The sequence below is a fragment of the Streptomyces stelliscabiei genome, from assembly GCF_014873495.1.
GTDB lineage: Bacteria > Actinomycetota > Actinomycetes > Streptomycetales > Streptomycetaceae > Streptomyces > Streptomyces bottropensis.
Window position 1 is genome coordinate 3038644 of sequence record NZ_JADBGF010000001.1, and the last position, 57671, is coordinate 3096314.

At 70.0% G+C, this 57671-nt stretch carries 47 protein-coding genes and 2 pseudogenes (2 of these 49 only partly in view); 22 read left to right on the top strand and 27 right to left on the bottom strand.

Translation table 11 applies throughout. The features are described 5' to 3' along the window. Positions 1–1431, bottom strand: the 5' portion of a protein-coding gene (locus H4687_RS13315) for a BTAD domain-containing putative transcriptional regulator (RefSeq protein ID WP_050398470.1). Its footprint begins 1878 nt before the window's first position; only the first 1431 of its 3309 coding nucleotides appear in the window; its start codon is at positions 1429–1431; its stop codon lies beyond the left edge, outside the window. 201 nt (positions 1432–1632) lie between these two features. Here H4687_RS13315 and H4687_RS13320 point away from each other — a divergent pair, with 201 nt between their 5' ends. Further along, positions 1633–2433, top strand: a complete 801-nt coding sequence (locus H4687_RS13320; protein ID WP_046918465.1) for a site-2 protease family protein — start codon at positions 1633–1635, stop codon at positions 2431–2433. A 25-nt stretch (positions 2434–2458) separates the two neighbouring features. Here H4687_RS13320 and H4687_RS13325 read toward each other — a convergent pair whose 3' ends face one another. The 4 genes from H4687_RS13325 to H4687_RS13340 form a co-directional block, all read right to left on the bottom strand. Further along, positions 2459–2638: a hypothetical protein gene (locus tag H4687_RS13325; RefSeq protein ID WP_046918466.1), complete on the bottom strand. Its 180-nt coding sequence runs from the start codon at positions 2636–2638 to the stop codon at positions 2459–2461. Positions 2639–2743: 105 nt separating this feature from the next. Then, complete coding sequence (gene npdG, locus H4687_RS13330; RefSeq protein ID WP_046918467.1) at positions 2744–3460, bottom strand: NADPH-dependent F420 reductase; 717 nt, start codon at positions 3458–3460, stop codon at positions 2744–2746. 37 nt (positions 3461–3497) lie between these two features. Then, on the bottom strand, positions 3498–3737 hold the full coding sequence (locus H4687_RS13335) for a hypothetical protein (protein WP_046918468.1): 240 nt from the start codon (positions 3735–3737) through the stop codon (positions 3498–3500). A gap of 299 nt (positions 3738–4036) precedes the next feature. Further along, positions 4037–4267, bottom strand: coding sequence for a hypothetical protein (locus tag H4687_RS13340; RefSeq protein WP_020115305.1), 231 nt, complete (start codon positions 4265–4267; stop codon positions 4037–4039). 67 nt (positions 4268–4334) lie between these two features. Here H4687_RS13340 and map point away from each other — a divergent pair, with 67 nt between their 5' ends. After that, positions 4335–5192: a type I methionyl aminopeptidase gene (gene map / locus H4687_RS13345; RefSeq protein ID WP_046918469.1), complete on the top strand. Its 858-nt coding sequence runs from the start codon at positions 4335–4337 to the stop codon at positions 5190–5192. A gap of 205 nt (positions 5193–5397) precedes the next feature. Beyond that, the gene (locus H4687_RS13350) at positions 5398–6066 is read left to right on the top strand and encodes a biliverdin-producing heme oxygenase (RefSeq protein WP_046918470.1); all 669 of its coding nucleotides are present in this window, start codon (positions 5398–5400) and stop codon (positions 6064–6066) included. A 125-nt stretch (positions 6067–6191) separates the two neighbouring features. On the opposite strand, the gene H4687_RS13355 is transcribed toward H4687_RS13350, so the two are convergent. After that, complete coding sequence (locus H4687_RS13355) at positions 6192–6836, bottom strand: PhzF family phenazine biosynthesis protein (protein WP_046918471.1); 645 nt, start codon at positions 6834–6836, stop codon at positions 6192–6194. Positions 6837–7307: 471 nt separating this feature from the next. Here H4687_RS13355 and efeO point away from each other — a divergent pair, with 471 nt between their 5' ends. From efeO to H4687_RS13375, 4 genes are read left to right on the top strand one after another with little or no spacing between them, the layout of a single operon-like run. Continuing rightward, on the top strand, positions 7308–8459 hold the full coding sequence (efeO, locus tag H4687_RS13360) for an iron uptake system protein EfeO (RefSeq protein ID WP_046918472.1): 1152 nt from the start codon (positions 7308–7310) through the stop codon (positions 8457–8459). 2 nt (positions 8460–8461) lie between these two features. Beyond that, a complete protein-coding gene (gene efeB, locus H4687_RS13365) occupies positions 8462–9748 on the top strand; it encodes an iron uptake transporter deferrochelatase/peroxidase subunit (RefSeq protein WP_046918473.1) in 1287 nt (428 codons plus the stop codon). A gap of 4 nt (positions 9749–9752) precedes the next feature. Beyond that, positions 9753–10628, top strand: coding sequence for an iron uptake transporter permease EfeU (gene efeU / locus H4687_RS13370; protein ID WP_046918474.1), 876 nt, complete (start codon positions 9753–9755; stop codon positions 10626–10628). After that, entirely contained in the window at positions 10585–11697 is a 1113-nt protein-coding gene (locus tag H4687_RS13375; protein WP_078907250.1) for a hypothetical protein, read from the top strand. Before efeU ends, H4687_RS13375 begins: the two co-directional genes overlap by 44 nt. Before the next feature lie 57 nt (positions 11698–11754). Here the strand turns inward: H4687_RS13375 and H4687_RS13380 are convergent, their stop codons facing one another. Both H4687_RS13380 and H4687_RS13385 read right to left on the bottom strand, forming a co-directional pair. Further along, a complete protein-coding gene (locus tag H4687_RS13380) occupies positions 11755–12507 on the bottom strand; it encodes a bifunctional DNA primase/polymerase (protein WP_046918475.1) in 753 nt (250 codons plus the stop codon). 280 nt (positions 12508–12787) lie between these two features. Next, positions 12788–13417: a TetR/AcrR family transcriptional regulator gene (locus H4687_RS13385; RefSeq protein WP_046918476.1), complete on the bottom strand. Its 630-nt coding sequence runs from the start codon at positions 13415–13417 to the stop codon at positions 12788–12790. A 119-nt stretch (positions 13418–13536) separates the two neighbouring features. Here H4687_RS13385 and H4687_RS13390 point away from each other — a divergent pair, with 119 nt between their 5' ends. After that, positions 13537–13746: a DUF6243 family protein gene (locus H4687_RS13390; RefSeq protein ID WP_179860136.1), complete on the top strand. Its 210-nt coding sequence runs from the start codon at positions 13537–13539 to the stop codon at positions 13744–13746. Between the two features lie 23 nt (positions 13747–13769). On the opposite strand, the gene H4687_RS13395 is transcribed toward H4687_RS13390, so the two are convergent. From H4687_RS13395 to H4687_RS13410, 4 genes are all read right to left on the bottom strand, one after another. Then, positions 13770–14243, bottom strand: a complete 474-nt coding sequence (locus H4687_RS13395; RefSeq protein ID WP_046918478.1) for a GNAT family N-acetyltransferase — start codon at positions 14241–14243, stop codon at positions 13770–13772. A 65-nt stretch (positions 14244–14308) separates the two neighbouring features. Further along, positions 14309–15337, bottom strand: a complete 1029-nt coding sequence (locus H4687_RS13400; protein WP_046918479.1) for a small ribosomal subunit Rsm22 family protein — start codon at positions 15335–15337, stop codon at positions 14309–14311. Between the two features lie 120 nt (positions 15338–15457). Continuing rightward, on the bottom strand, positions 15458–16636 hold the full coding sequence (locus tag H4687_RS13405) for a serine hydrolase domain-containing protein (protein ID WP_046918480.1): 1179 nt from the start codon (positions 16634–16636) through the stop codon (positions 15458–15460). After that, the gene (locus H4687_RS13410; protein ID WP_046918481.1) at positions 16588–18057 is read right to left on the bottom strand and encodes a multidrug effflux MFS transporter; all 1470 of its coding nucleotides are present in this window, start codon (positions 18055–18057) and stop codon (positions 16588–16590) included. Before H4687_RS13410 ends, H4687_RS13405 begins: the two co-directional genes overlap by 49 nt. A gap of 109 nt (positions 18058–18166) precedes the next feature. On the opposite strand from H4687_RS13410, the gene H4687_RS13415 reads away from it, so the two are divergent. Next, positions 18167–19192 (top strand): Gfo/Idh/MocA family protein, encoded by a 1026-nt coding sequence (locus H4687_RS13415; RefSeq protein WP_020115310.1) that lies wholly within the window; start codon positions 18167–18169, stop codon positions 19190–19192. A 364-nt stretch (positions 19193–19556) separates the two neighbouring features. Here H4687_RS13415 and H4687_RS13420 read toward each other — a convergent pair whose 3' ends face one another. Further along, complete coding sequence (locus H4687_RS13420) at positions 19557–21218, bottom strand: alkaline phosphatase D family protein (RefSeq protein WP_046919279.1); 1662 nt, start codon at positions 21216–21218, stop codon at positions 19557–19559. A gap of 159 nt (positions 21219–21377) precedes the next feature. Between H4687_RS13420 and H4687_RS13425 the strand changes: the two genes are divergently transcribed. Further along, positions 21378–22196: an SDR family oxidoreductase gene (locus H4687_RS13425; RefSeq protein ID WP_046919280.1), complete on the top strand. Its 819-nt coding sequence runs from the start codon at positions 21378–21380 to the stop codon at positions 22194–22196. A 443-nt stretch (positions 22197–22639) separates the two neighbouring features. Here the strand turns inward: H4687_RS13425 and H4687_RS13430 are convergent, their stop codons facing one another. Beyond that, positions 22640–23647 carry an aldo/keto reductase gene (locus H4687_RS13430; protein WP_046919281.1) on the bottom strand — a complete coding sequence of 336 codons (1008 nt, stop codon included), beginning with the start codon at positions 23645–23647 and terminating at the stop codon, positions 22640–22642. 67 nt (positions 23648–23714) lie between these two features. Further along, positions 23715–24041, bottom strand: coding sequence for a nuclear transport factor 2-like protein (locus H4687_RS13435; RefSeq protein ID WP_046919282.1), 327 nt, complete (start codon positions 24039–24041; stop codon positions 23715–23717). A gap of 187 nt (positions 24042–24228) precedes the next feature. On the opposite strand from H4687_RS13435, the gene H4687_RS13440 reads away from it, so the two are divergent. The 6 genes from H4687_RS13440 to H4687_RS13465 all read left to right on the top strand — a co-directional run bounded on the left by H4687_RS13440 (position 24229) and on the right by H4687_RS13465 (position 30199). Then, complete coding sequence (locus H4687_RS13440) at positions 24229–24774, top strand: DoxX family membrane protein (protein WP_046919283.1); 546 nt, start codon at positions 24229–24231, stop codon at positions 24772–24774. Between the two features lie 50 nt (positions 24775–24824). Beyond that, the gene (locus tag H4687_RS13445; RefSeq protein WP_046919284.1) at positions 24825–25211 is read left to right on the top strand and encodes a MazG-like family protein; all 387 of its coding nucleotides are present in this window, start codon (positions 24825–24827) and stop codon (positions 25209–25211) included. Further along, positions 25204–25752: a hypothetical protein gene (locus tag H4687_RS13450; protein ID WP_046919285.1), complete on the top strand. Its 549-nt coding sequence runs from the start codon at positions 25204–25206 to the stop codon at positions 25750–25752. Before H4687_RS13445 ends, H4687_RS13450 begins: the two co-directional genes overlap by 8 nt. 165 nt (positions 25753–25917) lie before the next feature. Continuing rightward, positions 25918–28128, top strand: coding sequence for an MMPL family transporter (locus H4687_RS13455; protein ID WP_046919286.1), 2211 nt, complete (start codon positions 25918–25920; stop codon positions 28126–28128). A gap of 115 nt (positions 28129–28243) precedes the next feature. Then, on the top strand, positions 28244–29512 hold the full coding sequence (locus H4687_RS13460; protein ID WP_046919287.1) for a sensor histidine kinase: 1269 nt from the start codon (positions 28244–28246) through the stop codon (positions 29510–29512). Between the two features lie 9 nt (positions 29513–29521). Next, positions 29522–30199: a response regulator transcription factor gene (locus H4687_RS13465; RefSeq protein WP_050398467.1), complete on the top strand. Its 678-nt coding sequence runs from the start codon at positions 29522–29524 to the stop codon at positions 30197–30199. A gap of 101 nt (positions 30200–30300) precedes the next feature. Here the strand turns inward: H4687_RS13465 and H4687_RS13470 are convergent, their stop codons facing one another. Both H4687_RS13470 and H4687_RS13475 read right to left on the bottom strand, forming a co-directional pair. Beyond that, positions 30301–31749, bottom strand: a complete 1449-nt coding sequence (locus tag H4687_RS13470) for a family 43 glycosylhydrolase (protein ID WP_046916748.1) — start codon at positions 31747–31749, stop codon at positions 30301–30303. Between the two features lie 22 nt (positions 31750–31771). Beyond that, positions 31772–33298 (bottom strand): family 43 glycosylhydrolase, encoded by a 1527-nt coding sequence (locus H4687_RS13475; RefSeq protein ID WP_404819274.1) that lies wholly within the window; start codon positions 33296–33298, stop codon positions 31772–31774. Between the two features lie 329 nt (positions 33299–33627). Here H4687_RS13475 and H4687_RS13480 point away from each other — a divergent pair, with 329 nt between their 5' ends. Continuing rightward, the gene (locus H4687_RS13480) at positions 33628–34497 is read left to right on the top strand and encodes an LLM class F420-dependent oxidoreductase (RefSeq protein ID WP_050398466.1); all 870 of its coding nucleotides are present in this window, start codon (positions 33628–33630) and stop codon (positions 34495–34497) included. A 3-nt stretch (positions 34498–34500) separates the two neighbouring features. Beyond that, on the top strand, positions 34501–34926 hold the full coding sequence (locus H4687_RS13485; RefSeq protein ID WP_050398465.1) for a VOC family protein: 426 nt from the start codon (positions 34501–34503) through the stop codon (positions 34924–34926). 215 nt (positions 34927–35141) lie between these two features. Here H4687_RS13485 and H4687_RS13490 read toward each other — a convergent pair whose 3' ends face one another. After that, positions 35142–36392, bottom strand: a complete 1251-nt coding sequence (locus tag H4687_RS13490) for a TolB family protein (RefSeq protein WP_046920326.1) — start codon at positions 36390–36392, stop codon at positions 35142–35144. A 141-nt stretch (positions 36393–36533) separates the two neighbouring features. Between H4687_RS13490 and H4687_RS13495 the strand changes: the two are divergent. The 4 genes and pseudogenes from H4687_RS13495 to H4687_RS46335 form a co-directional block, all read left to right on the top strand. Continuing rightward, a pseudogene (locus H4687_RS13495) lies at positions 36534–37122 on the top strand (maleylpyruvate isomerase N-terminal domain-containing protein); the annotation flags it as partial. A gap of 168 nt (positions 37123–37290) precedes the next feature. Beyond that, positions 37291–38790, top strand: a complete 1500-nt coding sequence (locus tag H4687_RS13500; RefSeq protein WP_159392197.1) for a protein kinase domain-containing protein — start codon at positions 37291–37293, stop codon at positions 38788–38790. Between the two features lie 290 nt (positions 38791–39080). Further along, complete coding sequence (locus H4687_RS13505) at positions 39081–39812, top strand: hypothetical protein (RefSeq protein WP_046919674.1); 732 nt, start codon at positions 39081–39083, stop codon at positions 39810–39812. A 671-nt stretch (positions 39813–40483) separates the two neighbouring features. Then, entirely contained in the window at positions 40484–40612 is a 129-nt protein-coding gene (locus H4687_RS46335; protein ID WP_225966675.1) for a DUF6408 family protein, read from the top strand. 53 nt (positions 40613–40665) lie between these two features. Here the strand turns inward: H4687_RS46335 and H4687_RS13510 are convergent, their stop codons facing one another. The 9 genes and pseudogenes from H4687_RS13510 to H4687_RS13545 all read right to left on the bottom strand — a co-directional run. Then, positions 40666–42669: a DUF2075 domain-containing protein gene (locus H4687_RS13510; protein WP_323131844.1), complete on the bottom strand. Its 2004-nt coding sequence runs from the start codon at positions 42667–42669 to the stop codon at positions 40666–40668. Positions 42670–42957: 288 nt separating this feature from the next. Next, the gene (locus H4687_RS13515; protein WP_050398460.1) at positions 42958–44868 is read right to left on the bottom strand and encodes a DUF2075 domain-containing protein; all 1911 of its coding nucleotides are present in this window, start codon (positions 44866–44868) and stop codon (positions 42958–42960) included. A gap of 591 nt (positions 44869–45459) precedes the next feature. After that, entirely contained in the window at positions 45460–46713 is a 1254-nt protein-coding gene (locus H4687_RS13520; protein WP_046913972.1) for a tyrosine-type recombinase/integrase, read from the bottom strand. 222 nt (positions 46714–46935) lie between these two features. Beyond that, positions 46936–47118 (bottom strand): annotated as a pseudogene (locus H4687_RS48465) (helix-turn-helix domain-containing protein); the annotation flags it as partial. Positions 47119–47540: 422 nt separating this feature from the next. Continuing rightward, positions 47541–49241 (bottom strand): Hsp70 family protein, encoded by a 1701-nt coding sequence (locus H4687_RS13525; RefSeq protein WP_050398459.1) that lies wholly within the window; start codon positions 49239–49241, stop codon positions 47541–47543. Continuing rightward, positions 49238–50155, bottom strand: a complete 918-nt coding sequence (locus H4687_RS13530; protein WP_159026099.1) for a hypothetical protein — start codon at positions 50153–50155, stop codon at positions 49238–49240. Before H4687_RS13530 ends, H4687_RS13525 begins: the two co-directional genes overlap by 4 nt. 211 nt (positions 50156–50366) lie before the next feature. Further along, positions 50367–51806: a hypothetical protein gene (locus H4687_RS13535; protein ID WP_046913970.1), complete on the bottom strand. Its 1440-nt coding sequence runs from the start codon at positions 51804–51806 to the stop codon at positions 50367–50369. Positions 51807–52332: 526 nt separating this feature from the next. After that, on the bottom strand, positions 52333–57633 hold the full coding sequence (locus H4687_RS13540) for a DEAD/DEAH box helicase (RefSeq protein ID WP_159026098.1): 5301 nt from the start codon (positions 57631–57633) through the stop codon (positions 52333–52335). Next, a protein-coding gene (locus tag H4687_RS13545; RefSeq protein ID WP_046913969.1) for a hypothetical protein crosses the window boundary here: on the bottom strand, positions 57633–57671 show its end. The gene runs 930 nt beyond the window's last position; 39 of the gene's 969 nt are visible here — the last part of the coding sequence; its start codon lies beyond the right edge, outside the window — the gene reads right to left on this strand; its stop codon occupies positions 57633–57635. The genes H4687_RS13540 and H4687_RS13545 overlap by 1 nt, the downstream gene beginning before the upstream one ends.

Here is a 57671-nt window from a genome sequence, read left to right on the forward strand (position 1 = left end):
CAGCCCGTCGAGGCGGCGGCAGATCTCGGCGGCCGCCTCCGGGTCGGCGGCGACGGTGAAACCGGGCCGGGCGGCCGCCCCCCGGTCGGCCAGCAGGCGCAGCGCGTGCGGTTCCGTCAGCGACTCCACCGGGCGCAGCAACTCCCCCGGTACGCCGAGGGGTTCGCGGCTGGTGGCGAGGACGGTCAGCGTCGGGCAGCGCTGGAGGAGCTGGTCGACGAGGTGGGCGGCGGCGTCCACGACGTGTTCGCAGTTGTCGAGGATCAGCAGCATGCGGCGCCCGGCGCAGTGTTCGGCGAGGCGGGCCAGCGGGTCGTCCTTGCGGTCGGCCGCGACGCGCATCTCCTCGGCGCGGGCGCCGCGCAGGACGGTCTCGCGGGCGCCGAGGGCGGTGAGGACGGTCTCCGGGACGTTCGCGGGGTCGTCCACGGGGGCGAGTTCGGCGAGCCAGACGCCGTCCGGCATGGCCTCGGCGACGGCCTCGCCGGCCTCCTGGGAGAGGCGGGTCTTGCCCGCGCCGCCGGGGCCGAGAAGGGTGACGAGGCGGGTGCCGGTGAGGTCGTGGCGGATGGTGTCGATGTCGGTGTCCCGGCCGACGAACGAGGTGAGACGGGCGCGGAGGTTGCCCGGGGCGCGGGTGGGGTGGGGGTGCGGCGCGGGCCGGTCGCGCGGTTCCCCGCGCCTCTGACGGGGCGCTGGTTCGTCCGATCGCAGGAGTTCCGCGTGCAGTCGGCCGAGTGCCGGGCCCGGGCTCGTGCCCAGGCGGGCCGACAGGAGGCGGCGTATCTCCTCGTAGGCCGCCAGGGCCTCCGCCGTGCGGCCCGTGTCCCGGAGGGCCTGGAGGCGGAGCAACTGGAGGGGTTCGTCGAGGGGATGGGTGTCGCAGAGGGCGGTGAGGTCCGGGAGGGCGGAGTCGGCGCGGCCCAGCGCGAGGGCGGCGGTGAGGCGGGTGCGGTGGGCGTCGAGGCGGCGGGTCTCCCAGCGGGCGGCCTCGGCGGCACGGTCGGGGAGGTCGGCCAGCGGCGGGCCCTGCCAGAGGGCCAGCGCGTCGTCGAGGACGTCGGCGGCCTTGGCCGGATCGCCGTCGGCGAGCGCGCGGGCGCCCTCCTCCGCGAGACGTTCGAAGCGGTGCAGGTCGATGTCGTCCCGTGTCGCCGTGAGGCGGTAGCCGCCGTTCAGTGAGGCGATCGCGTCCGGGCCCAGCGCCCTGCGCAGCCGGCCGACCAGTGCCTGCAGCGCGGCCGGCGCGTCGGCGGGCGGATCGTCGGCCCACACCTCGTCGACGAGGGTGGCCGCGGGCACCGTACGGCCCTGGCGCAGCGCGAGCACGGTCAGCAGGGCGCGCAGCCGGGCGCCCCCGACGGGGACGGGGGTGCCGTCGGGCTGCAGTGCCTGGGTGGTGCCGAGGATGCGGTAGCGCACAGGGTCCATTGTCTCTGTCGGTGGTCGCTGTCAAAGTCGGGTCCGGGTGTCCGGTGCATCGAGTCGGACGCTCCCGCGCCACCGTCGACCGTGCGTCCCCCACCTTCCTAGGAACCGGGAGGGGATCGCGAGACGTTTTCGGCGTGCGCCCGGTACCGTCGGGCAGGCCGTTCGAGTGATCGATTGTCCGCCGCGAGTCCTAGGAGCCCCATGACCACCGCCGCGTCCCGCCGGAGCGACCGGAGGATCAGCCCCGTCTTCGTGGGGATCGTGGCCGTCATGGCGGTCACCGGATGGGCCACGTGGACCGGGTTCGCCGAGCAGCCGGGTCTGGCCGTCTTCCTGTTCGTGACCTCGGCGTGGGTCGTCTCCCTGTGTCTGCACGAGTACGCGCACGCCCGTACCGCGCTGCACAGCGGTGACATCTCCATCGGCGCCAAGGGCTATCTCACCCTGAATCCACTGAAGTACACCCATGCCCTGCTCAGCATCGTGCTGCCCGTGGTCTTCGTGATCATGGGTGGGATCGGTCTGCCCGGTGGCGCGGTGTTCATCGAGCGAGGCCGTATCCAGGGCCGTTGGAAGCACAGTCTGATCTCGGCGGCGGGTCCGCTGACGAACGTCGCGTTCGCGGCCGTCTGCACCGCGCCCTTCTGGCTGGGGGTCACGGACGGTGTGCCGGACGCGTTCCTCTTCGCCCTCGCCTTCCTCGCGATGCTCCAGGTCACCGCGGCGATCCTGAACTTCCTGCCGGTGCCCGGCCTGGACGGCTACGGCGTCGTCGAGCCCTGGCTGTCGTACAGGATCCGCCGCCAGGTGGAGCCGCTGGCGCCCTTCGGGCTGCTGCTCGTGTTCGCGGTCCTGTGGATCCCGGCGGTGAACGGGGTGTTCTGGGACGTGATCGACGCGTTCATGCGGGGCCTCGGGATCGAGGACCAGCTCTCCGACTGCGGCTACTGGCTCTACCGCTTCTGGCGCGCGGACAGCGACGTCTGCCTCACCGGGATGTGAGGGATGTGGGGCAGGGCCCCCGAACTCAGCGGGCGGCGGACCGCTCCAGCTTCGCCTTGCGCGCGTAGTACCAGGTCATGTTGGAGGACAGGCCGGCCATCAGCGCCCACACCACGCCCAGCCAGCTGCCCCGGCTGAAGGAGACCACGGCCGCGGTGACCGCGAGGAGACAGACGACGAGCGCGTAGACGGCGAGGCGGGGCATGGGGGTCGGCTCCTGACAGGGCGGTCGAGTCGGACGAGGTGGTGGTGCGTCCAGTGTCCCCCATGCCCGCCGGTGTGCGTGCCCCGCCCGCGGGCCGTGCGCCGGCTACACGTCCGTCAGGCGGATGCCCGCGTGGGCCTTGTAGCGGCGGTTCACGGAGATGAGGTTCGCGACCAGGGACTCGACCTGGTGGGCGTTGCGCAGCCGGCCCGCGAAGATGCCCCGCATGCCGGGGATACGGCCGGCCAGCGCCTGCACGATCTCGACGTCGGCCCGCTCCTCGCCGAGGACCATCACGTCCGTGTCGATCTCCTCGCTCTCCGGGTCTTCGAGGAGGACGGCGGAGAGGTGGTGGAAGGCGGCGGTGACGCGTGAGTCCGGCAGCAGGGCGGCGGCCTGCTCGGCGGCGCTGCCCTCCTCCGGCTTCAGCGCGTAGGCGCCCTTCTTGTCGAAGCCGAGCGGGTTGACGCAGTCGACGACGAGCTTGCCGGCCAGCTCCTCGCGCAGCGACGCGAGGGTCTTGCCATGGCCGTCCCACGGTACGGCGACGATCACGATGTCGCTGCGGCGGGCGGTCTCGGCGTTGTCGGCACCCTCGACGCCGTGTCCCAGCTCCTCGGCGACGCCCTGGGCGCGGTCGGCGGCCCGCGACCCGATGATCACCTTCTGGCCGGCCTTGGCGAGGCGGTACGCGAGGCCCTTGCCCTGGGGCCCGGTGCCGCCGAGCACGCCGACGACGAGCCCCGACACGTCCGGCAGGTCCCAGGGGTCCTTGGCCGGGGCCTTCGCGGGGGGCTGCTGTGCACTGTCAGTAGAGGTCATGGGCCGACTTTACGTGCGTGTCCGTCGCGGCCGGCGATCAGGTGAGCGCGGTCACGGGGACCCGGCGGAAGGTGATCGTCTCGTACGCGCCGAAGTCGCCCGTCTCGTGGAGCAGACCGACCGTGTCCCAGCGGGCGGCCCCACCGGCCGACGCGACCGCCCCTCCCAGCTGACAGGTACCGGGTACGGGCCTCCCGCCGGGGCCCGGGCCCCGCGCGTCGCGCCGCCCCGCGAGGACGACCGCCCCGTGCGGCGCGGCCGCGACCCGCGTCCGCACCGTCAGCCACCGCTCGCCACGCCGCTCCTGACCGCCGGGCGGTGGGCGGTGGGCGCGGGCCGGCCGCGGAAGGCACGGCGCCGTGGGCCGCCGCAGGTCGTGGCTCCGACGGCCGTCCGCGCCCGTACCGCCCCGATCGCCGAGCGGTGGGGGCGGTACGGGCGGGGTCCCCGCAGGGCTTGCGGCCCGGTCGGCGGGTGTCGTCGCGCTCGCCGGCCGCGCCGGTCTCCCGCCGGAGAGCCGCACCTACCGGCCGCGTGTCACGGGCGGCGGGGCCGCCCCGAGCCGCCGGGGGGCGGTCAGTCGGTGTTCGAGTCCGTCGCGGGGGTGTCGTGCCAGCGGGGGTCGTTCTCCCACTCCGCGTTGCGTTCCTGGGCCGTCTCCATGGCCCGGGTGGCTTCCTGGCGGGAGGCGTAGGGGCCCATACGGTCCTTGCCGGGGCAGTCGGGGCCCTCTTCGACCTTCTTGTGCTCCAGGCAGTAGAACCACTCGCCGGGCTTGCCGGCCGTACGCCGTTTGAACAGGGGCATGACCTGAGTTCCCTTCACCAGTCGTCTCCGACATGGTCCCCCACCACCGCTGGTTAAACTCGCTGGCATGTCTGGCCAGTCGCTGCTCGCACCGGGGAAGCTCTCCCCCACCCGTACCGTCCCGGGAAACATCCGCCGACCCGAGTACGTGGGCAAGCCCGCCCCGACTCCGTACACCGGGCCGGAGGTGCAGACGCCCGAGACCATCGAGGCGATGCGGATCGCCGGCCGGATCGCGGCGCGGGCGATGGCCGAGGCGGCCAAGCACATCGCCCCCGGCGTCACCACGGACGAGCTGGACCGGGTCGCGCACGAGTACATGTGCGACCACGGTGCCTACCCGTCGACGCTCGGCTACCGGGGCTTCCCGAAGTCGCTGTGCACCTCGGTCAACGAGGTCATCTGCCACGGCATCCCCGACTCGACCGTGCTGCGCGACGGCGACATCGTCAACCTGGACGTGACGGCGTACATCGGCGGCGTGCACGGCGACAACAACGCCACCTACCTGGTGGGGGACGTGGACGACGAGTCGCGTCTGCTCGTCGAGCGGACCGAGGAGTCCCTCGCCCGTGCCGTCAAGGCAGTCAGGCCGGGCCGCCAGATCAACATCATCGGGCGGGTCATCGAGTCCTACGCGAAGCGGTTCGGGTACGGGGTCGTGCGGGACTTCACCGGGCACGGGATCAACTCGTCGTTCCACTCCGGCCTGATCGTCCCGCACTACGACTCCCCGCACGCCACCACGGTGATCCAGACCGGGATGACGTTCACCATCGAGCCGATGCTGACGCTCGGGTCGTACGACTACGACATGTGGGACGACGGCTGGACGGTCGTCACCAAGGACCGCAAGCGCACCGCCCAGTTCGAGCACACGCTGGTGGTGACGGAGACGGGCGCGGAGATCCTCACGCTGCCGTAGTCCCTTTCGCACCGACATGCGTCCCCGCGAGACAGCCCGCCCCCGGTTCCGGCCGTGCGGCGGGCTTTTCGCTGTGCGGGTGCGCGCGCCGGACACGGGGTACCGTCTTACCGACAGGGAGTCGGGAACCTGTTGACTTAGGTCACCCTAACCACAGAAAATGACGTCAGCTTCTCGTCTTCCCACTTCGGCACCGGAGGCCTCCATGAACGCGTCGGTCGCATCGGACACGGCGTTCTCCACGCTCATCCGCGCCGCCTCGCACGAGCAGCACACCGAGGCGGAGTCCACGACGTTCATGGGCGACATGCTGGGCGGCAAACTCGGCGTCGAGGCGTACGCGCGGTACACCGAGCAGCTGTGGTTCGTGTACGAGGCACTGGAGAGCGCCGCGCCGGGGCTGGCCGGCGACCCGGTCGCCGGGCCGTTCGTCCAGCCCGAGCTGATGCGGCTGCCCGCGCTGGAGCGGGACCTGGAGCATCTGCGCGGCCCCGGCTGGCGCGCGACGCTCACGTCGCTGCCGGCGACCGAGGAGTACGCGGCGCGGGTCGCCGAGTGCGGGCGTTCGTGGGCCGGGGGGTATGTGGCCCACCACTACACGCGCTACCTCGGCGACCTCTCCGGCGGACAGATCATCCGGGACCGGGCCGAGAAGACCTGGGGCTTCGCCAGGAAGGGCGACGGGGTCCGGTTCTACGTCTTCGAGGAGATCACCAACCCGGCCGCGTTCAAGCGGGGGTACCGGGAGCTGCTGGACCGGGTGCGGGCCGACGACCTGGAGAAGCAGCGGATCGTGAGTGAGTGCAAGCGGGCGTTCGCGCTGAACACCGCGGTCTTTCTCGCGTTGGGCGAGGAGTTCCCGCTGAGCGCGTGAGCGCGTGAGCGCTCCGCTTCTTTCACGGGCGGGGTGGGTCGTCGGCTGCGCGTGGGTGGGGGCTGTTCGCGCGGTTGGCCGCGCCCATGAAATGGGGCTGCGCCCCCATTTCACGGTGCGCGCTCTCAGCGCTCCAGGAACACCCTGCCTCCGACCTCCACCCAGCCGTGCGGCTGCGGGGCCGTGAGGAGCTGGGAGCCCGTGCCCTGGGTGATGTTCAGGGCCCGGCCCAGCCGCGCGGTCAGCTGCAGGGCCGCCGCACCGGTGGCCTCGTCCTCGTCGATGCCGTCGTCGCGGCCGGGGAAGGCGCGGGCACGGACGCGCCCGGCCGCCTCGTCCTCCCAGGCCCACGCGTAGACCCACTCGCCGGGCGCCGGTACGCGCAGGTCGTCGATCTCGGCGGCGGAGGCGTACTGGCGGAAGGTGCGGGGCGGGGCCCACTCCGGCAGGGCCTCGATCCAGCTGAACTCACCGTCCAGCCGGGCGCCGACGACCCCGGCCGGGGTGACCAGTTCGGGCACGTCGAGGAGCCAGGCCGCGCCCACGCACGGATACCCGGCGAAGGGCAGGCGCAGCGAGGGGGTGTAGATGTCGATCACCCCGCGCTCGGGGTCGTCCACGAACACGGTCTCGCTGAAGCCGAGTTTGGCGGCGAACTCCTGGCGGTCGACGGGGTCGGGCATCACGGAGCCCTCGCGGACGACGCCCAGTTCGTTGCCGTATCCGCCGCGGGGTCCGCAGAACACCCGCAGCACGTCGAAGTCGGTCACTCCGGCATTGAAACATCAACCAAGCCCCGTGTCGTACCAGGTCACCACACCGCCGGACGGCGACCGGACGGCGTCGGCACCAGCCAGGAGAGGATCAAGTGACCGTACCGGACAAGCCGGTTGGGCCGGAGCGGTCCGACGGGCCCGCGAGGCCGGGCGGGGCACGACCCGCCGCCCACGCTCCCGCACCCGCACCCGCACCCGCGGACCGGCAACGTCCAGATCACGCCGAAACACGGCGAAAGTCGACGCTTGGACGTGAAACCGCGTTCTTGACCGTGGAATGACTCTCTTGACCCGCTCTTGACCGGACTATGGGGGCTGTTTTGAGCCACCGTGATCGGCCCGTGCTCGTACGGCCCCGGAGAGGGGGTTTCACTGGGGGTACAGCAATTGGTGAGGTAAGCCTCAGATAACTTAGGCCCGCCTCACCTTCTCTGTGTGTCCTCTGTGTACTGCCTTGGAGCCGAAATGCGCCCCCTCAGACTGTCCGTCGTCACCGCCGCCACGACAGCGGCGGCCCTGACCGCTCTCACCGGCTGCACCGAGAAGAGCAGCGCGGGCGCGGACGGGGCCATCGCGGTGACCGCGACCGACACCACGTGCGAGGTGTCGAAGAAGGAGTTCCCGGCGGGCCACGTCGAGCTGGACATCGAGAACAAGGGCTCCAAGGTCACCGAGGTCTACCTCCTCTTCCCCGACGACCGCGTGGTCACCGAGCGCGAGAACATCGGCCCCGGCACCAAGCAGAAGGTCACCGCCGAGGTGAAGGCGGGCGACTACCGGATCGCCTGCAAGCCGGGCATGAAGGGCGACGGCATCCGGCAGGACGTCAAGGCCACCGGCGGCGGCAAGGTCGCCGCACGCGATCCGCGGCTGGACGAGGCCGTCGCCTCCTACCGGAAGTACGCGCAGACCCAGGCCGACGAGACGATCCCGCTGGTGAAGGTGTTCGCCGAGGCCGTCAAGGACGGCGACGTCGAGGCCGCGAAGAAGGCGTACGCGCCCTCCCGCATCGGCTGGGAGCGCACCGAGCCGGTCGCCGAGTCCTTCGGCGACATCGACCCGAAGGTCGATGTCCGCGAGGACGGGCTGGAGGAGGGCCAGGACCCGGAGAAGGACTGGACCGGCTGGCACCGCCTGGAGCGCTCGCTGTGGAAGGACGGCAAGCTCACCGCGCGCGACTCCGAGCTGGCCGACCAGCTGGTGACCGACCTGGAGGACTGGCAGAAGCGGGTCGGCAAGGCCGAGATCACCCCGACCTCCATGGCCAACGGCGCCAAGGAGCTCCTCGACGAGGTCGCCACCGGCAAGGTCACCGGCGAGGAGGAGCGCTACTCGCACACCGACCTCGTCGACTTCAAGGCCAACGTCGAGGGCGCCGAGGAGTCCTACGAGCTGCTGAAGTCCGTCGCCGCCGAGAACGACCCGGAGCTGACGAAGGAACTCGACCAGCAGTTCGCGGCCCTGAACACGCTGCTCGACAAGTACCGCAAGGACAAGACGGGTTACGACTTCGTCTCCTACGACAAGGTCGGCAAGGCGGAGCAGAAGGAGCTGTCGGACGCGGTGAACGCGCTCGCCGAGCCCCTCTCGCAGCTCGCGGCAGCCGTGGTGAAGTGACGATGACCACCGAGGAATCCCCCGAGCCCCGTCCCGCGTCCGCGAGCCCGGGTACCCCGTCGCGGCGTGCGCTGATCGGCTGGGGCGGTGCCGGGCTCGCGCTCGGTGCCGCCGCGGCCGGCGGCGCGGTCGCCGCGGCCCGTACCGGCGACGACGCGGCCCCCGCCGCAGGGGCGGCCGTCGCCTTCCACGGCGCCCACCAGGCCGGGATCGCCACGCCCGTGCAGGACCGGCTGCATTTCGCCGCGTTCGACGTGGAGACCGACGACCGCGACGCGTTCGTGGCCATGCTGAAGGACTGGACGGCCGCCGCGCGCCGGATGACCGCCGGGAAGGCGGTCGGCGACGGCGCGTACGGCGGTCTGGCGGAGGCCCCGCCGGACGACACCGGCGAGGCGCTGGGGCTCAAGCCGTCCCGGCTGACGCTGACCATCGGCTTCGGGCCGTCCCTGTTCGACAGGTTCGGACTGGCCGGGCGGCGGCCGGAGGCCCTCGTCGACCTGCCGCAGTTCGCCGGCGACAACCTGGACCGGGCGCGCAGCGGCGGCGACCTGTGCGTACAGGCCTGCGCCGACGACCCCCAGGTCGCGGTGCACGCCATCCGCAACCTCGCCCGCATCGGCTTCGGCAAGGTCTCGGTGCGCTGGTCCCAGCTCGGGTTCGGCAAGACCTCCTCGACCACGCCCGAGGCGCAGACCCCGCGCAACCTCATGGGGTTCAAGGACGGCACCCGCAACATCGCGGGCACGGAGACGGACCGGCTGAAGAAGTTCGTCTGGGTGGGCGAGAAGGACGTCGACGCGAACTCGGCGTGGATGACCGGCGGTTCGTACCTCGTCGCCCGTCGCATCCGTATGCACATCGAGACCTGGGACCGGACCTCGCTGCAGGAGCAGGAGGACATCTTCGGCCGCGACAAGGGCGAGGGCGCCCCGGTCGGCAAGGCGAAGGAGCGCGACGAGCCGTTCCTGAAGGCGATGCTGCCGGACGCGCACGTGCGGCTCGCGCACCCCGACTCCAACCACGGGGCCACGCTGCTGCGCCGCGGCTACTCCTTCACCGACGGCACGGACGGCCTCGGCCGCCTGGACGCGGGCCTGTTCTTCCTGGCCTACCAGCGCGATGTGCGCGAGGGCTTCATCCCGGTCCAGCGCAACCTGGCCACGGACGCGCTCAACGAGTACATCCAGCACGTGGGTTCGGCGATCTTCGCGGTACCGCCGGGCGTCCGCGACGCGGACGACTGGTGGGGCCGGGCGCTGTTCTCCTCATCGGCCACGAAGGGCTGACGCCGTGTTCGCGAACTATCTGATCGGTCTGCGGGAGGGCCTGGAGGCCAGTCTCGTCGTCTGCATCCTCATCGCCTATCTGGTGAAGACGGACCGCAGGGACGCGCTCAGGCCCATCTGGACCGGCATCGGCGTCGCCGTCGGACTCGCCCTCGCCTTCGGCTGCGTCCTCGAATTCGGCTCCCAGGAGCTGACGTTCAAGGCGCAGGAGGCCCTCGGCGGCTCCCTGTCGATCCTCGCGGTGGTCCTGGTGACCTGGATGGTCTTCTGGATGCGGCGCACCGCCCGCCACCTCAAGGCCGATCTGCACGGCAAGCTGGACGCGGCCCTGCGGATGGGCACCGGCGCGCTGGTGGCGACCGCGTTCCTCGCGGTGGGCCGGGAGGGACTGGAGACCTCGCTGTTCGTGTGGACGTCGGTACGGGCGTCCGGCGACGGCACCGAGGGCCCCCTCGTCGGCGTCCTGCTGGGCCTGGCGACGGCGGTGGTGCTCGGCTGGCTGTTCTACCGGGGCGCGCTGCGCATCAACCTCGCCCGGTTCTTCACCTGGACCGGCGGCATGCTCGTCGTCGTGGCGGCCGGTGTCCTCGCGTACGGCTTCCACGACCTCCAGGAGGCCGACTTCCTGCCCGGCCTGACGGACAAGGCGTTCGACATCACCGGGACGATCCCGCCGGACAGCTGGTACGGCACCCTCCTGAAGGGCGTCTTCAACTTCCAGCCCGACCCGACGGTCCTGCAAGTCACGGTCTGGCTCCTCTATCTGATCCCGACGCTCGCGCTGTTCCTCGCCCCGGTAGGGTTCGCCTCCGGGAAGGGGAAGGTGAAGATTCCTGATGAGCAGGGTTCTCGGGGTTCCGAGCCCACGAAGGCTTCGTGAGGTTCGTCCGGTGCGTGCAGGCGGGCGGTTCCTCGGCCTCCGCCGGTTCGGCGGGCGCGGTCCGTACACCGGAACGCGCCGGCACGACGGGCCTCTCGCGTATGGCCGTGGCGCGCTGCTGACCACGGCGGTGACCGCGCTGGCGTTGACGGCGAGCGGCTGTGTGGTGGTCCGCGGCGACCTGGAGGTCGTCCCCACGGCGACGCCCGGGGAGGCGGCGCGGGCGCTGAAGGACTTCACCGCCGCGTACAACAAGGCGGACAAGGCGTACGACCAGTCCCAGGACGCCGCCCGGGTCACCGGCGCGCTCGCCGACATCGACGGCGGCAAGCTCCGCTCGGGCGCGAAGCTCAACCCCGGCGGCAACCCGAACCACGTGGCACTGAAGCTGACGGACGTCACGTACACGATTCCGGAGAAGGCGGCCTGGCCGCGCTGGTTCGTCGCCGACGCGGCCGCCAACAAGGGCAACCCATCGGACCGTTGGCTGTTCGTCTTCACCCGGGACGGGCTGACCGACCTGTGGGAGGTCTCCTTCCTCACGGTCGTCCCCCGCGCCGACCTGCCCCAGTTCAAGAAGGACGAGAACGGCCACGCTCAGGTGGTCACGCCGAACGACCCCGAACTCTCCGTCGCGCCCGCGCAGTTGCCCGACAAGTACGTCACGTATCTGAAGGAGGACAGCGCCCTCTTCGCGGACGGGCCGTACACCTCCGAGGAGCGCGCCGAGCGTCGGCGGAACGCGACGAAGCCGGGTCTCGCGCGGCAGTTCATCGACGAGGCCCTCACCAACGGCGACTACGCGCCGGTCGGCCTGCGCACCACGGACGGCGGGGCGCTGGTCTTCTTCACCACCCGCCACTACCAGAAGCAGACCGCCGCGCAGGGTGTGAGCATCCCCGTCAGGGACCCGGCGGTCCGGGCGCTGATGACGGGCGAGCCCAAGCAGTCCCTGACCCTGGAGTTCGTGAACAACCAGGCGGTCCTCGATCCGGCGAAGACGAACTCGGACCAGCCGGTGAAGGTCCTGAGCCAGGTGGGCGGGCTCACGGGGGCCAAGGGCGAGTGACGCGGGGCCCATGAGCCGGGGCCGATGAGCCGGCGCGGGCGGCCGTAGGGCCGGGGGTCAGTTCCGGGAGGGCCAGGCCGTGTTCGTGGAGTCCGGCTGCTCGCCCACATGGCGGGCGCAGGCGTCGGTGAGGATCTCCAGCAGGGTCAGCGGGTCCGGCAGCGGGTGCTCGGGGCCGCGCACCCAGTGCACGGCGAGGTCACCGGGCAGCCGGGCCGGCGGTACGAGGACGTAGGAGCCGCGGCAGTGCCAGCGCAGCCCCGGGTGCTCGTCCATGGTCTCCGGGTGGCAGTCCAGCTCGCAGGGCCACCACTCGTCCTCGTCCTCGGGCGTGCCCCGGGTGTGGGTGAAGAACAGCAGGCGCCCCTCGCCCGACTCGGACTCGGACTCCGCGACGGGGCCCACCTCGATCCCGGCGGCGAGCAGCCGCTCCAGGGCCTCGGTCCCGGCGGCGAAGGGGACGTCCAGCACGTCGTGGACCATGCCGGTCGCGGTGATGAAGTTGGCCTCCGGCTGATGCCGGGCCCAGCGCTCGATCTGGCCGCGGTCGGTGGTCGACTGCGTCTGCCAGGCGAAGGACACCGGGTGCCGGGCGGGGGTGGGACAGCCGACGCGGTCACAGGAACACCGGTAGCCGGCGGGATACGCGGCGGGCGCGAGCGGGAGTCCGGCAGCGGCGGCGGCGAGCAGCAGTTCCTCACGCCCGGCCTCGTCGGCGGCCCCGTCGAGCGGGCGGCTGGTACGACGGGCGCGCAGCCACTCGGAGAACCTGCCCTGCCGACCGGTCCGGCCGCCGAACGTCGCGCTCATCTATCGCCTCGCCTCGCTGTGGTGCGGACAGCATCTCCCCATGGTCCCACCATCCTGCGCCGAGGGGGGCCGGAGCCCACATCCGGGGTAGGTGGGGCGATGCCGGAACGCGGACAGGGATGGTGGGCTATCACATGCTTTGGTAGGACATACGGTCCGGTCGCGGGTCCTGGGCGGTCACCCTTCGGTCGGATTGATCACACTCGGGCGGGGAGCCGGCCGGCGGGCAGGCGGTTGACCGGGGCGGCGGTTGACCGGGGCGGCGGAGAGCTGACCGGCGTCAGCGCGGCGCGAGACCGTACAGGGCGTAGTCGACGAGCGTGTCCGTGTACGCGTGGGAGATGGGCCCCGTCCGCTGGAGCCAGCGCTGGGCCAGGGGCGCGACGAAGAGTTCGAGGGCGATACGCGGGTCGAGGTCGGGCCTGACCTGGCCCGACTCCTGCGCGGCCGTCAACCGTCGGACGTAGAACTGGAGTTGGGGTTCGAGGAGCCGGGCCACGAACTCCTTCGAGAGGTTCTCGTCGACGACCCCGGCGGCGGCGAGGGCGCGGGAGGGGACGTCGAACTTCGGGTCGAGGAGTTCGTCCACGGTGGCCCGCAGGACGTACTTCAGGTCGGCCGCGAGGTCGCCGGTGTCCGGGATGGCGTACTCCTCGGGCTCCTGCCCCGGGGTCGCGACCTGCTCGGCGGCCTGCTCCTGCAGATCGAGGAACGCCTCCAGCAGCACCTCCGCCTTGGAGGACCACCACCGGTAGATCGTCTGCTTGCCGACGCCGGCGCGGGCCGCGATGCCCTCGATCGTCGCCTTCTGGTAGCCGACCTCGCCCACGAGGGCGAGGGCGGCGTCGTAGATGGCGCGGCGCGACTTCTCGCTGCGCCGGGTGGAGTCTGGGGCGGTCTTCTTGGCCATGGAGCGAATCTAGCAGGTTGACAAGACGATGCGTCTCGCCTCATCGTGGTGAACATGAACGAGACGAACCGTTTCGTTTCATCTACAGAAGCAGTCGCACTCGCAGCGAGGAGACCGTCATGACCCGAGGTGGAGCAGGCAACATGCTGGGAGTCGGCGGTTCGCGCCGGAACCTCAGCCGCAAGGCCCTGCGCGGCGGCCCCGCGCACGGCCGCGTCGGCGGCGGCCACGACCCCCAGGCCCGGAAGCGGGAGCTGCTGCGCAAGCTCCAGGAGAAACAGCGGGAGGAAGGCCGGGAAGATCGCCAGGGAGGCCGCCAGGAGGGATGAGGCCCGGCCGATCGGTCAGCCGGTCAGCCGGTCAGCTCCAGCACCCCCACCGTCTGGTCCCCGCTGGTCTCCCCCGTCGTGCGGAAGCCGAGGCCGAGATAGAAGGCCTCGGGGCCGTCGGGGCCGGGATGCCAGGTGACGTAGAGCCGGCTGCCGCCCCGGCGGCGGATCTCGGCGGCCACGGACTCGACGGCGAAGCGGCCGTACCCGCGCCCCTGCTCCTCGGCGGCGATGTTCAGACGCCAGAGCCCGGAGCGGACATCGGTGCCCGAGCCGTCGCCCTTCCAGTCGATGTCGAGGAAGGCCATCAGGAAACCGACGACCCGGTCACCGTCCCGGACGAGCCGGGGCCAGGCGACACCGGGGTGGACGTACGCCTCGGCCAGCGACTGCGCGACCGGCTCCACCAGGTGTTCCTGGTCGGGTCGGACGCGGACGGCGAACGCCGCCTTGAGGTTGGCGGGGGTTATGGGCTCCAGGCGCGGTGTCGTCGACATGATCGATGATTCAGCCGGATAGGGCGCGGGAGCCGCAAGCGGTTTACGGGTGGGCGGGGGGCGCGTCAGGCCGGGTCGGCGGCTGTGTCGGCGGCCGGGGGCCAGGCGTCGCCCCATCCCGTGTCGCGGGCCGCGCGGTAGAGGGGGCCGTGGCGCTTGGTGACGGTGGTCCGGGTGAGGGCGGGGCCGGCCTCGTCCGTCCCGGACTCGCAGAGGTCCAGGAGGACCTGGCCCTTGCGGATCTGCGGCTTGCGGACGACCCGGGAGGAGGCCGGGGCCGGGGGAACGCGGGTGGCGGCGACGTAGCTGAACTTCTCGTCCTCGTACGGCAGGGAGCCGCCCTTGACCTGGCGATGCAGGGAGGAACGGCTGACGCGAGCGGCGAAGTGGCACCAGTCCTCGCCGGGCACGATGGGGCAGGCGGCGCTGTGCGGGCAGGGCGCGGCGATGTGGAAACCGGCGGCGACGAGGCGGTCGCGGGCCTCGATGACGCGGGCGTACCCCTCGGGCGTGCCCGGTTCGATGATCACGACGGCCTCGGCGGCGGTCGCGGCGGCCTCCACCACGGCCGTGCGGTCGGCGACGGTCAGCTCACCGAGGACGTAGGAGACCGTGACGAGATCGGTGCTCTCGATGGTGAGCGCCGCTCCGATACGAGAGCGCTGCCACTCGGCGGCCTTCAGCTCCGGGTTTGTCGCGGCGATCTCCCGGCCGAGCGCCAGCGCCGGCTCCGCCCAGTCGAGCACCGTCACCGGTCGCCCGCCCGCCCAGGTCGCGTTCACCGCCCAGGTCGCCGCGCCCGTGCCTCCGCCGACGTCCACATGGCTGCCGGGCACCCACCCGGGCACCGCCACCGCGAACGCCTCCAGCGCCGAGCACACCGCCTCGAACGTCGCCGGCATCCGGTACGCCGCGTACGCCACCACGTCCGACCGGTCCCTGAGCACCGGCGCGTCCGTCGGCGTCCGCCCCCGGTAGTTCGCGATCAGCCGCTCCACCGCCCGCGTGGCCGACTTGGGCGGGAGGCCGTCGAGAAGGCCGGCGAGGGCGCTGCGGAGGGTGTCGGAGGCGGAGGCGGGGGCGGGGGCGTTCACGTGGCGATTCTATGGGCCTCGTCATGAAGCCTCGTCTCTCCGGGGCCTTGTCTCTAGGGGCCTCGTCTCCAGGGAGCCTCGTCTCCAGGGCCTCGGCCGCCCCCTCGGCGGCCGCGCGGCTCACATCCCCCGTACCGCCCGCGCCACCCGGGTACCCGCCGCCGCCCGCGCCGCGTTGACGGGCTCGCCGCGGCGGGGATGGACCGCGTTGGTGAGAAGGACGAGGAACGTGTCCGTCGCCGGGTCGAGGACCAGGGACGTGCCCGTGAACCCGGTGTGGCCGGCCGCGCCCCGGCCCGCCAACTCGCCCATGAACCAGGGCTGGTCGAGGGCGAAGCCGAGGCCCGGCGGAGTGAGCATCAGCTCGACGAAGTCGGGGCCCAGGATGCGCGCGGGGCCGTAGGAGCCGCCGGCCAGCAGGGTGCGGCAGAAGACGGCCAGGTCCCGGGCCGTCGAGAAGAGACCCGCGTGGCCGGCCACACCGCCGAGGGACCAGGCGTTCTCGTCGTGGACCTGGCCGCGGACCATGCCCCGGTCCGCCTTCGCCCAGGGGCGGCGCTGGTCCTCCGTGGCCGCGGCGGCCGGGCAGGGGCCGAAGGTCGTCGACACCATGCCCAGCGGATGCGTGATGCCGTCGCGGATCAGGGCGTCGATGGTCCGGCCCGTCAGGCGCTCCAGGACGTGCTGGAGGAGCAGGAGGTTCAGGTCGGAGTAGCGGTGTTCCGTGCCGGGGGGCGCCGTCGGGGCCTCCGCGCGGAGCATCGCCAGCCGGGCAGCCGGGGACGGGCAGTCGTACAGCGGGAGTTCGGGTCGCAGCCCGGAGGTGTGGGTGAGGAGGTGGCGGACGGTCAGAGCGTGTTCGGCGGCGCCCGTGAAGTCCGGGAGGTACGCCCCCACCTTCGCGTCGATGCCGAGGGTGCCGCGCTCCAGCTGCTGCATCGCCGCCACGGCGGTGAACAGCTTGGTGAGGGAGGCCAGGTCGAAGGGGGTGCGCGGGGTGACCGGGACGCGGGAGTCCGGCGGGAGTTCCCGTCCCCGGTCGGCGTGTTCGTCGTGGGCCTCGTAGCGGACCGCCCAGCCCGCCGCCTCCTCGACGGCGATGACGGGGCCGCGTCCGGCGAGGACCACGGCACCGGGAACCCGGGGGCGCTCCCCCTCCGTCAGCGTGCGCACGTCCCGTACGAGACGGCGCAGTTCCTCGGGGTCCAGTCCGGCCCGTTCCGGGGTGTCCGTGCGCAGTCTCGGCGCGCTCAGCTCTCCGCTCCCTCCGCTTTCGTACGCCTGTTCCAAGGACGGCACAGTGTCACGAAGCAGGTCGCCGCCACCAGGGTCGCGGCCAGTTGGACCACGGCCATGGGCACGGCCGTGTCCTCGCCCGCGACGCCGACCAGGGGGGACGCTATCGCGCCGATCAGGAAGGACGAGGTACCCAGCAGCGCCGACGCCGAACCCGCCGCGTGGCGTACCCGCATCAGGGCGAGCGCCTGGGTGTTGGGGAGCGTGACGCCCATCGCGGACATCAGGACGAAGAGGGCCGCCGCGACGGGGACCAGGCCGACCTCGCCGAAGACGTCCAGGGACATCAGCAGCAGCGCGGTCGCCGACAGGGCGACGACCGTGAGGCCCACCGCGAACACCTTGTCCAGGCTCACCCGGCCCACCAGGATCTTTCCGTTGATCTGGCCGACGACGACGAGGCCGACGGAGTTGACGCCGAAGAGCAGGCTGAACGTCTGCGGGGAGGCGCCGTAGATCTCCTGGATCACGAACGGCGAGGCGCTGATGTACGCGAAGAGGGCCGCGAAGGCGAAGCCGCCGGCGAGCGTGTAGCCCATGAAGACCCGGTCGGTGACCAGGCTACGCATGGCGCCCAGGGTCTCGCCGATGCCGCCGCCGTGGCGTTCGGCGGGGGCGAGCGTCTCGGGGAGCTTCGTCCAGACGACCGCGAGGAGCGCGACGCCGATGACCGTGAGCACGACGAAGACGCCCCGCCAGTCCGTGACGCGCAGGATCTGGCCGCCGATCAGCGGCGCGACGACCGGGGCCACCCCGGAGACCAGCATCAGGGTCGAGAAGAAGCGGGCCATCGCGTCGCCGTCGTACAGGTCGCGGACCACCGCTCGGGCGATCACGATCCCGGCCGAGCCGGCGAGGCCCTGCACCAGACGGAGGGCGATGAGGGTCTCGATGGTGGGGGCGAGGGCGCAGAGGGCGGTGGCGACGATGTAGACGGCGAGACCGAGGAGCAGCGGGCGGCGACGGCCGAAACGGTCGCTCATCGGGCCGATCAGGAGCTGGCCGAGCGCCATGCCGGCGAGGCAGGCGGTGAGGGTGAGCTGGACCGTGGTGGCGGGCGCGTGCAGGGAGTTGGTGACCTCCGGCAGGGCCGGGAGGTACATGTCCATCGCCAGGGGTGGCGTCGCGGTGAGGCCGCCGAGGATGAGGGTGACGAGGAGGCCGGTACGGCGCAGGGCGGTGGTCGCCCGCGCGGCCCCGGGGTCCGCCGTCGACGGCTGCGGCTGCGGCTGCGGCTGCGGCTGCGGCTGCGGCTGCGGCTGCGGCTGCGGCTGCGGCTGCGCGGACTGTGGCTGCGCGGACTGTGGCTTCGACGGCTGCGGTTTCGGCGGCCGGGGTGCCGCCGCCGCGGCGGGCCGCGTGTGCTCCCTCGCCGTCGTGGTCGGCTCGGCGGGTGCCGAGCCCGGTATGTGCCCCTCGGGCATGTGCCCCTCCCTCTGTGTTCAGTCCGCCACCTATGCTCTCAGCTCGTACGACGTGGGCGGGGTCACACACCCGCCCCGGAGCCGAGGACAGCCGAGGACAGGGGTGGCGATGTCGAACGACGGACGGGTGCGGTGGGGGATCCTGGCGACCGGAGGGATCGCCGCGGCCTTCACGGCGGACCTCGTCGACCTGCCGGACGCCGAGGTCGTGGCGGTGGCCTCGCGCAGCGAGGCCTCGGCGAAGACCTTCGCGGAACGGTTCGGGATACCGAGGGCCTACGGCGACTGGCGCGCGCTCGCCGAGGACGCCGACGTGGACGTGGTGTACGTCGCCACTCCGCACGCGGCACACCGGGTCGCCGCCGGGATGTGTCTGGAGGCGGGGCGCAACGTCCTGTGCGAGAAGGCGTTCACGCTGAACACGGGCGAGGCGGAGGAACTGGTCGCGCTGGCCCGGGAGCGCGGGCGGTTCCTGATGGAGGCCATGTGGATGTACTGCAATCCGCTGGTGCGACGGCTCGCCGAGGTGGTGCGGGACGGTGCGATCGGTGACGTGCGGACCGTGCAGGCCGACTTCGGGATCTCCGGGCCGTTCCCGCCCTCGCACCGGCTGCGGGACCCGGCTCAGGGCGGGGGCGCGCTGCTCGACCTCGGTGTGTATCCGGTGTCCTTCGCGCAGCTGCTGCTCGGGGAGCCGTCCGACGTCACGGCGAGAGCGGTGCTCTCCGACGAGGGCGTCGATCTCCAGACCGGAGCAGTGCTCTCGTGGGAGAGCGGCGCCCTCGCTTCGGTGCACTGCTCCATCGTGGGCGGCACGGGTACGTCCGCGTCGGTGACCGGTTCCGAGGGCCGGATCGACATCCCGTCCGGGTTCTTCTTCCCGGAGCGGTTCGTGCTGCACCGGGACGGCCGCGAGGCGCAGGAATTCACCGCCGACCCGGCCGACGGCCCCCGCAACAGCCTCCGGCACGAGGCCATCGAGGTCATGCGGGCCCTGCGGGCCGGCGAGACCGAGTCCCCGCTCGTCCCCCTCGACGGCACCCTCGCCGTGATGCGCACGCTGGACGCGCTGCGGGAGCGGGTGGGGGTGCGCTATCCCGGCGAGGAGCGGCTGAACGAAGGTTCGTTCGCGTAGGGGGCGGGGCCGGGGGGGTGGGCCGAGGGGGGTGTGGGCCGGGGGTGTGGGCCGGGGTGAAGGCCGGCGAAAACGAAGGTTCGTTCCGCGCCCTCCTCCGGAACCGAACCTCCGCTCGCCGCCCCTGCGCAAAACGAAGGTTCGTTCCGCACTCACCCTCGCACCGAACCTCCGCCCGCCGCCCCTGCGCAAACGAAGGTTCGTTCCGCGCCCGCCCCCGCACCGAACCTCCGCCCGCCGCCCTCTCCCCTCCGCCTCCATCTCCGTCTCCGTCTCCGTCACAAAACGAAGGTTCGTTCGCGGCACTCCCGCCCGCCCCGCCCGCCCCCTCCCTTCTCCGGCCAACACGGGGCGCAAGCGGCCTCTACACCGGCTGCAGCCCCGGCACCCCCGCCTCCACCGCGAAGGACGCGACCGTCGAGATGCCCGCCCCCGTCGTCGTCACGTACGGCACGGCCTTGAAGTCGGCGCGGGCGGACTCGCGGTCGAGGGTGACGGTGGTGTAGCCGCGGCGGCCGTTGTAGAACCGCATGTGGGGGTTGGCGGTCATGTAGGTGTCCCAGTTGGCGGGCTTGTCGGAGCCGTTGCCGCCGCTGCTGACGGACGAGGCGACGAGTTCCGTGCCGACGGTCCGGGACGAGCGGTCGTCGAAGTCGCGCTTGACGTCGAAGGCGTAGCCGACGTGGACGTCTCCCGTGAGGACCATGAGGTTCTCGATGCCGGCGGCCTCGGCGCCGGCGAGGAGACGTTCGCGGGAGGCGGGATAGCCGTCCCACGAGTCCATCGACACCTTGTAGACCTCGCCGACGGCGTTGCGGCGCTGCGAGAAGGTGACCTGCTGCGGGAGGACGTTCCAGACCGCGTCGGACCGGTCCCAGCCGTCCAGGAGCCAGCGCTCCTGCGTGGCGCCCGTCATCGTGCGCGCCGGATCGGCGGACTCCGGGCCGGGGATCTGCCAGCCGTCGCCCTGCGCCTGGTTGGAGCGGTACTGCCGGGTGTCGAGTATGTCGAACTGGGCGAGGCGGCCCCACCGGAGGCGCCGGTACAGCTTCATGTCGGGGCCGTCGGGGCGCTGGGGGCGGCGCAGCGGCTGGTTCTCCCAGTACGCGCGGTAGGCGGCGGCGCGGCGCAGCAGGAACTCCTCGGAGGGCTCGCCGCCGTCGGGGTTGTCGCCCGCATAGTTGTTCTCGGTCTCGTGGTCGTCCCAGGTGACGACGAAGGGGTGGGCGGCGTGGGCGGCCCGCTGGTCTCGGTCGGTCTTGTGGAGGGCGTAGCGCAGGCGGTAGTCCTCCAGGGTGACCGTCTCGTGGTTGAAGACGTCGGGCAGGACGCGGTCGGTGTAGTTGCGGGCGCCGCCGACGGAGTTCACGGCGTACTCGTAGAGGTAGTCGCCGAGGTGGAAGACGACGTCGACGTCCTCGTCGGCGAGGTGCCGGTAGGCGGTGTAGTAGCCCTGGTCGTAGCGCTGGCAGGAGACGGCCGCGAAGGAGAGTTCGGTGGAGCCGGTCAGGTGGACGCGGCCGGGGGCGGTGCGGGTGCGGCCGGTCTCGCTGATCCAGGTGCCGGTGCGGAAACGGTAGTAGTAGACGCGGCCGGGGGCGAGGAAGTCGACCTCGACATGGACGGTGTGGTGGAACTCGGGGTGGGCGGTGGCGGTGCCGCGTCTGACGACGCGTCGGAATCTGTCGTCGAGGGCCAGTTCCCATTCGACCCTGACGCGTTCGGCGGGCAGTCCGCCGTCGGGCTGGTAGGGGGCCGGGGCGAGCCGGGTCCACAGCAGTACGGAGCCGGCCAGCGGGTCGCCGGAGGCGACGCCGAGGGTGAAGGGGTCCTCGGTGATCTGGCGGGGGTCCAGCGTGGCGGCGGCCGCGGCGCCGGCCACGGGAAGGTTGGTGGCGAAGGCGAGCGCGGCGGCGGCTCCCGTGACGGTGAGGAAGCGGCGGCGGTCGAAGTGCCGGGCGGCGGCGCGCAGTTCGGGCGCATGGGACGAGCGGGGCTGTGTCGACCCATGGGTGGGGAGTGGCATCTGGCCCTCTTCTTAAGGTAGTTGTGTTTCCTCAGTGGAGTGGCCAGGTTCGACGATCTTCTGTCACGTACACAACACCCAGATGGCGGACGCATGAGTTCCGTATGGTGGGCCCCACCTGCGCGGCCGAGCGCGGAGCCTCCCCTACGCTGCGAGCCCATGAAGGCTAAAGGAACCAAGATCGCGATCGTGACGGGCGCGGGCTCCGGAATCGGCCGTGCCGTGGCGGTGGAACTGCTGCGCGCCGGCTGGTCGGTGGCGCTGGCGGGCCGCCGCGAGGAGAAGCTCGCCGAGACGGCGGCCGAGGCCGGGACCGAAGCCGGGGGCGCGGCCGGGACCGGGGCCGCCCCGACGGCGGACGCGGGCACCGGCGCCCCGGAGGCGCTGTGCGTCCGCACGGACGTCTCACGGCCCGGCGACGTGGACGCGCTCCTCGCCGCCGTGCGCGACCGGTTCGGGCGGCTGGACCTGCTGTTCAACAACGCGGGCACGTTCGGTCCGGGCGGGGTCCCGGTGGAGGAGCTGGACTACGCGGCCTGGCGGCACGTCGTGGACACCAACCTCAACGGGGCGTTCCTGTGCGCGCAGGCGGCGTACCGGCAGATGAAGGAGCAGGACCCGCGGGGCGGCCGGATCATCAACAACGGCTCCATCTCCGCACACACACCCCGCCCACACTCCGTGGCCTACACCGCGACCAAGCACGCGCTGACCGGCCTGACCAAGTCCCTCTCCCTGGACGGGCGGCCGTACGGCATCGCGGTCGGGCAGATCGACATCGGCAACGCCGGGACGGACATGACCGAACGGATGGCGAACGGCGTGCTCCAGGCCAACGGGCAGCTCCTGCCCGAGCCCGTGATGGACGTGACCGATGTGGCGCGGACGGTCCGGCACATGGCGGAGCTGCCACTGGAGGCGAATGTGCAGTTCGCGACGGTGATGGCGACGACGATGCCGTACGTCGGACGGGGCTGAGGCGCGGACGGGCGGGCCCCGAACGCGGGCCGGCGATCGGCGAGCCGCGCCCGTCGGCCTGCGCCGACATTCGTCCAGGGCTCAACTTGCACAAACGGAAGCTGTCCCTCCGGTCCATTAGGGCATGTGGCGGGCATATGCTCAGGGCTCGTCTCCACGAGAGCTTCACACTTGGAGGCGATGGCTTCCATGACCAACCCGAGGGGGGTGGTGGCAGCCGTTCCCAGCTCCGGAAGGGGGCGGACCTCGCGTGGGACCGCGAGGTAAGCACCGGAGCGGAACGGCTGCCCACCGACGTTTCCTTCAGGACGAGGTCACTTCCCCGCTGTCGTACGGGCCCCCTCCGCCGCGTGCGGGCCCTCCGCCGCGTGCGGGCCCTCCGCTGTCGTACGGGCCCTCCGCCGCCGTACGGGCCTTTCGCCGTCGTACGGGCGAGGTGGTGTTCAGCGGCTCAGGATCAGGTCGATCTCGGCCATCTGCTCCGCGGTGAGCGGTCCCTCGGCGAGGGCGCCCGCGTTCTCCTCCGCCTGGGCGACCGAGCGGAACCCGGGGATGGGCACGGTCCGCGGGCTGCGGGCCCAGATCCAGGCGAGGGCACCCTGCGCGAGCGTACGGCCCCCGCCGGTGAGGATCTCGCGCAGCGCCTCGACCCGGCCCACCCACTGCGGGTCGGCGCCGCCGTCGGCGGTGAAGCCCGGCAGCCACTCGGGCGGGGTGCTGCGGATGTCGCCGGCCGCCAGGGCGCGCCCCGGGGTGTGCTTCCCGGTGAGCAGCCCCATGGCGAGAGGGCTGCGGTTGATGCTCGCCAGTCCGGACTCCTCGCACAGCGCGAGGAGTCCGGGCGCGTCCTGCAGGACGTTCAGCCGGTGCTGCACGGCCGCGCAGTGCGGCCCCTCGGCGAACACGGCGGCACGGTCCGGGTCGTCGGTGCTCCACGCGTAGGCCCGGATCAGACCCTCGCGCACGAACTCCTCGCAGGTGTCGCGGAGTCGGGCCGCGCGCTCGGGGTCGGCGTCGGAGAGGTGGAGCTGGTAGAGGTCGACGTGGTCGGTGCCGAGGCGGTCCAGCGAGGCGGTGAGGGCGCGGCGGGCGTGGGCCGGGGTGTCGTCCTGGCCGGTGAGGGTGCGAGTGGCCGCGTCGAAGACGTTGCCCCACTTGGTGGCCACCACGACGTCCGCGCGGCGCTTGCCGAGAGCCCGGCCGAGGACGCGCTCGCTGTGCCCGGTGCCGTACGCGTCGGCCGTGTCGAAGAAGGTGACGCCGAGGTCGAGGGCGCGGTGGACCGCCCGCACGGACTCCTCGTCGTCCACCTTCCCCCAGCCGAGCGGCTGTCCGTCGGCGGCCTGCCACTCGCCGCCGATCGCCCAGCAGCCGAAGCCGAGGGCGCTGACCTGGATGCCGCTGCGGCCGAGGGTGCGGGTGTACGGGTCCGTGTGCGTGTTCGTCTCCATGACCACGGACGTTAGGAGTTGGAGCGCACACGAACGCAAGCCCCCGGCCCCCGGCGCGGGTCCCGCGCTACGCCTGGCCCGTCTCGAAGCGGCTGATGCGGCCGTCCTCCGACACCGTGAAGCGCCACGCGGTGCGCATCTCGCCCCAGGTGTCGTTGCGGTAGTTGGCGACCAGGGCACGGCCGCCCGCGGACTCGCGCTGGACCTCCATGTGGCCGTGGGAGGAGAAGATCTCCCGGTCGGTCCAGTCCGTGAGGTCGCGGTCGGAGCCGTCGTCCGACATGGTCGCGTCGTCCGTGAGGAGCGCGAAGAACGCGTGCTGGTCGTGGGCGTTCACCGCGGCGACGAAGGCCCGGACGGCCGGGTCGCTGAGTTTGGCGGGTGCGATCGTCATGGCGGCAGCCTCACACCGCGGGCGGGGGCACGCCACCGGACGGCGCACGGCGGATCCGGCGCCACCCGAACGGGCGCGCGAGCGGGCCGGGCAGGTGTCATCGGTGCGACGGTGGATACGCGGGGGGACGTACGCACGTTCGCGCTGTCGGGTTCTCCGCCGGTACCTCTGCTGTTCGGGAGTGGTCATGACCTCATTCGACCGACGTGATCTGGGACTGTTGCTGCTCCGGCTGGGCGCGGGCGGTGTGCTCGCCGCGCACGGCACGCAGAAGCTGTTCGGCTGGTTCGGCGGGCACGGCATCGAGGGGACCGGCGCGTTCATGGAGTCCGTCGGGTACGCGCCCGGCAAGGCCAGCGCCACCGCCGCCGGGCTGGCCGAGACGGGTGGCGGGGCGCTGCTCGCGCTGGGCCTCGCGACCCCCGCGGCCGGTGCGGCCGCGGCGGGTGCGATGGCCGGCGCGACCGCGATCCACACGCCCAACGGGTTCTTCAACGCCGAGGGCGGCTACGAGTACGCCGCGACCCTGGGCCTGGCCGCCGCCGGCCTCGCGATCACCGGCCCCGGCCGGCTCTCCCTCGACCACGCGCTGCGCCATGTCGTCGACCGGGGCTGGATGGTCCCGGTGGCGCTGGCCGGTACGGCCGCGGTCACGGCGGTGGTCGTGGGCATGCGCACCCAGCGGGTGCGCAAGGAGAAGGAGGGCGAGCAGGAGGCCCTGTTCGAGGAGTGACCTTTCCGGGACGGGCCCTCGCTGTCAGCGGGGCGTGACAGGCTGCGCGCATGAGCGAGCAGCGGCACTCCCCCGACCCCTACGCGCCCGAAGCGCACGAAGCGCCCGACGGCCCCGACGACCTCTGGCGGTCCGTCTCCCGTCTGCACGCGTGGCTGGAGGCCGACCAGCCGCACGGCGGCCGGGAGGGCCTGCTGCTGCGGATGCTGAAGCTCCAGGAGGAGGTCGGCGAGGTCGCGCAGGCGGTCATCGGTGTGACGGGGCAGAACCCCCGCAAGGGCACCACCCACACCTGGCAGGACGTCCAGGCGGAACTGTGCGACGTGGTCGTCACCGCCCTCGTCGCCCTGCGCACCCTCACCCCGGACGCCCGCGCGGTCTTCGCGGCCCATCTGGCCGGGGTCACCGAACGTTCGCTGGGTTCCGGCCGTGGCTGACGGCGCGTTCTGGATCGCCGCGCTCACCGCCGGCACCGCCGTCCTCGCGAGCTGGGTGACGAGCAGGGGGACCGCGCGGGCGGCGCGCATCCAGGCGGACACCACGGCGGGCGCGCAGCGGGTGGAGCGGCTGCGGCAGGCACGGCGGACGGCCTACGCGGAGTTCATCGAGCAGGCGCAGCGGCTGAGCGATGTGCACTGGAAGGTGTCCGACGTGGTCCGGGGCGCCGGGGGCGGGGGTACGGAGGACGGGCTCGGACCGGAGCGGGTCGAGGAGCTGCGGCGGCTGCGCGAGCGGCAGCGGGAGGAGTACGCCACGCTGCGCAACCTCACCTGGGTCGTCTCGCTGGAGGGGCCCGAGGAGGTCGCCGAACTCGCCAACAAGGTCCGGCGGACCACGAATCCGTTCCACAAGGCGATCGAGGCGATGATCGAGGGCGACACCGGGGCCGTCGCCCGCTTCGACTCCTGCTACGCGCCGTTCTGGGACGCGCTGAAGGAGTTCATCCGGGCCTCCCGCGACATCCTGCACACCATGTAGAGCGGCCCGCGGGTCGCCCCCGTCATACCCCGGGGTGACCCGCGGGCCGTGTCGTACTGCGTTCTGAGTACCGGGGATTGTCGGCAGCCGCACGACGACGGGACAGACCCCGTGACGGGAGTCTGAGCAGGTACCCGAGACCTCTGACGTGGAGACCTGCGCCTCATGGCAACCTTCCTGTATCGGCTGGGCCGGCTGGCCTTCCGCAAACGCTGGCCCGTCGTCCTGTTGTGGGTGGCGGTCCTGGGCGCCGTCGGTGTCGGCGCCCTCAAGGCCCCGGGAGCCTCCGACGAGGAGTTCTCCATGCCGGGCATCGAGTCCCAGAAGGCGTTCGACCTGCTGGAGCAGCGCTTCCCCGGCGTCACGGCGGACGGCGCCACCGCCCGGGTCGTGTTCGTCGCCCCGAACGGCGAGAAGGTCACCGCCGCCGAGAACAAGAAGGCCGTCGAGGAGACCGTCGCCGATCTGGCGGACGGCTCGCAGGTGGCGAGCGCCGTCGACCCGTTCCAGGCCCGCGCGGTCAGCCGGGACGGTTCGACGGCGTACGCGACCGTCACCTACAAGGTCACGGCGGCCGACCTCAGCGACGCCAGCAGGACCCACCTGGAGGACGCGCTCCACCGGGCCCAGGACTCCGGGCTCACCGTCGAGGCCGGCGGGGCCGCCGTGGACGAGCAGGGCGGTCCCGGCGGGACGGCCGAGGTGATCGGTGTCGCCCTCGCCGCCGTCGTCCTGCTGGTCACCTTCGGGTCGCTGGCCGCCGCCGGGCTGCCGCTGCTGACCGCGCTCGTCGGTGTCGGCCTCAGCATGGCCACGATCCTGGTCCTGTCGGAGGCCTTCGGTCTGTCCACGACGACCGGCACGCTCGCGATGATGCTGGGCCTCGCGGTCGGCATCGACTACGCCCTGTTCGTCGTCTCCCGCTACCGCGAGGAACGCGCCAAGGGCCGTACGCCCCAGGAGGCGACCTCGCTGGCCACCGGCACGGCCGGGTCGGCGGTGGTGTTCGCCGGGCTCACCGTCGTCATCGCGCTGGCCGGACTGACCGTGGTCGGCATCCCCATGCTGACGAAGATGGGGCTGGCCGCCGCGGGCGCGGTCGTCGTCGCCGTACTGATCGCGCTGACCCTGGTGCCGGCCGTCCTCGCCTGCTGGCCGAACGCCGTGCTCTCGCGCAAGGCCCGCAGGAGCGGCCGTATCGAGGAGGAGGTCAAGGACAACGCCGGCACCCGCTGGTCGCGGTTCGTGCTGCGCCGCCCGGTGCCGGTGCTGCTCCTCGGCGTCGTCGGTCTCGGCGCCCTCGCGATCCCGATGACCGATCTGCAGCTGGGCATGCCCGGCGACGAGGCCAAGTCGACCTCCACCAGCCAGCGTCGGGCCTACGACGCGCTCGCCGAGGGCTTCGGGCCCGGCTTCAACGGGCCGCTGACGATCGTGGTGGACGCCAAGGGCGCCGATGACGCCAAGGGCGCCGCGGAGACGGTCGCCAAGGAGATCGGGGCCACCAAGGGGATCGTGTCGGTCTCCCCCGCGCGCTTCAACGAGGCCGGCGACACCGCCGTCTTCTCGGCGGTGCCCGCCACCGCGCCGACCGACGAGAAGACCAAGGACCTGGTGACCGTCATCCGGGACGAGCGCCCCGGGATCGAGTCCGAGACGGGCGCGACGTTCGAGGTGACCGGCACGACCGCGCTGAACATCGACATCTCCGGCAAGGTGCAGTCCGCGCTGGTCCCCTATCTGCTGGTCGTGGTCGGCCTGGCCGTCATCCTGCTGCTGGTGGTCTTCCGCTCCGTACTGGTCCCGCTCAAGGCGGCCGCCGGGTTCCTGCTGTCGGTGCTCGCCTCGCTCGGTGTGGTCGTCCTGGTGTTCCAGCAGGGCCACGGCGCGGACCTGCTGGGCGTGGAGCAGACCGGCCCGATCATGAGCCTGATGCCGATCTTCCTGGTGGGCATCGTGTTCGGTCTCGCCATGGACTACGAGGTGTTCCTCGTCTCGCGGATGCGGGAGGCGTACGTCCACGGCGACCGGGCCGACGAGGCGATCACCACCGGCTTCCGGCACAGCGCCCGGGTGGTCGTGGCCGCCGCCCTGATCATGATCGCGGTGTTCGCCGGGTTCATCGGCGAGAGCGACTCCATGATCAAGATGATCGGGTTCGGGCTGGCCTCGGCGGTCCTGTTCGACGCCTTCGTCGTCCGGATGGCGATCGTGCCGGCCGTCCTCGCCCTGCTCGGCGACCGTGCCTGGTGGCTGCCGACGTGGCTGGACCGCGCGCTGCCGCACGTCGACGTGGAGGGCGAGGCCCTCGTCCGCCGGCCCGAGACGGAGGGGGCCCCGGCCGAGACCGCCGAGCCGGCGGTGGCACGCACCTGATCCGACCGCCCCTCCCCCACCGGGGGGCCGTCCGTGGCGAAGCACACGGTCGGCCCCTCGGGCGTTCCCACTCCACGTCGACCACCATGGTCGCAGGCCACCCACCGGAGTCACGATGAGCATCACCATGGAACGGCGCTACGCGGACCGTATGGAGGAGTTCTCCGACCGCCATCCCTTCCTCGTCGATCTGGTGCTGTCGATCACGCTCATGGGCTGCGCGACCCTCGGCAGCGCGCTCACCCTGCCCGGCGCCCGGCCGCCCGACCAGGACAGGTTCGGTGTCGCCCTCATGGGCGTGTCCTGTCTCGCCCTGCTCAAGCACCGCGCGCACCCGCGCTTCGCCCTCGCCGTGACCGTCGTCTGCACGATCATCGCGGTGGGGATGGGCTATCTGCTGACCCCCCTGCTGCTGGCGCCGCTGATGGCGGCGCTGTACTGGCTGGCCGCGCTCACCGGCCGCAGGACCACCCGCGTCCACGGCTGCACCGTCATCGCGGCGGTGACCGTCGCGGCCGTGTTCTCCGACTCCATGGACCAGCTCTCGCTGGTGCTGCGGACGGTCGGCCCCGCCTTCTGGCTGCTGCTGCCGCTCGCCGCCGGCCGGGGGACGCAGGTGCGCCGCGCCTACCTGAAGTCGGTGCAGGCCCGCGCCGAGCACGCCGAGCGCACCCGGGAGGAGGAGGCCCGCCTCAGGGTCACCGAGGAACGGATGCGTATCGCCCGCGATCTGCACGACGTGGTCGCCCACCATCTGGCCCTGGCCAACGCCCAGGCGGGCACCGCCGCGCACCTCACCCGCGCCGACCCCGACCAGGCCCACCGCATCCTCACCGACCTGACCACCACCACCTCCTCGGCCCTGCGCGAGCTGAAGTCCACCGTCGGCGTGCTGCGCCGGCCCGACGACCCCGAGGCACCGCTCGCGCCCAGCCCCGGGCTCGCCCAGCTACCGGAGCTGACGGCCGCGTACGAGCCCGCCGGCCTCACGGTCACCGTCGACACCGAAGGCGCTCCGGGGCCGCTCGACCCCGGTGTGGACCTGACCGCGTACCGGATCGTGCAGGAGGCCCTCACCAACGTCAGCAAGCACGCGGCGGTGGACGCGGCCCGCATCCGTCTCGCGTACGAGGAGACCCACCTGACGATCACGGTCACCGACGACGGCGTGGCCGGCCCCGGCGGCTCTCCCGAACCCGGCCGGGGCTTCGGGCTCATCGGCATGCGCGAGCGGGCCCAGTCCGTGGGCGGCTGTCTGAGCGCCGGCCGCCGCCCCGGGGGCGGCTTCGAGGTGACCACCGACCTCCCGCTGCGCCCCCGCACCCGGACCCGCCCCGCCGTCCCCGAACCGGACGCGGAAGCGGCCCACGACCAGCGGAAGTAGAACAGCACCATGACCATTCGTGTCCTGCTCGCCGACGACCAGGCCCTGCTGCGGGCCACGTTCCGGATCCTCATCGACTCCTGCGCGGACATGGAGGTCGTCGCCGAGGCCACCGACGGCCGGGAGGCGGTGGAGCTGGTCCGCGTCCACCGTCCCGACGTGGTCCTGATGGACATCCGGATGCCCGGCACCGACGGGCTCGCCGCCACGGCCGTGATCTGCGCCGAGGAGGAACTGGCCGACACCCGCGTACTGATCCTCACGACCTTCGAGATCGACGAGTACGTGGCCCAGGCGCTGCGCTCCGGTGCCAGCGGCTTCCTCGGCAAGGACGTCACCGCCGACGCGCTCCTGGACGGCATCCGCACGGTGGCCGCCGGCGACACCCTCCTCTCCCCCGCCGCCACCCGCACCCTCATCACCCGCTTCCTCGCCGCCCCCGCCTCCGGCGGCCACCTCACCACCCCCGACCGGCTGACCACGCTCACCACCCGCGAACGCGAGGTCATGTCCCTGGCCGCCGAGGGCCGCTCCAACGACGAGATCGCGGAGAAGCTGTACGTCAGCCCCCTGACGGTACGGACCCATGTGCACCGGGCGATGACGAAGCTGGGGGCGAGGGACAGGGCCCAGCTGGTGGTGATGGCGTACCAGTCGGGGCTGGTGCGGGTGCTGCCGCCGGAGTAGTGCACCGGGCGCCCCGGAAGAACGCCTGCGCGCCGCCCCTGAGGGGCGGCGCGCAGCTGCTTTCGTCGGACGACCGGGCCCGCACCCGGTCTGTACCCGGCCTACTGCTTGTAGAAGGTCGCGTCCTGCCGGTCGAGGGTCGTGCTGACCGGCTGGGTGTAGAGCAGGTTGTTGTAGTGGCGGATGTACCGGCCGGGGAAGTTGTACGACTCGTACGAGACGCCGTCCGCGGTGTCGGCGAGACCGGCCCGCTCGTTGAACGAGGCGTCCGCGTCGAACAGGGCGGTGCCGTCGTCCTTCTCCACCCACACCTCGTTGTTCTTGTGGCGGAGGTAGTAGCCGGGGAAGTTCGCCGACTCCAGCGAGACCGTGCCGCTGCCCGTCAGACCGGTGACGATCCGGAACTGCGAGTCGGCCAGGTTGGTGACGTTCGCCTCCAGCTTGCCGCGGTACTCCCAGTGCCGGATGTACTTGTCCGGGAAGTTGAACGAGGAGAGCCGGACCGGGGTCGTGCCGTCGGCGACGGGGATGCCGAAGTTGGGCGTGCCGTCGGCGTTCCAGTACAGCTTCTGGTAGCGGGTGCGGCGGTTGGGGTCGTTGAGCGGGTCGCCGCTGATGTCCTTGTAGTTGCGGTCGTGGTAGACGAGGATGTCGGACTTTCCGTCCTCGGACGTGGTGAAGGTGTTGTGGCCGGGGCCGTACTGGCCGGTGGCGGCGTTGCTCTTGAAGACCGGGGTGGGGGTCTTGACCCAGGAGGCCGGGTTCATCAGGTCGGCCGAGTCGGAGGCGGTCAGCAGGCCGAGGCAGTAGTTGGCGTCGGTGGCTGCGGCGGAGAAGGTCATGAAGACCTTGCCGCCCCGCTGGATGACCGCCGGTCCCTCGTTGACGGTGTGGCCGACCTTCTCCCAGGCGTTGGTGGGCCGGGAGATCATGGCCGGACTGCCCTGGATCGTCCAGGGGTTGGACATCCTCGCCAGGTAGATGTTGGTGCCGTCGCCGACCGCCGGGTCGTTCTGCGCCCAGCTCAGGTAGCGGGTGCCGCCCACGGTGAAGGTCGTCGCGTCGAGCGAGAAGGTGTCGAGCGGCAGGGAGATGCGGCCCTTCTCCGTCCAGGTGCCGGTGATCGGGTTGGCGGCGCTGGTCTCCAGGACGTACGGGCGGATCTTCCAGATGTCGTTGGAGGAGCCGGCCGTGAAGTAGATGTACCACTTGCCGTCGATGAAGTGGATCTCCGGGGCCCAGATGTGGGCGCCCATCTCACCGCTGGCGTGCTTGGTCCAGATGGTGGTCTCCGCGGCAGTGGCGAGGCCCTGGAGGGTGGTGGCCCGGCGCATGACGATCTTGTCGTACGCGGGGACGGTGGCCGTGAAGTAGTAGTAGCCGTCGGTGTGCTTGAAGATGTGCGGGTCCGCCCGCTGCTCGGCTATCGGGTTGGTGAAGGTGACGGCCGGGGACGCCGGGGCGGCCGCCTGGGCGGGGGTGGTCATGGTGGTGCACACGGCGAGCGCGGCCGCCGCGGCCACGACGGCCCGTCTGGTGAGGTGTCTCATGTTCTGTCTGGGCCTTTCGGGATCAGGCGGTGGTGGGGACGAGGCGCCACTGCTGGCAGTTGTTGTTCAGCCAGGACCACTGGCGTACGTCGGTGCCGTTGGCGGTGCCGCAGGCGGCGACGTCCATGACCTTGCCGGTGGCGGCGTTGACGATCCGGACGTAGTCGTTGCCGAGGTAGACCATGCGGAACTTCTGGCAGGTGTTGTTCAGCCAGGACCACTGCCGGATGTCGGTGCCGTCGGCGCTCGCGCAGTCGGTGACGTCGGCGACCTTGCCGGTGGCGACGTTCACGAGGCGGCTGGTGTCGTCGGCGCGGTCGTCGATCCGCCATTTCTGGTTGGCCCCGCCGTTGCAGGTCCACTGGGCGATGTTGGTGCCGTCGGCCGTGCCGCCGCCGGTGACGTCCAGGCACTTGCCGCTGTTGCGGTTGACGATGGTGTACGCGGTCGGCGTCGTCGCGGTCTCACCGGAGGGGCCGGCGATGGTCGCGCCGAGGGCGACCGGGGTGCCGAAGTTCGGGGTGCCGTCCGCGTTCCAGGTGAACTTCTGGGCGCGGGTCGTACGGCCGTTGTCGCAGCCGTCGCCCGCCGCGTCGTTGGCGTGGTAGACGATCCAGTTCTCGGTGCCGTCGGGCGAGGTGAAGAACCCGTTGTGGCCGGGCGCGTACACGCCGTTGGCGTCGCTGCGCTGGAAGACCGGGGTCTGCTTCTTCGTCCAGGAGGAGGCGAGCAGCGGGTCGGAGCCGGTCAGCTCCAGCTGGCCGAGCTTGTAGTCGGGGCCCCAGCAGGCGCTCGCGGAGTAGACGAGGAAGGTGCGCCCGTTGCGGTAGAGCGGCTCGGGCCCCTCGTTCACCTCACCGCTCTGCGTCTCCCAGCTCAGGGTCGGGCTGGAGATGACGGTGAAGGTGGTGGAGGCGAGGGTGTAGGGGTTGCTGAGCGGCGCGATGACGAGGCTCTGCTTGCTGCCGCCGGCCGACCCGCTGCCGAGCAGGTACAGCTTGTCGTCGTGCTTGAGCACGCTGGCGTCGATCAGCCAGCCGCCCGGGTTGAGGTTGGACCCGGCGAGCTGGTTCTTGAAGGTGTACGGCCCCATGGGGTCGGACCCGGCGCTCTCCAGCACGTACGTGCGCTGGTCGTCGCAGCAGGCGGAGTTGCGCGGCCCGGCGGAGTAGTACAGGTACCACTTGCCGTCGAAGAAGTGGATCTCCGGGGCCCACATGTTCCAGTTGCGGGTGCTCGTGGTGTCCGACCACACCTGCACACTGGGCGCGGTGCTCAGCCCGGCCAGCGTGGGCGACTTCCGCATGGTCAGCTCACCGGTGAACGAGGTCGTCACCAGGTAGTAGTTGCCGTTGTAGTACTCCAGCCAGGGGTCGGCGCCCTTCTGCGACTTGACCGGGTTGGTGTACGGCTTGCCGTCGGCCGCGGCGGCGGGGGACGCCGGCTGGACGGCCAGGAGGGACGCGAGGAGGGCCAGCAGCGCGGCCGCCGGCAGCAGACTGCGGCGGAGCGTCGACCAGCGACGGGCGCGGGTGCGGGTGCGGAACACGACATGTCCCTTCCGGGAGAGCGGCTCGTTGCCGGGCTTCCTGACCTGCCCGGAGTGTTCGATATTGCGAACACTGTGCGTAACTTCGGCCAGAAGGTATGGGTGGGGCGAGAGTGACGTCAATGGATGCGACAGATTTTCTGTCCACTTCCCTGTCCACGTCTCTGTCCACTCGTCCGTCCACTTCGCCGTCCGCGTCCCTGTGCGCCGCGCCCCTGTCCGCTCGCGCGCCGCACGGGAGGTCGGGTCGCCTCGCCCTGTGTCGCCCGGCGCCGCCTCATGCCGCCCCGTCCGGAATAGATCCGCGAGGCGGGTGGGTTGCCGTCTGCATGGTGAAACCGACGAGCACGGCACGGGTGGGACGGTACGGCGTCTGGAGCGCCGGACTGCGAACGGAGGACCCGGCCCGTAGAGGCGAACTCGCAGACTCAGCAGCGGAGTTGGAGGCGCTGGGCTACGGCGCGATCTGGCTCGGTGGCAGCACGGGCGTCCAGCACGCCGTCCCCCTGGTCGAGGCCACGTCGCACATCACCGTCGCCACCGGCATCCAGAGCATCTGGCAGCACGAGGCCGCCGACACGGCCCTACGCTTCGCCGAGCTGGAGGCCCGCCACCCCGGCCGCTTCCTCCTCGGCCTCGGCGTCAGCCACGCGAAGCTCGCGGAGCAGTACCGGCGCCCGTACGCGGCGATGGTCGCCTACCTGGACGCCCTGGACGCGGCGGGGGTGCCCGCCGACCGCCGGGTCCTGGCCGCGCTCGGCCCGAAGATGCTCCGCCTCTCCCGCGACCGCGCGGCCGGCTCCCACCCGTACCTGGTGACCCCGGAACACACCGCGGAGGCCCGCGAGGCGCTGGGCGAGGGCCCGCTCCTGGCCCCCGAGCTGAAGGTGATCCTGGAGACCGACGCCGCCCGCGCCCGTTCCACCGCCCGCGCCCACCTCGCCTTCTACCTGACCCTCCCGAACTACACGAACACCTTCCTCCGCCTCGGCTTCACCGAGTCCGACCTCGGGGACGGGGGAAGCGACCGGCTGATCGACGCGGTGTACGCGTGGGGCGCCGACGACCGGATCCGGGCGCGGGTGGACGAGTTCCACGCGGCGGGGGCGGACCATGTGGCGCTGCAGGTGATCGAGGAGGGGGCGGGGGACGTGCTGCCGCGGAAGGCTTGGGGACGGTTGGCGGAGATGATGAACTGAGGCATGGAAACCGACAAAAGGAACAGTCTGGTCAGGGGAAGCGTGGCGACCCGGCTGCCCGCACAGGACCTGGACCGGGCGAGGCGCTTCTACGCGGAGAAGCTGGGCCTGGAGCCCGTGGACGAACGGCCCGGCGGACTGCTGTACCGGTGCGGTGACACGGAGTTCGCCCTGTTCACGTCGACGGGCGCCTCGCCCGGCACCTTCACGCAGATGGGCTGGCAGGTCGACGACGTGGAGTCGGTGGTGGCGGAGCTGCGGCGGCGCGGGGTGGTGTTCGAAGAGGTCGACGTGCCCGGTCTGCGCACGGAGGGCGGCATCGCCGAGATCGACGGGAACTACCCGAGCAAGGGGGCGCGGGGCGAGCGGGCGGCCTGGTTCCGGGACAGCGAGGGGAACCTGCTGGGGATCGGGGAGCCGGTGGGCTGAGCGCGGCCGTGGTGGGGGCGGTGAGGGGTGGGCGGCAGCGGCGATGAGGGGTGGGCGGGGGCGGCCCGCATGAGCCGCCCCCGCCTCTTGGTCGAGCCCGGCGGTGGCTGTGGCTACGGCTGTGGCCGTGGCCGTGGCCGCGGCCGCGGCCGTGGCCGCGGCCGTGGCCGCGGCCGTGGCCGCGGCTGTGGCCGCGGCCGTGGCAATCAGGACTCTCAGCGCAGGGTGCGGACGAACACGTCCCCGATCAGGTTCGTGTCCTCGGGCACGAGGCCGGGATAGTAGGAGTCGAAGACGGCCGTGGACTCGTCCGTGCTCAGCGCCGCCTTCCCCACGGTGAGGGGTCTGCCGTCCTGCCCCGGCGACAACAGCTGCTCCTCGCCCGTGCACGCGTCGCGCAGGATCAGCCCGAGTGAGGTGCGGTTCGCGTCGGCCGTGTTCAGCAGCAGCTTCGAGCCGTCCGCCGACAGGTCCGACACGAGGGTGAGATCGGTGGGGGCATGGCCGTCGTACCGCCGGAGGGTGCCGGTGCGCAGGTCGCGGACGAAGGCGTTCCACGAGGGGCTGGATTCCCCGTTGGGATCCGCCCCGGGGACCAGGTCGGTGGCCACGGAGTTGAAGCCGACCTTGGACCCGTCGGCACTCAGCACGGGAGCGATCGCCGACCTGTCGGCCGCCGTCCCGTCATGGGTGGCGTCGGCCTGCACGGTACGGCCGCTCTTACGGTCGTAGACGAGGATGTCGCCCTGGTCGTCGTCGGACGGCCCGGAGTAACCCTCCAGATAGGCGACCTTGCGTCCGTCCGCGCTCATCGAGATCTGGTCGCACCGATGGACGTTCTTGGACCCGTCGGAGTCCCGGCTGACCCGCCTCACGGTGTCCGTCTTCCGGTCCAGCAGCATGACCCGGCAGGAGAACGCCCCGTTCGGGTCGACGGCGGGCCGGGCGACGAAGGCGACGTACCGCCCGTCGGCGCTGACCGGCGCGATGCCGTACGACACCTCGTAGCCGTCGCCCATGGCGGGCGCCAGCCGCCGCGTCTCCCCAGTGCTCAGGTCCATGACATACACGGAGGACGTGGCGGTGGCGGTCGCGTACGAGCCGAAGGTCAAGTACCGCCCGGAATCCGAAAGTTGCGGGGTCGAGGTCGTCTCCCCCGGCACGACGACGCGTCGCAACGGCTCCCCGGGGCCGGTCCGGTAGTACACGCTGTTGCGCACATCCGTGCCGGGCCCCAGGTTGGTGGCCGTAGAGGTGAAGGCGACGACGCGCCCGTCCGCGCTGACGACGGGGTCGGTGGAGTGGCCGTTGCCGCCGGTGGTGCCGTCGGGGGCCACGCTGATCCGCTCGGTGCGCGGCGCGAGCCTTGGTATGTCGTCCTCGCCATCGGCATGCGCGGGCCAGACAGGAGTGACGACGGCAGCCACCAGCACGGCGTTCACGAGCAGGCGTAAGGACGGTCTCATCAACTCGGCTCCCCCTTCGGCCGAGGACGACCCCAGCCGCCCCCGCACCCCCGCCGCCCCGGCCCTGCGCACGGGACTCACGAGGGTGGTGCAGGCGATGAAAGCGCGTGACCGGCGCGGGGTCAATGCATTGAACTACCTTGCGCAGGTGGACCTTTCCTCCCGTTCCTGGACAGCGTTGTCTGCCACCTCGTCATCGACGCGCAGGACGTCCTGATCACCCTGGCGACCCCGCCGACACCGCCCCCACGGCCGACGCGACGACGTACTGGCACGTCTCGCACCAACCCCCGACCGGACCGGCGACGACCCCCTGGCCGCCCTGACGATCCGCCTGGCCGCGGCCTACGAGGACCCGGCGCTCCTCAAGTTCCACCTGTCCGACGTCGGCTCCGCGGCGGGCCGCGCCGCCGAACTGACGCACCCGGCGGCCCTGGTGAGCACCCAGGACCAGGTCCTCACGGTGGACGACTACCTCTCGGTGTACGTCCTGGAGTGGACGTTGCACCACCTGGACCTGACGGCCCATGTCGTGGGTGTCCCGGGGCCGCTGCCGGAGGGGCTGGCGCATTCCCGGGCGGCGCTGGAGAGGATCGCGGGGGCCGCTTTTCCAAGGGCGTTCAGTGACGAGGATGTGCTGGTGGTGGGGACGGGAAGGCAGGGGACGACGGAGGGGGAGCTGGCCGAACTGGGATCCCTGGCGTCCAGGTTGCCTTTCGTCCTGGGCTGAGCCTTCCATCCCCTCGCTTCCCGGGCCGGACAGGTACGGCCTGGTCCCACGCGACCAGATCTACCAGTTGCGTCGTGTGAGGCGCGATCCCCGCTTCTCAAGCAGGTCCGGCGGAGATCTTTTCGCGGATGTGACACCGATGTGGCATCGATGTGGTTACGTGCAGTCATGGAGGACGAGGAGACGGTTCCGGTCGTCAACGGCAGGTATCGGCGGGAGCGACGCCTGGGGGCGGGCGGCCAGGGAGAAGCCTGGCTGGCCTTCGACGTGCACCTGCGTCGCCGGGTAGTACTCAAACAGTGCACGCTTCCTGAGGGAGTATCGGCCGAGGAGCGCGAGGTTCTCATAGCACGGGCCGAGCGCGAGGCCCGTGCGGCCGCAAAGCTCAATCATCCGGGCATCGTCACCGTGCACGATCAGTTCTCGGACCGCCACGGGCTGCCCTGGATGGTGATGGAACACGTGGACGGCCGGTCTCTTCGGGAAGTCCTTGAAGGGGGGCCACTCACCGTCACGGAGGCGGCGCGCATCGGCGAACAGATCGCGACGGCTCTTGCCGCCGCGCACGCGGTCGGAGTAGTTCACCGTGACATCAAGCCGGCCAACATCCTCCTCGCGGACGGCCGGGCGGTGATCGCCGATTTCGGGATCGCCACCATGGCGGGTGAGATCACTCTTACGCCCACAGGAACAGTGATCGGGACGCCGCAGTACACGTCCCCGGAGCAGATACTCGGCGGGTCGACTTCTTCCGCTTCGGACATGTGGTCGCTCGGAGCGACGCTGTACCGCGCAGTGGAGGGGCGCGCTCCGTTTTCCGGTGACTCCTACCCGCAACTGAGCCTGGCGGTCAGCCGCGGCGTTCCGGAGCCCATGCGCACCACTGGCGCCCTGCAGGCCCTGATCGGGCAGCTCATGCGGTTCGAACCGGCTGAGCGCCCTGCGGCAGCCGTCGCTGCGGCCTCGATGAGGGAGGTCGCCGAATACCTCCCCGCGGCCGGTCCAGGGCCGGCCGGCATTGACAGCCTGCTCGAACAAGCAACCAAAGAACGTGACGAGGGCGCCCTCGACCAAGCCGAGGACCACTACCGGTCAGCCCTCGACCTCGCCATCCAGTACCGTGCCAAACGGAAGGAAGGCTGGGCCTGGGACGGCCTCGGTTCCTGTCGCTGGCGAGACGGTGACTCCGAGATGGCGCTGAAGTTCTTCACCCGGGCCGATCGTCTTGCCGACGAGACCGACGACGCACATCTGAAGGCCTGGAGCCTGTACAACTTCGGCGTGTACCGGCGGGCACGCGGTGAACTGGCGTCGGCCAAGGACTTCTTGGAGCGGTCCCTGGCGGTGTCGGAAGCCCATCGGTGCCCAGCAGCCGCAGGCTGGACCCACCATGAGCTGGCCGAGTTGGCACAGCGCGAGGGGAACGCCCGCCAGGAGCGGGAGCACTACGCAGCAGCTCTCCGTGTCAGTCTGGCTTGCGGTGACGACGCTCTGACGGGTTGGAGTCTGATTCACGTCGCCAGGTGCGCGGAGGGCCCCGGTGACCTCCCACAGGCAGGCGAGCACTATGCGCGAGCCTTGGAGATCGGCGCCCGAGTCCACGACAAGTGGATGGTTCGGGAGGCCGAGGAGGGACTCGCGCGCATCGCTGCCCCGGCTGACCGGTAATCACCCATCGTAACGACACCCGTCGTGACGAGGCGTCGGGTGCCTCCCCGGGCCCTTACTTCTGGAGAGGGATGCGCTCCTGAGACACCGTCACATGTAATCGTATGCTGCACGGCCGTGGCAGAGCCGCGACTTCCGACTCACCCTGGGAGGTGCTGACAGTGGCCTCGCAGTCGACGATGCGCACCGCAACGCTCCGAGTGTCGACGGGTAGGAGCTGTCGGAAACCGCTCCGTAACTGGCAGCCCGGATGGGAGACTTGGGACCTAACGACCCAAGGAGCTCAAGGTATGACAACAGCCGCCCCCGAGGGACCGGATCCGGCAGCAGCCGTACGTGGGCAGCGAGCCCTCGCCCTCCTGGACAAGGCGATCGACAGCCAGAGCCTTCTGGTGCGCAAGAACATCGCCCGGGCCCGCCAGCGGAACCCAGAGGCGACACCGGCACAGGTAATCCGCAATCTGGAGCGGATGTACGTCAGCGCCTTGACCGGGACGGGTGCCGCGGTGGGAGGAACTGCGGCCGCGCCCGGCGTCGGTACGGGAGTCGCACTGGCGCTATCGGCAGGCGAGGCCCTGTCATCTCTTGAGCTGAGCGCACTCTTCGCGCTTTCGCTCGCTGAAGCCCACGGAGTCCCCATCGACGAGGTCGAGCGCCGCCGGACGATCGTCATGGGAATCATGCTCGGCGGCAGCGGCACCGCCACCATCACCAAGGTCGCCGAACGGACGGGGCAGCACTGGGGACGTCAGGTTGTCGCCAAAGTGCCAGTCGAGACGTTGCGTCAGATCAACAAGATCTTGGGGAAGAACTTCGTCACGAAGTACGGGACCAAGCAGGGCATCATCGTTCTCGGTCGAGTGGCACCGTTCGGTATCGGCGCAGTGATCGGTGGTGGCGCCAACGCTGCGATGGCCACTCTGGCCGTGAGGGCCGGCCGTCGCGCATTCGGGTCGGCGCCGACGTCGTGGCATGAGCTGACGCACAGCGCACCACCACCGTCCGAGAACTCGCCTGTCTGACCCGCACCTCGCCACCGCACTCGATCGCGGCACACCCCTGCGCAAAGCCTGGCGGACCGTCCCGTCGAGATAGCCGACGAGGTGCCGGTCGAGACCCGCAGGACGCAGTTGCGGATACGGCGGACATCAGTGCAACCCAGGGGGTGCTCGTGGGCCAGCGGAAGGTCCAGTGGTCGGCGCGGAGGGGCCGTGGCACCGGCTGACCGTTGCCGTGACCAACTGGTCGGCTCGGCAGCCGCTCGCGGGGCCGAGCCCACGCCCCAGCGTAGTCCTCAGCCTCGGCGCGAGCCACGGATCTCGCCGCCCGGCTCGGTGACCCAGCCCGTCGAGATCACCGGGTAGTTCCGGACCTTCGGATGAGTTTGCGCAGGACCGACAACCGCACAGTCCCAGCCGATGTCATCGCGATCGACGTCGTCCCTCCGTCGCCACCCGCTGACGCGTGGGCGGAGCCACCACGGCGGCCAAAATCAATCTGTGCCAACAGACCCGTGCATTAACGTGGTTACTCGCTGCGCACCTTCCCGGAGGGTACGTCGGCGGTGTTCCAGGTGCCGTTCTTCGGCGATGAGCAACGAGTGGTCTCCATCGCGTGTCTCACACGGTGTGACTGCGGATGCCCGGTAGGGCGATCCCTGCCATTCCCAGCTCACGCTCAGGAGTGGAATCCGATGAACCCCGTTGAGTACAAGCTTGCACGTCGTGACCGAATTCGTCAGATTTTGGTCGACGTCACGGTGGGAGTCATCACCAATATGATGGTGACGGCCCTCATCGTGGTAGCGCGCTTGGTCTTCTGACCGGCAGGTGGCGGGCCCGGGAGCGCCCGCCACTCCAGACACTGGTTCCGATGTCAGAAGAGACGCAATTCGCCGGGCGGAGTGCCCTTCTGCTGACGCTTCCGGCGGCGTCGGCCTCGGCCGGGGCGGGGCAGATGTGGCTGACGCGCCTGCTCGGGCAGATTCTCCCAAGTGGGTCGTAGATCGTGGATCTCGACGTCGCCGACGAGCCCCTTCAAGTAGTCGCGGGTCTCCTCGTCCGTGGAGTAGAGCACGGTCGCCCGGCTCGCCCGCGTCATCAGCACGTGGTACGCGTGCCGGACGAGGCGGGCGAACTCGTCATCGTCCACGGTCTTCGGCCTCACCTTGGGATCGAACGACCCGGGAACGGCCACCCGCTTGACGCCCGCCTCCTTGTCCGCCCTCTCCTTGCCCCGGCGGAACACCCAGCGGTCGCCCCGGCGCACCATGTCCTCGCCCATGATCACGCCGCACCAGTCCCACTCCAGGCCCTGCGCGGTGTACACACAGCCGATCTGGCCGAGGCCGTTCTCGTGCACGGACCAGATCTTGGAGGGCGGGACGGTCTTGTTCTCGCAGAAGGAGTCGCTGTCCGCGTTCCACGGCCGGTGCCAGTCACCGATCCGGACGTCGGGCTCAAGTCGCTTCTCCTTGCCCAGGGGTTTCGTCCAGGGCCAGCAGTATCCGGCGACCATGCGCGCGGACGCTCCCGCCCTGGCCTCCGAGCGAATGATCCGCTCGAGTTCTTCCGGGCTGTCCACGACCTCGACATGCATCAGTCCGTCCGGGGTCCACGGCTCCGCCTCCGCGTCGGACACTCCCAACGCGCCGCGCACCCAGCGAATGTAGGCGTCGCTGCCGCCGCACCGGAACTGTTCCCGCAGGCGGCTACGGACCAGTTGGGCGTCGTAGCGCCGTGCCGCGTCCTCCACGAGAGCGGCGGTGCCGACCTCCTGCGGGCGCACGGACTGACCCTCGTCGAGGAAGAAGATCGTCAACCGGGACGCGTCGAGCAGTTCGTCCACCTGGGGCTTGGTGCCCCAGTCCTCGGGTTTCCAGAAGCGGTTGGTGGAGCGGTCACGCAGGCGATGGGCCTCGTCGCAGATCAGCACGTCCAGGGGCGGGTCGGGCGAGGTGACAAAGTTGCTGAAGTAGGTGAAGGTCTCCTTGAACTCCCGGTCTCCGTAACCGACATGTTCCTGCAGGGCTCCGTTGAATGCCCGGCTGCCGCTCGCGTACTTGACCGTATGGCCATCGGCCTCCAGTTCTGCCTTTAGCTGGAGGCCGATGGCGCTCTTGCCGGTACCGGCACCGCCCGTGACGAGGAACACCACTCGCCGCTCGTCGGGGAGCATCGCGGGCCGCTGGGGATCGGGAAGAACCTTGGCGGCAGTATCAAGAATCTGGTCGGCGACCTTCTTCTGCCGGCCACGCAGGGTGAAAACCGTGTCCTCTCCGTTGGAGCGGATCATGGCGTCGAGCAACGGGGTGTTGCGCAGACCCATGCTCCGTAACAGGATCTCGGCCGCCGAGTCGGCACCGTCGGCGGCGAAGCTGCTCCGCAGGTCCGACAGCAATTGGGCACGGCGGTCGCCGGTGTAGACCCGGGCGTAGGAACCGGTCGGCGCGTCCACGCCGACCAGCGGGAGCACTGCGGCGTCGGTGGCGTTGTGCAGATAGGCGAAGCCGCCGCACTCGTATTCCAGTCCGTGCAGCGGTCCTCGGTCACCCGTGAACGCCTCGTAGTACTCGCGCAGTTGCAGCGCGGGATGCTTCTTCTCCCCCATACCGGGGACATGCACCAGTTCCGCGGTGGCTCGCTCCACCCGGGTCACCGTCGACCAGCGCTTCAGCTCGACGAGTTGGACGGACAGCCCGTTCTCTTCGGGATGATGGCCCACGAGGACGACGTCGATGAGTCGCGGGTCCCCGGCGCGGTCGGCCTCGTCGAGCGTGGCCGCGCACTCGACGACCATCTCGACGTTCCCACGGTCGGCGGCGACCAGATCCTCGGCAAGATGCACCAGGCTCTCTGCCCAGGCGGAACGTTCAGTCAACGAGGCGTCGGTACTGAGGAAGTGCTTCCACCTCGCGGCGAGGTGGGGCACCATACGGCGTCTCGAGTTCAGGTTCAGCAGATCCCGCGCTGCCAGTTTCAGCAGGAGCATGGACACGAGGTGGATCCCCCAGGGCACGAGTGACTCGTGCGGATGGGGGCATGTCCACGTGGGGAAGCCCGTCGGGCCGCAATGACGCCTGGGATCCTAGGGAAGTGATCACCCTCCCAGCGCATATGACACATCGGTCGGCTGGAAGCACGGGCATCATGGCCGGATATCGCGTGCTCACCGCCGCAGAAGGGGCTCCTCGATCGGTGCAGGCCGCGGCCCAGGTCGGCCGGGCACCAGCTCCCGCAGCTTCTCCCGGGTCTCCGGATCGGTCGAGTACACGATCGTGCCGACCATCCCCCGCGTCAGCAGCACCTTGTACGTGTTGCGGATGAGACGGTCCACATCGGTGTCCGGTGTGGACTTCTTGAACACCGGGTCCTTGGACGCGGTGCGGTCGGTGATCCAGCGGTCACGCCGCCAGACCAGGTCCGGGCCGATGATCACGCCGGACCAGTCGTACTCGAACCCCTGGGCGGTGTAGACGCAGCCGATCTGCCCGAAGCCCGCTGGGTCGGTGGCCCACAGCGCGGACGGGGGCGCGCCGGAGACCGACCGGTCCCCGCGCAGGTTCCAAGGCCGGGCCCAGCCCCCGATGGCGACGTCGGGAGGGAGCGGATCGCCGGACTTGGGCTCGGGGGACCACCGCCAGCAGTAGCCCGCGGACATCCGGGCACCGTATTTCTCGGCGCGGCGGGCGTCGAGGAACGCCTCCAGTTCTTCAGGGCTGTCGGCGACCAGCAACTGCATGCGGTCGTCGGGCTCCCACACGACCGGCCCGCCGGGCTCGAGGCCGAGGAGCCGGACCACCCAGCGTAGGTAGGCGTCGCTGCCTCCGCAGCGGAACTGGCTGTCCAGGGGAACGACATGGCAGTCGATACCCCGCCTGGACGCGGCCTCACGGATTTCGCCCACGGTGCCCATCTCGCCGGGACGCACCACTTGGTGCTCGTCGAGGAAGAAGACAGGTACGTGGGCGACGTCGATGAGTTCGTCGATCTGTGCCCTGCCCGTCCTCAGCGCCGCGCGGGTGTAGCGGTTGGCGGACGTCTCCCGAATGCGGTGCGCCTCATCACAGATCAGAGCACCCAGGCTGTTCTTCTCCGTGGTCATGAAGCTGTTGAAGTACTTGAAGAGATCCTGGACCTCCCGTTTCCGGGAGCCTGCCACCTTGCGCATCGTCTTGGTGAACGACTGTGAGCCGGTCGCGTGGACCGCGGCCACGCCCCTCCGGTAGAGCTCGCCGAGCAGTTGGAGCGCGATCACGCTCTTCCCGGTACCGGGGCCGCCAGTGACGATGACGACTTCCTTGTGGTCGGCGCGCTTCGCCCGCTCCACCGCGTTGAGCACCATGCGGTAGGCGACCTGCTGCTCGTCGAGGAGGACGAACTGCTGGCGCTCCCGCACTTCCTGAGCCGCCACGGACATCAACTGCTTCGACGGCACGGTGGCGCCCGCGAGCAGTTCGTCCGCCGCACGGGCGCCGGGGTGCTTGTCGCTCAGCTTCGACCGGAGGTGCTCCAGGAACGCACCGCGACGCTCTCCGGTGAAGAGCAGTCCCTGTCCGTCGCGCTCGATCTCCCGCAGCCCCGTCACCCCGAACTCGGTGGCGTTGTGCAGGAAGGCCACTCCGTGGATCCGCTCACCGTACTCGGCCACCGCGCCGTTGAAGTTGACCAGGTAGTCGCAGTACCGCCGCACCTGCTCGATCGGGTTGAGCACGGGGTGCGTGTAGGCGTCGACATGGCACAGGGTGGGGTCGTCCTCGTGCGGAGCCGCCTGACTCCACTGCTTCAGCTCCACCACCACGTAGGACGGCTCCTGCGTGACCGGGTGCAAGCCGGCGAGGATGACGTCGGCGCGCTTGCTGTTCAGCGGTAGCGCGTACTCCAGCATGACCTCGACGTCGCCCAGGCCGGCGTCGTTGAGCGCGGCGGTCAGAAGCGGGATGCTTCGCTCCCAGGAACGCGCCTCCGAATCTCCGGGCCGATAGCCGTGCATGTGGACGAACTGCTCGGTGAGGTGCAGGAACAGCGAACCGTCGAGTGCCATGACGGCGACCGTTTTCGCGGACGCGCGGAACAGCAAGAACTTCCCCCAGGCAGCACGAAAAGACTCGTGCGGGTGGGGGCATGTCCTCTAAGACTCCACCGGGGTGGAGCGGAAGCCCGTCGGGCCGCGTTGACGATAAGTGTGAGAGTACCTGGCTGAACGCACAGTCGTACCGATGATCACCCGGGACGGCAGCGGACGCCGTGCCGGTCTCCCCTACCGAAGCCATTTGTCAGCGAGTCGATCACTCGCGTGGTCGACAACCCCTCGCATGGCGACTGCCCCGCCCTACTGGCTCAGCAGCCCTCCGAACGTCATGAAGAGAGCCCACCTGAACGAACCAGGAACCCTGGGCGGGCATCAAGCAGGCCATGCGACTCGATCAAGTCCCCTGCGGCGATCAACACGTCGATGTCACCGGTCAGCACGCCCTGGAGTGATATGTACTGCTGTCGCACTCGATGCGCCTACGTCGCAGTGCCTTTGAGAAGGCGAAGCCGCAGGTGGCGGCAGACGAGTCGGGCTGTACGCCGGGTAGAGTCCCACTCAGGGAGCGATCAAGCTCTGACCTGCATCTTTACGGCCATCCGGCGGCTGGCTTCGCCCTCTGGGACTTCTCAGGGACTTTCAGTCGAGGTCAGTGAGCCACGCCTCGATCGCGGACAGTCCCCGTGCGCCGGCCTGCGGCATGAAGTGGGTGTACGTCCGGAGCGTGAACGCCGGATCGGAGTGCCCCAGCCACTTCGCGAGCGAGACGATCGACTCACCGGCTTCGAGCATCACCGAGGCATACGTGTGACGCAAGACGTGGAAGCCGTGCTCGCGGCTCGGCTCCCATACACGCGACGGCTTCTCGCCCGGCTGACGCTCGGGCAGCGGCGGGATGACTCCCACTTCGGCGAGCGCGGGCTTCCACGCCTTGGTGTTCCAAGTGGTTCGGTTGATCGCGCCGCGCCGTCCTGTATAGACGAGGAGGCGAACCGTCACCTTGCGCCGGTCCTCGCGTGCAAGGTCAGGCTCCTCGGGGTCCAACCACGGCAGGGTCACTTCGATCGGTTCGAAATGCTCCTGATGCATGAGGATCCGCTTCGCGAGCGCCTGGGGCAGAGGCGCGTCGCGTTCCTTGCCGCCTTTGGGCGGACCGAAGTACAGCTGCGACTTGTACATGAGGATCTGCCGCTCCACGTGCACGAACCCGTCGTGGACATCGTCTGGGCTGAACCCGAACACTTCACCCTGCCGGAGTCCGCACCCGACGCCGAGGTCGACGGTGATCCGGTACCGCGCGGCCAGCGCCTCCCGTACGGCGTCGACACGGCCCTGCTCCCAGGCGCGAGCCTTGCGCTCCGGCTTCTTCGGCGGCTTGATCGAGCTGTTGCCCTTGCACGGGTTGCGGTAGAGCCGCTTGTCCTCGACCGCGGCCTGCATGATCGCCTTGAGGTACACCCACGCGACATAGGCCGTGCTCGATGCCATCGCCCTCTGAACGTCGGCCGACCACTTGCGCAGCTCCGCGACGCCGATGTCCCTGAGCGCCATGTCTCCGAGCTGCGGCAGCACCTGCCCCCAGATGCGGTGCCTCATGCTCTCCAGCGTCTGGGCAGGGTGCACCTGGGACGGCCACCAGTGCTTCTCGACGTACTCACGAAGGCTGATCGCACCGTCTCGCGCGTCGACGAAATCACCTCGACGCGTGTCGGTTTGAGCCTCAGCCAGCCACGCCTTGGCGTCCGCGACCGTGTCGAATGACCGGTCGCGGACCCCCGGTATCCCCTTGACGCGGTAGCGCGTGCACTTGCCCCATAGGGCGGTGCGCTCGCGCTTGCCCGTCTCCTTATTCGGCCGCTTCTTGAGCCACCGGTCTTCGATGTAACCCGCCATACCCGTCTTACCTCGGCCTCGCCTTGCTTCTCTCGGCGCGATCTGCGTCGCGATCAGACACACAGACGATCTCCGTGTGCATGAAATTCCGAGTGCTGCTGAACTCTTGAAAGCCGTTATGCCAGGTCGGGCAGCCCGACGGCGCTCACGCTGCTGCGGGGCCTTGTTCAGCGGGTTGAGGGCCGGGTTCGACCGTGAGTCCGCCTGCTGCTGCTCGCTGAGCCACGCGTCGAGGAGGTCCCGGCGGTACATGACCCTCCCGCCGGGCCCCATCCGGAAGCTGGGCGGCCCTTGCCGGCGGTGCCGCCAGACATAGAGGGTGTTCACCGAGATGCCCATGTACTTCGCAGCGTCCTGAACATTCAGGAACGCAGCCTCAACAGCAGACTTGGACTGGTTACGCATCGCGTGTCTCCGGGGTAAGCGCTGCAGAAGCAGCGGACTTTCCGTCCTCTCGCCCACCGCGCGGCGAAGCCGCACGGATAACTACTGGCGAGCAGGATCAGAATCCGGAGAATCAGTGATTTGGTGCAGCTGCCTCTTCGTGATAGAGGACGGCAGGCGGCCATCATCTGCCGACGTTCTCGCACCTAAACAGCATGTCGCTCTGACTCGAATTAGATCTGTCCCCTGCCATCCGGCGGCCGAACTCATCCGACGCCGACAGCCGATCACCCCATTCCGGTCGCGCGCATCCAGACACCATCGAGCAGCCTGCTCAACGCTGCGGCGATCGGGTTATCGCGCTGCTCATCCTCCCCGTCGTTGACCTACTGGTGGTGCTTCTCATCTGAATTGCGGACCAAGTACAGTGAGGCGGCTCACTCCTACAACCTATGCTGGGGAGTCCCGTTCACCGACAAGCCCGCATCGGGCCCTGGGGCCGGTGGCGGGGCATCGGCCGTCGGAATTCCGGGGGCAGAACCTTCTTCAGCAACAGCGTGGTCGCCCCCGATGAAGGGGGTGTCCACGTGCCCGAGAAGCCGCTGCAGTTCGCCGTCCAGTCCGCTCTGGAGCGGAGTCCCATCCGGTCCGAACGAATCGATCTCTTTCTCGCTCAGCAGCTTCTGCGTGCGCTCATGCACCGCCTTCACCTTGAGGATGCCGCTGTGGTCGTACTGGAACTGGATGGTGATCGCGTTAAGCTGCGGATCCTGCTCGGGCTTGGGGAGTTTCACCTCCAGTTGGGCCAGCGGGAAAGCCCGGTCGCTGTCTGCCGGGAAGCCCTTCTCGCCCTCGATGACCTCGACCGTGACACTGGTGGCACCGGGCGCTGCCGGGGGAAACGTCTTCTCTCCCCGAGCGATGAGAGTTCGGTTTCGCTCAATGATGGGGAAGAAGCCCTTCCGAGGCCCGGCGTCGAAGGCCGTGCCGAGGTCGTAGTTCGTGACGAGACTGAAGCGGTCGCGCTCAAGGTGGTTGTCGAGGGCAGCGGAGTAGATCGCCGCCCCGCGGGCCACTGCCGTCATCGGGTGACACAGTCTCGGGTCAACGATGCGGTCTGCGCCAAGGATGGTCCCGACCGCCTCGCGAGCCTCCGGAATCTGCGAAGTACCGCCGATCATCAAGACAGCTTCGATGTCCTGCGCGTCAAATCCAAGGTCGCTCAGGCACTCCTCGATGGGCTGCATGGCGCGTTTGATCAGCGGAGCGACGGCTGCGGCGTACTCCTCACGCGACACGGTGAGAGTCTTACCGAGTGCCGGCAGGTCGAAGGGCACTTCGCGTACATCGCGGCGCGATAGCGCAATCTTCGTCAACTCGACATCCCGACGCCAGCGGTTGCGCTCCCTCACCGTTAGCTTCTCCGGGACCTCTCCCAGCTTCGCAAGGAAGATACGAGCGAGCGCCTCGTCGAACTCGAGTCCTCCCAGGGCCGCGATACCCCGGGAGCTCAGCTCGTCGAAGTTGCGACCGTCGTGTTCGAGGACCGTGACATCGATCGTGCCGCCGCCCCAGTCGAATATGAGGAAACGGCCCGCCCCCTCGTTGCCATTGGCGTACGAGATCGCTGCAGCGGTGGGCTCGTTGAGGAGCGCCTTGACCTTGATGCCTGCGAGCAGAGCCGCAGCACGGGTGCGGTAGCGCGCGCCTCCGGTGGCGTTGGCCGGCACTGTCACTACAGCCTCGGACAGGTCCAGAAGGTGGTTGTCCGCCGCGCTCTTCATCCGTGAGAAGAGGGCAGCAGCGGCCGTGGTGCTGCGGAATGGCTCGCCACCGATCCAGGCATGGTGCTCTTCGAGGTGAGGCGTGCCGGACTCGGTCTGCTCAGCGCCCGCCGACCGCGTGCCGAGCATGCGCTTCACAGCGTCGACGGGCTCCCCTGTGGTGGTCTTGGCGGCCCACCCAAAGCAGAGCGTCCGCTGGAGGTCACGCACCGACATTACGGAGGGGAACAACTCCTCGAATTCAGGCTCCCGCCACTGGGCGGGGAGGTTTTCGCCGTCGATCGGCAGGACCTCTGTCTCCTCACCGGTCCACCGGGCAACGACCGAGTTGCTGGTACCGAAGTCGATCCCGTAGGTCATTGCTTCCTCCCGACCGGCTTGTAGCCGCGGTACGCGACTTTGGCGAGCATCATCTTGGTGAAGCCACCGTGCGACTGCGTACCCGCGGCTGACGGTTCTTCGGCAACCTGCGGAGAGATCTCCTGCGGCTCGTCCACGTTCTCCTGCGACGCGGACAGTTCCTCCTCCGCTTGGACGGCCACGGTCACGTGGCTGGCATTGGTAACCGTCGGCACTTCGGGCGCTGCCGGAGCGTCCGAACCGGGACTGGACACATCCCGCACGGAGGGATCCGACGCGGCACTACCTCCGATGGCATCGGTCTCCGTGCCGTCGTCCGCTTCGGCGGGCACAGCGCTGACGCCGTGCGGTATAGCCGTATGGGCATGGCGTCGGCGGTCATGGACCTTGACGCCGTCCCATGAGAGCCCCTGCGCAGGGAGCGTGCGGACCCATCCTCGCTCGACGATGCGACCGGACTCACTATCGCTGTACGCCGGAGAGAGGAGTTCGTATTGGGGTGTGGAACCGGCGACGGCCGTGTCGGAACCGCCGTCGTCAGCCAGGTTGAAGGCCGCAAGGTCGTCGGTATCCGAGATGCGCCGCAGCCCTGCCTTAGAGATCTCCGCATCGATTCGGTTCCTCAGCTCCGAGAGGCTCCCGGCCTGGCTGGCCGCTCGGTCGATGACAGCGAGCTGAGCAAGGTGGAGCTGCCTGGTCCGCATGCCCTCGACAACAGCGGTCCGCAAGGCTTCAGCGACCTGGCGGCTTGCGGCGCGGATCACCTGCGTGCGGCCGTCCTTACTGTTGTCTCCGTCTTCACCCGGCCTGAGGGCCGACTCCGTGATCGTACGAAGGCCTTCCTGCATCGTCGGCTCGACCACCGCCAGGACGGACTTCAGCAGGGCTGCGGCATCGAAGGTGCCGGGCTCCACGCGGGGGTGGGCGCTCCCGGCAGTCCAGGGGCCCTTGGACAGGGCCCGGTGGTCCTGCTTCGTACGCTTCTCCACCGACGGCTCGTCCCCAGAGCGCTTGTTCGAGGCGGTAGCACCCGTCGGCTTCGGCTTCTTTCTCTTGGGCAAGTTGTGCTTCCCCGCAGGCGAAGACTTGCTCTTCTTTCCTGACGGGTCGTGGGAGCCGTTGGGCTTACTGGTCACTGGGGCTGCTCTCTGGCACAAAGTGTTCGGGGGCTTCGGGCTCGGCAGGCAAACCGACATTGTGGCAGGCATTGCAGACGATGCCCCGGGCTGCCTCTGCCCTGGCGAATTCCTGCTCGTCTGCGTCCGGCTGAGGCGTCTGCCTCGGCATAGGAGCCCCACCGCGGCGGATGACAGACTCGTCGGCTCCGGGCAAGGCCCACTTCTCCGGGGCGAGAGGGACTGAGAAAGGCGGGATCTCACTGCGCCCGCGCTGGAAGCGCTCGATCGCGTCTTTCGCCTCGTTGACCTGTGCCTCTCCGTCGTCGTTGAGGGAACGGCGGAGCTGACGCCAGTGGTCCTTCCAGTCCTCGGCGTCGTCGGGGATGCCCAGGACGAGGTACGGATTGAGCAGATGCGAACTGTCCGGGCGCCTGATCAACGCCCGCAGGATATTCCGATTCTCGTCGAGTCGGCGACGAGCGCCGCCAGCAAGGCGGTCTTCCCTTGGCCCCTTGCCCGGCTGCGGCATGAGCGTGTCCAAGGCGTCGGTGTACCGGGGGCCGTCCGGCCCACCGACAGCCTGCACGTAGGCAAGGATGTTAAGCCCCTCCCAGCCGGCATCCGACCATGCCGTCGCGAGCACCGAGGCTTCGTTCAGAGCGGTCCTCATCAATGCCTGGTGCTTCTTGCTGTCCCCGTACAGCAATGCCCGGTGTGCCATGCGAACCGCGCGCTGCAGCCGTCTCACCAGGAGCCAGGGGCCGAAGGTGCGGTCGCGTCGGACGTTGACTGCGGCTTGGGGCACGAGTTTCTCAAGCGCACCCCACAGCCACTTCTGGTCCTGGAGGGCAGGCGGTATCTGTCCCGACTGACGGGCCTTCGTAAGGGCTACGGCCAGCTCGCGATCCGTCGGAGGAAGGCCGTGAAGGTCCTCCTGGAGTACGGAGCTGTCGCCGACTGCCAATCGGCTGCGGAACTGTCGCCGGGCCAGTTCGCCTTCCCAGCCGAGTTCCTCGAGGTCTTCCTGGTCCAGGTCCGTCGGTGCGAGGCGAGACCGGATGTACAGCGCGCGCTGGCCAGTGCCCGGGAGCGGCCTGTGGACAAGACGCCGGCGGTCTATCAGATCGTCGACGACGGGCAGGGGCAGCGCTACCGCAAGGGCATGCTCCCGCTCGGCAGGTATCTTGCTGTACTCGACCCGCTCTGCGTCCCGGTAGAGCCACCACGCCTCTTCGGCAGCGAGCACGGACGGTGCGGCGTCAGAGTCGTCCATGTCAGAAATCCGATTCGGCTTCTTGTCCAAGAGCGCCTCCGCGCGCACGGTGAGCCGGGGCGTGAGCAGGCAGAGCCCGGAGCCGTGCACCTGCCGGAGCAGGTCGACCGCCTTCACTGGAGGCAGCGTGCGCATGGTGCTGGCTACGGCGCGGGCCAACACGTCGGCGGACATGTCTTCCCTCTCCCCTTGCAGCGCCGAGGCAGGGTACCCCTCGGCATGGCAGTAGGCCGCGACGGCTTCAACAGCCGCCAGTGCGGCGCGCCAGCTCTCTGTGGAAGTGAAACCCGTTGGCAGCTCCGCCGGGAGTGCCACTGACTCACGGGGGTCACTGCTCGACGGGCGGTCCGCTGAGGTCACCGGTATTCCGCCGACAGGAACGCCTACCTGCACCGGACGACGCAGCGGGGCGAGCTCGCCCCGCTCGCGCGCCGCCGCCAGCGCAGCGCGGCGTCGGCGTTCACGCTCGCGCAGCTCTTCCAGAGTCGGCGGAGCGGCCGGATCTGGATCTGGATCTGGATCTGGATCTGCTCCAGCGGGATGGGAGAACATCGCCCCTGTCACAAGTCCTCCGAGTACTCAACAAGCTCGCTCGTAACGGCGGCCGGGGTGCGGTCGAGGCAATAGGCATCCACAAAGGCCACAGTCTCAGCCAACCCGTTCTCTTCAACGAAGTCCGCGTATTTCTGCAGGCGAGGTGCTACGCAGTCAGGGGCGGCAGCCTCGAGCGGGTGCTTGGCGACGATCGCGACAGGCTCTTCGGAGACCTCGGACTCGTCAGGAGAGCCATGGGCCCTACGGGCGTATGCCGGATTTCAACAAGGATCTCTGTCCGGTCTTCGGTCCACCGCCGCAGCAGGAGCTCGTGATGGGCGATGTCGACGGACAGCTCCCTGCCTCGGAGTGCGCCGACGAGGTCGCGGGCGAGCCGCCAGTCGAGCAGGGGATGGAGCCGCATGTTGGAGTAGTCGCGGAGGCAGCGGTAGCACGAGCCGCTGCAGTTCGCTGCGTGTTGGCCACTGAGCCTCTGCAGGTATGCGTCGACGGCGCCGAGGAACTCGCCAATCCGGTCGGCTGATCCAAGGTGTGTGCTGAAGCCAGCGCCATTCTCCAGGCTGTCCGCGAGGTAGGCCAGGACCGGAGAGACCGCGGAGGACGCCGAGCCGTGAATACCGCTGAGCAATTCCTCTGGTTGGACGTCGAGCATGGGGGCGGCGGCACGCCTGAGCAAGGCAGCCAAGGAGTACCAGGCTGCGCGGCGGCCGTGGTAGGCATCGGGGAAACCGTACAGCTGGTCTGATTTGGCCATGTCGAAACGCAGGCCGCGTGCAGGGTCGAGCGGAGCACGTGCACCGAGGAAGAGCATGTCGGTGTGCTCGGTCGCGCCAAGAGCCGTCTCGAGGTCCGGCACGGCCCGGGGATTCTCGACCGCGTAGTACCCCTTCCACGGGGAGCCCGCCTTCTTGAAGCGGAACATGCGACCGCCGTTGTTGTTGATGGTGTAGCGGTCACCGCTTCCGCAATGCACCACCAGCCAGTCGTCGGCGTCACGGTCGACTCGCGGTGCGCCTTTCTCGAGGTCGGCAGCTGTGCGTGTGCTCAAGCCGCCTCCGCCCCACTCTCGTACGCCGTCGTAGTCCCGGGCCTTGCCTGCCCTGAATCCGGCCGGCTCGCGGAACGGAAAAGCGGTGTAACTCCGGCCTGAGGCGCCGCAGGCAGGACACACCGTGGGCACGTCGTCCTCGTTCAGGGGCTCAATGTGAGCACAACGGCGGCACATAGCGACCATGCGCTCCGGGCCGAAGGGCTCCTCAGCGGGCTTCGGACTGCGTCCGCCTGGTGTGAAGGCGACGACTCCAATCGACTGCTGCAGTCGGCCGTCCCGCGGCGTCTCGGCACCGGGCGCGAACCTGGAGAGTGCCACGGCCAGGTCGCGGTTGATGGCTCCGGGCGGCGGCCAGGGGAAGTTCTGCTGGGGAAGCTCGGTGTACAGGAGCCGGGCACGGGTGGGGAAGCCGAACATGGGCAGAAGGCCGGACTCCGCCAGGCGCTGGCTAAGGTCCGGGTGACCGGTTTTGCCTTCTGCGGCCTTGTCTACCTGGTCCAGGAGCTCCTTGATACAGGTCATGGGGTCGATCGAAGCGACCGGTTCGGGAGTGGAAGCCTGCAGGGCCAGGGCTGCAGATTCTATTTTCTGCTGGTGGGTGTCGACCCACTGGCAGACCGCTGCACGGTGGGCGGACCAGTCCTCGGACAGCCCGAACTGTCCGTGGATGTTCCGCGTCATGTCGGCTTCCTCGTCGGTACTCCCTGCGGCCAGGGCGGCGAATGCCTGGCGCAGGACTTCGCCGAGGAACACGCGCTTGAAGATGGAAGGCATGCCCAGGGCAAGGTAGGGGGGCGGTGTAGGAGCGTTCGTGATCTCGTCGGGGCGGGCGAAGTAGTGCTCGTCGTGGCTCCGCCCTCGGCAGACGGTGAGGGCGGTGGCTGCCGGGCTGTCGCGGCGGCCCGCACGCCCGACCCGCTGTTGGTAGTTGAAGCGGGTGGGCGGCATATTGGCGAGGAGCACCGTGTTGAGGGAGCCGACGTCGACTCCGGCCTCCATGGTTGTCGTCACCGAAAGCACCTCGATGCCGTCGGCTTCCGGGATGTCGTCTTCTCCGAGAAATACGTCTTGGAAGCGGCTCTGTCGCGACTGTGCGTCGAGGCGGTCGGTCTGGCCGGTCAGCTCAGCCGTACGCAGGGGGAAGTTCCCGGTTCGGTTCCTGGCCTTCCATGCGTAGTAGTCCTCGTTGAGCACCCCGGTAAAGCGCTCAGGTTCCGCAGGGAGTTCGGTGCGGCACTTCGTGCAGATTCCCGTGCCGGGGTGGAGGTGCGACCGACGGCAGTTTCGGCAGGACCAGACCCGGCCATCGCCGGGACGAAGCGCGACCTTGGCCGGGTCGATGGTGTACTGGACCACGGCCGGGCCCCAAGCTGCCAGTACGCGGTCTGCGATCACATCGACGTCCAGACCGTCGCGGTCGGCGATGTGCTTCCAGTACCGAAACAATGGGGCCGGCGGCTTCTCCGATGCGGCGCGAACCCCGGAGAAACGGCGCATGTGTCCGAGAATCCGCAGGCTACAGCGCGCTCGCGCCTCGTCGGATCCCGTCGGCAAATCAAGCAGCCCACGATCACCGACTAGGCTGAGCCAGCCGAGCCCGAGAGACTCGAAGTCGCGGCCCGCGCTGGAGAAGAGCCCGTTGAGGAACTCCCAACCCAGGTTCTCTTCGATACGGGCGAGGAATTCATCCTGCTCCGGGGTCAGACCCGCCTTTATCGTCCGATCGCCAGCCCAGTTGAACAGCGACGTCCACGCGATGCCGCCTCGCTCCTGAAGCGAGGCTGCAGGACCGCCCGGGTTAGTGCCGTGATCGAGGAGGAGCCCTCGCATGTCGTACTGAAGATCCTTCAGGGACGGCAGATTGCCGATGACTGCTTCGAGTTCCGGCTGCTTCTCCGGTTCTGCTGCGATGTCGTCGGTCAGGATATCCTTGAGTGCGGCGAACTCCCGGGGGTGACGGCCCCGGAGCCGCCGCACAGCCTCCTTGACCTCGTCACGGTCCACCGCGTCCCTGGCATAGAACGCCTTGACCAACTGAAGGTCGGCGTACGGGTCCCCCTGCTCCGTCACCGCCTGAGCTGTCAAGAGGCGCAGGAGGTCCTGATAGTGGCGCAGGGCGAGGCCACTCGCGAGCTCGGAGGCGTCGTCGCGGCTATCCGAGAACGCAATGATCTTTCGTCCGCCGTCTGGCATGTGCCCGAGAACCTCGGTGGTGAGCACCTGGTTGATCTTGTAGAAACCGGTGCGCATGCGGCGCACCGGGGCCATGCGGAGCCGGGCTGGGTCCTCCAGGCCGATCCACTTACCGTCCCGCGTCCTTTTGAGCTCCCAGTCGTCACCGCAGGCCGGACACCGGGTCGGGAACGGTCTCAGACCTCTGAGGTCGACAGCAGGCTTCCCGTCCTTCATGTCGGGGACCACGTGGAAAGACCAACCGGTGTAGTGCGCCTTGTCGTTGGCGAGGCGGCCGGTGCCCGGTTGGTAACGGCTCTCCCGGAACTCGAAAGTGACGCCCGGGCCATTGTTGGACTCCGAGGCGGTCCAGTCACGGCTGTTCAGTCCAAGTGCGGATTGCCGGGGCCAATAGACCACGTAGTTACCCGCATTCGCAGTTCCGCTGATCTCTTCAGGCAGGAGGTCGAAGTCGGGGAAGTCCGTGTGCAGGGCTCCGCGAAATCTCTTCTTCTCGGTGGCCGAGGGGGTGGTGAAGCCACCGAGCATCAAGTCACCGCAGTTCTGGCAGTGCAGGAGCTCAAGCACTCGTGCTCCGCAGGTGCACCGGGAAGCCGGTTCACGGAACAGTCGGCCGACTCGCCGCCGGGGGTCCCTGCCGCCGGGGACATCCTGGCATTCCGGGTCAGAGCACGCCCAGATGCCATCGATGTTCCGGAAGAACATGTGGGCCCTGAGCTTGGGCAGGGCAGGGTTGTCCGCCATGCCCAGTGCCCGGAGGACCCCGCGGAGGGCCTTCCCTTGTGCATCTGCGTCAGTGAGCCTTGGAAACAACGCTGCGGCGAGCTCAGGCATGGCGACGGCACGTGGCTTGCCGTCGGGTGCGAGCGCCAGAGCCAGCGCGTCGGCAGCTCCAGTCTCAGAAAGGAGTGCGCCCGCCTCACCAGCGGACAGGGCCGACTCAGCCGCACGGGCGAGGGCTGGGGCCTGAGTGGTCAGGTCCGTAGGCCGGACAGCGGGCAGGACAAGACTGCCGGGGATGACCTTGTGACGCCCCCGAGGCAGAGCGAAGAACGACTCGAGGAAGTCGTCGTCGCGCCCTCCCACCAGCGACGCAGACGCAGCTAGGACGCGGAACTTCTCCGGCGCGTCGTCAAGCCCCAGGCGATGGCGCAGGTTCCGCAACAGGTAGGCGACCTCGGTGCCCGCAGTTCCTCGGTACATGTGGAGCTCGTCGAGGACCAGGGTGAAACGGGCACCGGGAGTGCTGTGCAGCCAGCGCCTGGTGGACTCGAAGATCGGTGCTTCCTGCGGGCGGAGGAGCATGATGTTGAGCATCGAGTAGTTCGTGACCAGGATGTCTGGCGCGGCGGCCTGCATATCCCAGCGTGCGTGCATCTCGGCGCCACCGATGCGAGGGATGAATTCGTGCGCGTCTGCCCCGGCCCGCCGCTGACGCGCGTCGAGGGCCTGCATGTATGTGCGCAGCCGGCTCCGGGCGGGATAAGAGTCCCTGTTCCCTGGCACGGGGGTGGCCCCGGTGTACCGGCCGAAGTAGAAACGGTGTCCCGCGCGGTTCCGGTCCAGCCACGCACGGGCGGGATCGCTGTCGAGGGCCCGGCGCAGGCGGACCAGCTGGTCGTCCGCGAGTGCGTTCGTGGGGTAGAGAACGAGCGCACGCACCGCAGATCGGTGCCCTATTTCAGACTCTCGACTCGGCATGTACTCGCCGTTCCCCCGCCACCAGGTCGGAGCAGGCCTCCCACCCCCGGTCCAGCGCGCGGACTCGGCAACGAGATCGGCGATGACCGGGAGTATGAACGCCTCGGTCTTGCCGGCACCGGTTCCCGCCGTGACAACGAAGTCGCGGCCTTCGCCGCAGGCAGCCAGCAGCGCCTCGTGCTGGTGCCAGTAGAGGCTATCCACCCCGTCAGGAAGGGCGAACTTGGCGAACGCTGCAGCCTGGGGATGGGCTGAGGCCGCACGGAAAGATTCCTCAACGGAGACACCGCTCGAGGCGTATTGCGGCCGGAGCTCCAGCAGCGGCTGGCGCCAGGCGCCGCCGTCCGTGTCCAGGAGCGAGCGACGCTCCTTCATAATGGAGACGTCGTCGACGCCGAACGGGGTGTCGTAGTAGCGCATCAGGGCACGCCGCAGCTCATCGAAGATGCCGGGGATATCGGCGCTCATCCGGGTCGGCGCCAACCCGCTCGGGTCCGTCATCACTTCACCTTCCCGGACGCCAGGTTCGGCTGTTCGAT

Excerpts from the sequence above, each read along its gene's own strand:
- H4687_RS13320 (WP_046918465.1), top strand. The coding sequence starts at position 1,633 with ATGACCACCGCCGCGTCCCGCCGGAGCGACCGGAGGATCAGCCCCGTC.
- H4687_RS13325 (WP_046918466.1), bottom strand. The coding sequence starts at position 2,638 with ATGCCCCGCCTCGCCGTCTACGCGCTCGTCGTCTGTCTCCTCGCGGTC.
- npdG (WP_046918467.1), bottom strand. The coding sequence starts at position 3,460 with ATGACCTCTACTGACAGTGCACAGCAGCCCCCCGCGAAGGCCCCGGCC.
- H4687_RS13340 (WP_020115305.1), bottom strand. The coding sequence starts at position 4,267 with ATGCCCCTGTTCAAACGGCGTACGGCCGGCAAGCCCGGCGAGTGGTTC.
- map (WP_046918469.1), top strand. The coding sequence starts at position 4,335 with ATGTCTGGCCAGTCGCTGCTCGCACCGGGGAAGCTCTCCCCCACCCGT.
- H4687_RS13350 (WP_046918470.1), top strand. The coding sequence starts at position 5,398 with ATGAACGCGTCGGTCGCATCGGACACGGCGTTCTCCACGCTCATCCGC.
- efeO (WP_046918472.1), top strand. The coding sequence starts at position 7,308 with ATGCGCCCCCTCAGACTGTCCGTCGTCACCGCCGCCACGACAGCGGCG.
- efeB (WP_046918473.1), top strand. The coding sequence starts at position 8,462 with ATGACCACCGAGGAATCCCCCGAGCCCCGTCCCGCGTCCGCGAGCCCG.
- H4687_RS13375 (WP_078907250.1), top strand. The coding sequence starts at position 10,585 with ATGAGCAGGGTTCTCGGGGTTCCGAGCCCACGAAGGCTTCGTGAGGTT.
- H4687_RS13380 (WP_046918475.1), bottom strand. The coding sequence starts at position 12,507 with ATGAGCGCGACGTTCGGCGGCCGGACCGGTCGGCAGGGCAGGTTCTCC.
- H4687_RS13385 (WP_046918476.1), bottom strand. The coding sequence starts at position 13,417 with ATGGCCAAGAAGACCGCCCCAGACTCCACCCGGCGCAGCGAGAAGTCG.
- H4687_RS13390 (WP_179860136.1), top strand. The coding sequence starts at position 13,537 with ATGACCCGAGGTGGAGCAGGCAACATGCTGGGAGTCGGCGGTTCGCGC.
- H4687_RS13395 (WP_046918478.1), bottom strand. The coding sequence starts at position 14,243 with ATGTCGACGACACCGCGCCTGGAGCCCATAACCCCCGCCAACCTCAAG.
- H4687_RS13410 (WP_046918481.1), bottom strand. The coding sequence starts at position 18,057 with ATGCCCGAGGGGCACATACCGGGCTCGGCACCCGCCGAGCCGACCACG.
- H4687_RS13415 (WP_020115310.1), top strand. The coding sequence starts at position 18,167 with ATGTCGAACGACGGACGGGTGCGGTGGGGGATCCTGGCGACCGGAGGG.
- H4687_RS13420 (WP_046919279.1), bottom strand. The coding sequence starts at position 21,218 with ATGCCACTCCCCACCCATGGGTCGACACAGCCCCGCTCGTCCCATGCG.
- H4687_RS13425 (WP_046919280.1), top strand. The coding sequence starts at position 21,378 with ATGAAGGCTAAAGGAACCAAGATCGCGATCGTGACGGGCGCGGGCTCC.
- H4687_RS13430 (WP_046919281.1), bottom strand. The coding sequence starts at position 23,647 with ATGGAGACGAACACGCACACGGACCCGTACACCCGCACCCTCGGCCGC.
- H4687_RS13435 (WP_046919282.1), bottom strand. The coding sequence starts at position 24,041 with ATGACGATCGCACCCGCCAAACTCAGCGACCCGGCCGTCCGGGCCTTC.
- H4687_RS13440 (WP_046919283.1), top strand. The coding sequence starts at position 24,229 with ATGACCTCATTCGACCGACGTGATCTGGGACTGTTGCTGCTCCGGCTG.
- H4687_RS13445 (WP_046919284.1), top strand. The coding sequence starts at position 24,825 with ATGAGCGAGCAGCGGCACTCCCCCGACCCCTACGCGCCCGAAGCGCAC.
- H4687_RS13455 (WP_046919286.1), top strand. The coding sequence starts at position 25,918 with ATGGCAACCTTCCTGTATCGGCTGGGCCGGCTGGCCTTCCGCAAACGC.
- H4687_RS13460 (WP_046919287.1), top strand. The coding sequence starts at position 28,244 with ATGAGCATCACCATGGAACGGCGCTACGCGGACCGTATGGAGGAGTTC.
- H4687_RS13465 (WP_050398467.1), top strand. The coding sequence starts at position 29,522 with ATGACCATTCGTGTCCTGCTCGCCGACGACCAGGCCCTGCTGCGGGCC.
- H4687_RS13470 (WP_046916748.1), bottom strand. The coding sequence starts at position 31,749 with ATGAGACACCTCACCAGACGGGCCGTCGTGGCCGCGGCGGCCGCGCTC.
- H4687_RS13480 (WP_050398466.1), top strand. The coding sequence starts at position 33,628 with ATGGTGAAACCGACGAGCACGGCACGGGTGGGACGGTACGGCGTCTGG.
- H4687_RS13485 (WP_050398465.1), top strand. The coding sequence starts at position 34,501 with ATGGAAACCGACAAAAGGAACAGTCTGGTCAGGGGAAGCGTGGCGACC.
- H4687_RS13490 (WP_046920326.1), bottom strand. The coding sequence starts at position 36,392 with ATGAGACCGTCCTTACGCCTGCTCGTGAACGCCGTGCTGGTGGCTGCC.
- H4687_RS13500 (WP_159392197.1), top strand. The coding sequence starts at position 37,291 with ATGGAGGACGAGGAGACGGTTCCGGTCGTCAACGGCAGGTATCGGCGG.
- H4687_RS13505 (WP_046919674.1), top strand. The coding sequence starts at position 39,081 with ATGACAACAGCCGCCCCCGAGGGACCGGATCCGGCAGCAGCCGTACGT.
- H4687_RS46335 (WP_225966675.1), top strand. The coding sequence starts at position 40,484 with ATGAACCCCGTTGAGTACAAGCTTGCACGTCGTGACCGAATTCGTCAG.
- H4687_RS13520 (WP_046913972.1), bottom strand. The coding sequence starts at position 46,713 with ATGGCGGGTTACATCGAAGACCGGTGGCTCAAGAAGCGGCCGAATAAG.
- H4687_RS13525 (WP_050398459.1), bottom strand. The coding sequence starts at position 49,241 with ATGACCTACGGGATCGACTTCGGTACCAGCAACTCGGTCGTTGCCCGG.
- H4687_RS13535 (WP_046913970.1), bottom strand. The coding sequence starts at position 51,806 with ATGTCCGCCGACGTGTTGGCCCGCGCCGTAGCCAGCACCATGCGCACG.
- H4687_RS13540 (WP_159026098.1), bottom strand. The coding sequence starts at position 57,633 with ATGACGGACCCGAGCGGGTTGGCGCCGACCCGGATGAGCGCCGATATC.